This is a genomic window from Streptomyces sp. M92, assembly GCF_028473745.1.
Classification (GTDB): domain Bacteria; phylum Actinomycetota; class Actinomycetes; order Streptomycetales; family Streptomycetaceae; genus Streptomyces.
Genome location: NZ_CP101137.1, coordinates 3,008,294 through 3,065,681, shown reverse-complemented (window position 1 = coordinate 3,065,681; position 57,388 = coordinate 3,008,294). Strand labels below are relative to the sequence as shown.

48 protein-coding genes (1 of these 48 only partly in view) are annotated in these 57,388 nt (G+C 72.7%); 20 read left to right on the top strand and 28 right to left on the bottom strand.

Annotated elements, in window-relative coordinates:
- From M6G08_RS14065 to M6G08_RS14055, 3 genes are all read right to left on the bottom strand, one after another.
- A protein-coding gene (locus M6G08_RS14065; protein ID WP_125504338.1) for a WhiB family transcriptional regulator crosses the window boundary here: on the bottom strand, positions 1-338 show its 5' portion. 31 nt of this gene lie to the left of the window's left edge; only the first 338 of its 369 coding nucleotides appear in the window; the start codon lies at positions 336-338; its stop codon lies beyond the left edge, outside the window.
- 173 nt (positions 339-511) lie between these two features.
- Positions 512-844: a hypothetical protein gene (locus M6G08_RS14060; RefSeq protein WP_272587504.1), complete on the bottom strand. Its 333-nt coding sequence runs from the start codon at positions 842-844 to the stop codon at positions 512-514.
- 162 nt (positions 845-1,006) lie between these two features.
- The gene (locus M6G08_RS14055; RefSeq protein ID WP_272587503.1) at positions 1,007-3,217 is read right to left on the bottom strand and encodes an ATP-dependent DNA helicase UvrD2; all 2,211 of its coding nucleotides are present in this window, start codon (positions 3,215-3,217) and stop codon (positions 1,007-1,009) included.
- Between the two features lie 204 nt (positions 3,218-3,421).
- Between M6G08_RS14055 and M6G08_RS14050 the strand changes: the two genes are divergently transcribed.
- Positions 3,422-3,664, top strand: coding sequence for a mycoredoxin (locus M6G08_RS14050; protein ID WP_055417962.1), 243 nt, complete (start codon positions 3,422-3,424; stop codon positions 3,662-3,664).
- Positions 3,665-3,750: 86 nt separating this feature from the next.
- Here the strand turns inward: M6G08_RS14050 and nudC are convergent, their stop codons facing one another.
- The 5 genes from nudC to M6G08_RS14025 form a co-directional block, all read right to left on the bottom strand.
- The gene (gene nudC, locus M6G08_RS14045) at positions 3,751-4,695 is read right to left on the bottom strand and encodes an NAD(+) diphosphatase (protein WP_272587502.1); all 945 of its coding nucleotides are present in this window, start codon (positions 4,693-4,695) and stop codon (positions 3,751-3,753) included.
- Between the two features lie 156 nt (positions 4,696-4,851).
- Positions 4,852-6,255 (bottom strand): dipeptidase, encoded by a 1,404-nt coding sequence (locus M6G08_RS14040; RefSeq protein ID WP_272587501.1) that lies wholly within the window; start codon positions 6,253-6,255, stop codon positions 4,852-4,854.
- Between the two features lie 10 nt (positions 6,256-6,265).
- Complete coding sequence (locus M6G08_RS14035; protein ID WP_272587500.1) at positions 6,266-9,760, bottom strand: ATP-dependent helicase; 3,495 nt, start codon at positions 9,758-9,760, stop codon at positions 6,266-6,268.
- 124 nt (positions 9,761-9,884) lie between these two features.
- Complete coding sequence (locus M6G08_RS14030) at positions 9,885-13,601, bottom strand: UvrD-helicase domain-containing protein (RefSeq protein ID WP_272587499.1); 3,717 nt, start codon at positions 13,599-13,601, stop codon at positions 9,885-9,887.
- Positions 13,602-14,017: 416 nt separating this feature from the next.
- On the bottom strand, positions 14,018-14,404 hold the full coding sequence (locus tag M6G08_RS14025; protein WP_336298993.1) for an MGMT family protein: 387 nt from the start codon (positions 14,402-14,404) through the stop codon (positions 14,018-14,020).
- Positions 14,405-14,589: 185 nt separating this feature from the next.
- Between M6G08_RS14025 and M6G08_RS14020 the strand changes: the two genes are divergently transcribed.
- The 3 genes from M6G08_RS14020 to M6G08_RS14010 all read left to right on the top strand — a co-directional run bounded on the left by M6G08_RS14020 (position 14,590) and on the right by M6G08_RS14010 (position 20,738).
- Complete coding sequence (locus M6G08_RS14020) at positions 14,590-17,364, top strand: lysylphosphatidylglycerol synthase domain-containing protein (RefSeq protein WP_272587497.1); 2,775 nt, start codon at positions 14,590-14,592, stop codon at positions 17,362-17,364.
- A gap of 114 nt (positions 17,365-17,478) precedes the next feature.
- Positions 17,479-19,044, top strand: coding sequence for an alpha/beta hydrolase (locus tag M6G08_RS14015; protein WP_272587496.1), 1,566 nt, complete (start codon positions 17,479-17,481; stop codon positions 19,042-19,044).
- A gap of 152 nt (positions 19,045-19,196) precedes the next feature.
- Positions 19,197-20,738 (top strand): alpha/beta hydrolase, encoded by a 1,542-nt coding sequence (locus M6G08_RS14010; protein WP_272587495.1) that lies wholly within the window; start codon positions 19,197-19,199, stop codon positions 20,736-20,738.
- A gap of 86 nt (positions 20,739-20,824) precedes the next feature.
- Here the strand turns inward: M6G08_RS14010 and moeZ are convergent, their stop codons facing one another.
- The 7 genes from moeZ to M6G08_RS13975 form a co-directional block, all read right to left on the bottom strand.
- Positions 20,825-22,003, bottom strand: a complete 1,179-nt coding sequence (moeZ, locus tag M6G08_RS14005; RefSeq protein ID WP_272587494.1) for an adenylyltransferase/sulfurtransferase MoeZ — start codon at positions 22,001-22,003, stop codon at positions 20,825-20,827.
- Positions 22,004-22,066: 63 nt separating this feature from the next.
- Entirely contained in the window at positions 22,067-22,825 is a 759-nt protein-coding gene (locus tag M6G08_RS14000) for a spherulation-specific family 4 protein (protein ID WP_272587493.1), read from the bottom strand.
- The gene (locus M6G08_RS13995; protein WP_272587492.1) at positions 22,813-23,871 is read right to left on the bottom strand and encodes an SDR family oxidoreductase; all 1,059 of its coding nucleotides are present in this window, start codon (positions 23,869-23,871) and stop codon (positions 22,813-22,815) included. The genes M6G08_RS14000 and M6G08_RS13995 overlap by 13 nt, the downstream gene beginning before the upstream one ends.
- Before the next feature lie 99 nt (positions 23,872-23,970).
- Positions 23,971-25,128, bottom strand: coding sequence for a hypothetical protein (locus M6G08_RS13990; RefSeq protein ID WP_272587491.1), 1,158 nt, complete (start codon positions 25,126-25,128; stop codon positions 23,971-23,973).
- The gene (locus M6G08_RS13985; protein WP_272587490.1) at positions 25,125-27,179 is read right to left on the bottom strand and encodes a DUF3492 domain-containing protein; all 2,055 of its coding nucleotides are present in this window, start codon (positions 27,177-27,179) and stop codon (positions 25,125-25,127) included. The genes M6G08_RS13990 and M6G08_RS13985 overlap by 4 nt, the downstream gene beginning before the upstream one ends.
- 222 nt (positions 27,180-27,401) lie before the next feature.
- Positions 27,402-29,132, bottom strand: coding sequence for a DUF3152 domain-containing protein (locus tag M6G08_RS13980; RefSeq protein ID WP_272587489.1), 1,731 nt, complete (start codon positions 29,130-29,132; stop codon positions 27,402-27,404).
- A gap of 8 nt (positions 29,133-29,140) precedes the next feature.
- A complete protein-coding gene (locus tag M6G08_RS13975; RefSeq protein WP_272587488.1) occupies positions 29,141-30,163 on the bottom strand; it encodes an alpha/beta fold hydrolase in 1,023 nt (340 codons plus the stop codon).
- Positions 30,164-30,382: 219 nt separating this feature from the next.
- Between M6G08_RS13975 and M6G08_RS13970 the strand changes: the two genes are divergently transcribed.
- The 4 genes from M6G08_RS13970 to M6G08_RS13955 all read left to right on the top strand — a co-directional run bounded on the left by M6G08_RS13970 (position 30,383) and on the right by M6G08_RS13955 (position 32,284).
- Positions 30,383-30,604, top strand: coding sequence for an Rv3202a family protein (locus M6G08_RS13970; protein WP_272587487.1), 222 nt, complete (start codon positions 30,383-30,385; stop codon positions 30,602-30,604).
- Positions 30,605-30,788: 184 nt separating this feature from the next.
- The gene (locus M6G08_RS13965) at positions 30,789-31,430 is read left to right on the top strand and encodes a TetR/AcrR family transcriptional regulator (RefSeq protein WP_043383261.1); all 642 of its coding nucleotides are present in this window, start codon (positions 30,789-30,791) and stop codon (positions 31,428-31,430) included.
- Positions 31,431-31,586: 156 nt separating this feature from the next.
- Positions 31,587-31,814 (top strand): DUF3107 domain-containing protein, encoded by a 228-nt coding sequence (locus tag M6G08_RS13960; protein WP_073724418.1) that lies wholly within the window; start codon positions 31,587-31,589, stop codon positions 31,812-31,814.
- A gap of 200 nt (positions 31,815-32,014) precedes the next feature.
- On the top strand, positions 32,015-32,284 hold the full coding sequence (locus M6G08_RS13955) for a hypothetical protein (RefSeq protein ID WP_272587486.1): 270 nt from the start codon (positions 32,015-32,017) through the stop codon (positions 32,282-32,284).
- A 164-nt stretch (positions 32,285-32,448) separates the two neighbouring features.
- On the opposite strand, the gene M6G08_RS13950 is transcribed toward M6G08_RS13955, so the two are convergent.
- Complete coding sequence (locus M6G08_RS13950; protein WP_272587485.1) at positions 32,449-33,195, bottom strand: ferritin-like domain-containing protein; 747 nt, start codon at positions 33,193-33,195, stop codon at positions 32,449-32,451.
- A gap of 540 nt (positions 33,196-33,735) precedes the next feature.
- On the opposite strand from M6G08_RS13950, the gene M6G08_RS35860 reads away from it, so the two are divergent.
- From M6G08_RS35860 to M6G08_RS13940, 3 genes are all read left to right on the top strand, one after another.
- Positions 33,736-35,217 carry a DEAD/DEAH box helicase gene (locus M6G08_RS35860; RefSeq protein WP_336298992.1) on the top strand — a complete coding sequence of 494 codons (1,482 nt, stop codon included), beginning with the start codon at positions 33,736-33,738 and terminating at the stop codon, positions 35,215-35,217.
- A gap of 56 nt (positions 35,218-35,273) precedes the next feature.
- The gene (locus M6G08_RS35855; RefSeq protein ID WP_336298991.1) at positions 35,274-36,374 is read left to right on the top strand and encodes a hypothetical protein; all 1,101 of its coding nucleotides are present in this window, start codon (positions 35,274-35,276) and stop codon (positions 36,372-36,374) included.
- Positions 36,375-36,505: 131 nt separating this feature from the next.
- On the top strand, positions 36,506-37,402 hold the full coding sequence (locus tag M6G08_RS13940) for an alpha/beta fold hydrolase (protein ID WP_272587484.1): 897 nt from the start codon (positions 36,506-36,508) through the stop codon (positions 37,400-37,402).
- Positions 37,403-37,417: 15 nt separating this feature from the next.
- On the opposite strand, the gene M6G08_RS13935 is transcribed toward M6G08_RS13940, so the two are convergent.
- Positions 37,418-38,317 carry an NYN domain-containing protein gene (locus tag M6G08_RS13935; protein ID WP_272587483.1) on the bottom strand — a complete coding sequence of 300 codons (900 nt, stop codon included), beginning with the start codon at positions 38,315-38,317 and terminating at the stop codon, positions 37,418-37,420.
- A 248-nt stretch (positions 38,318-38,565) separates the two neighbouring features.
- Between M6G08_RS13935 and M6G08_RS13930 the strand changes: the two genes are divergently transcribed.
- Positions 38,566-38,718: a DUF8834 family protein gene (locus M6G08_RS13930; protein ID WP_007444413.1), complete on the top strand. Its 153-nt coding sequence runs from the start codon at positions 38,566-38,568 to the stop codon at positions 38,716-38,718.
- 78 nt (positions 38,719-38,796) lie between these two features.
- On the opposite strand, the gene M6G08_RS13925 is transcribed toward M6G08_RS13930, so the two are convergent.
- From M6G08_RS13925 to M6G08_RS13915, 3 genes are all read right to left on the bottom strand, one after another.
- Positions 38,797-39,402, bottom strand: coding sequence for a MarC family protein (locus M6G08_RS13925; RefSeq protein ID WP_272587481.1), 606 nt, complete (start codon positions 39,400-39,402; stop codon positions 38,797-38,799).
- Positions 39,403-39,455: 53 nt separating this feature from the next.
- A complete protein-coding gene (locus M6G08_RS13920) occupies positions 39,456-40,313 on the bottom strand; it encodes a PHP domain-containing protein (RefSeq protein ID WP_272587480.1) in 858 nt (285 codons plus the stop codon).
- Between the two features lie 152 nt (positions 40,314-40,465).
- Positions 40,466-41,107, bottom strand: coding sequence for a DUF6758 family protein (locus tag M6G08_RS13915; RefSeq protein ID WP_272587479.1), 642 nt, complete (start codon positions 41,105-41,107; stop codon positions 40,466-40,468).
- Positions 41,108-41,263: 156 nt separating this feature from the next.
- Here M6G08_RS13915 and M6G08_RS13910 point away from each other — a divergent pair, with 156 nt between their 5' ends.
- Positions 41,264-42,487 (top strand): MFS transporter, encoded by a 1,224-nt coding sequence (locus tag M6G08_RS13910; protein ID WP_272587478.1) that lies wholly within the window; start codon positions 41,264-41,266, stop codon positions 42,485-42,487.
- A gap of 23 nt (positions 42,488-42,510) precedes the next feature.
- Here the strand turns inward: M6G08_RS13910 and M6G08_RS13905 are convergent, their stop codons facing one another.
- Positions 42,511-43,107, bottom strand: coding sequence for a suppressor of fused domain protein (locus tag M6G08_RS13905; protein ID WP_272587477.1), 597 nt, complete (start codon positions 43,105-43,107; stop codon positions 42,511-42,513).
- A gap of 533 nt (positions 43,108-43,640) precedes the next feature.
- Between M6G08_RS13905 and M6G08_RS13900 the strand changes: the two genes are divergently transcribed.
- Together M6G08_RS13900 and M6G08_RS13895 are read left to right on the top strand one after the other, a co-directional pair.
- On the top strand, positions 43,641-44,756 hold the full coding sequence (locus M6G08_RS13900) for a magnesium and cobalt transport protein CorA (RefSeq protein WP_272587476.1): 1,116 nt from the start codon (positions 43,641-43,643) through the stop codon (positions 44,754-44,756).
- A 33-nt stretch (positions 44,757-44,789) separates the two neighbouring features.
- Positions 44,790-45,302, top strand: a complete 513-nt coding sequence (locus M6G08_RS13895; RefSeq protein WP_272587475.1) for a hypothetical protein — start codon at positions 44,790-44,792, stop codon at positions 45,300-45,302.
- 7 nt (positions 45,303-45,309) lie between these two features.
- Here M6G08_RS13895 and M6G08_RS13890 read toward each other — a convergent pair whose 3' ends face one another.
- Positions 45,310-46,047, bottom strand: a complete 738-nt coding sequence (locus M6G08_RS13890; protein WP_272587474.1) for a hypothetical protein — start codon at positions 46,045-46,047, stop codon at positions 45,310-45,312.
- A gap of 246 nt (positions 46,048-46,293) precedes the next feature.
- On the opposite strand from M6G08_RS13890, the gene M6G08_RS13885 reads away from it, so the two are divergent.
- The 3 genes from M6G08_RS13885 to M6G08_RS13875 are packed head-to-tail and all read left to right on the top strand — an operon-like array spanning position 46,294 to position 49,353.
- On the top strand, positions 46,294-47,586 hold the full coding sequence (locus tag M6G08_RS13885; protein WP_272587473.1) for a magnesium transporter MgtE N-terminal domain-containing protein: 1,293 nt from the start codon (positions 46,294-46,296) through the stop codon (positions 47,584-47,586).
- Positions 47,576-48,175: a DUF1003 domain-containing protein gene (locus M6G08_RS13880; RefSeq protein WP_272587471.1), complete on the top strand. Its 600-nt coding sequence runs from the start codon at positions 47,576-47,578 to the stop codon at positions 48,173-48,175. Before M6G08_RS13885 ends, M6G08_RS13880 begins: the two co-directional genes overlap by 11 nt.
- Before the next feature lie 44 nt (positions 48,176-48,219).
- Positions 48,220-49,353 (top strand): Mrp/NBP35 family ATP-binding protein, encoded by a 1,134-nt coding sequence (locus M6G08_RS13875; RefSeq protein WP_272587470.1) that lies wholly within the window; start codon positions 48,220-48,222, stop codon positions 49,351-49,353.
- 106 nt (positions 49,354-49,459) lie between these two features.
- On the opposite strand, the gene M6G08_RS13870 is transcribed toward M6G08_RS13875, so the two are convergent.
- The 5 genes from M6G08_RS13870 to sigE all read right to left on the bottom strand — a co-directional run bounded on the left by M6G08_RS13870 (position 49,460) and on the right by sigE (position 54,948).
- Positions 49,460-50,131, bottom strand: a complete 672-nt coding sequence (locus M6G08_RS13870) for a hypothetical protein (protein ID WP_272587469.1) — start codon at positions 50,129-50,131, stop codon at positions 49,460-49,462.
- 221 nt (positions 50,132-50,352) lie between these two features.
- Entirely contained in the window at positions 50,353-50,811 is a 459-nt protein-coding gene (locus M6G08_RS13865) for a sec-independent translocase (RefSeq protein WP_272587468.1), read from the bottom strand.
- 146 nt (positions 50,812-50,957) lie between these two features.
- On the bottom strand, positions 50,958-52,577 hold the full coding sequence (locus M6G08_RS13860; RefSeq protein ID WP_272587467.1) for a S1C family serine protease: 1,620 nt from the start codon (positions 52,575-52,577) through the stop codon (positions 50,958-50,960).
- A gap of 713 nt (positions 52,578-53,290) precedes the next feature.
- Positions 53,291-54,280 (bottom strand): anti-sigma factor family protein, encoded by a 990-nt coding sequence (locus M6G08_RS13855; protein ID WP_272587466.1) that lies wholly within the window; start codon positions 54,278-54,280, stop codon positions 53,291-53,293.
- Positions 54,277-54,948: an RNA polymerase sigma factor SigE gene (gene sigE, locus M6G08_RS13850; RefSeq protein WP_272587465.1), complete on the bottom strand. Its 672-nt coding sequence runs from the start codon at positions 54,946-54,948 to the stop codon at positions 54,277-54,279. The genes M6G08_RS13855 and sigE overlap by 4 nt, the downstream gene beginning before the upstream one ends.
- 287 nt (positions 54,949-55,235) lie before the next feature.
- On the opposite strand from sigE, the gene M6G08_RS13845 reads away from it, so the two are divergent.
- Positions 55,236-55,934: an O-methyltransferase gene (locus tag M6G08_RS13845; protein WP_272591340.1), complete on the top strand. Its 699-nt coding sequence runs from the start codon at positions 55,236-55,238 to the stop codon at positions 55,932-55,934.
- A 108-nt stretch (positions 55,935-56,042) separates the two neighbouring features.
- On the opposite strand, the gene M6G08_RS13840 is transcribed toward M6G08_RS13845, so the two are convergent.
- Positions 56,043-56,210 carry a DUF3117 domain-containing protein gene (locus tag M6G08_RS13840; protein WP_018105485.1) on the bottom strand — a complete coding sequence of 56 codons (168 nt, stop codon included), beginning with the start codon at positions 56,208-56,210 and terminating at the stop codon, positions 56,043-56,045.
- A 366-nt stretch (positions 56,211-56,576) separates the two neighbouring features.
- Here M6G08_RS13840 and chcB point away from each other — a divergent pair, with 366 nt between their 5' ends.
- Positions 56,577-57,380 carry a 2-cyclohexenylcarbonyl CoA isomerase gene (chcB, locus tag M6G08_RS13835; RefSeq protein WP_272587464.1) on the top strand — a complete coding sequence of 268 codons (804 nt, stop codon included), beginning with the start codon at positions 56,577-56,579 and terminating at the stop codon, positions 57,378-57,380.
- Positions 57,381-57,388 lie beyond the last annotated feature (8 nt).

The window sequence follows — 57,388 nt, the reverse complement described above, 5'->3', positions numbered from 1 at the left end:
CCACGGGGCCGCTTCCGGGCGACGACGACACCCTGGACGAACAGCTCGCCACCCCAGACGCCCCAGGGCTCACGCCGCTCCTTGGCACCGGCGAGGCAGGCCTCGATCAGCGGGCAGGTACGGCAGAGGGACTTGGCGTACTCGACGTCCGCCGGCGACTCCGCGAAGAAGACCTCCGGGTCGTAGGAGCGGCAGGGGACGGGCACGCCGAGGTTCTCGATGGCGTCGTCGAGCGCGGTGAGCGCGGTGAGCGGGGTCAAGGTGGGGTCCTCCGTGGAGCCGGGCTTGGGGATCGTGTCGGAAGGCGGTACGGACGGGGCGTGCGCTTCGAGTTGCACGGTTGGTCTTCCTCGTCTGGTCGTTCCGGCCGGTCGGCCGGGTGGCGGCTTGGTACCGGGTTCTTTTCTTGTCCCGAGGCTCCTTCGTGCCGTCGTCCCCGTTCGGGGACAAACAGAAGGGCCGCGGATCCCGGATGGGGTTCCGCGGCCCTGAAGGCGCCGGCCTGATCGAATCAGGCTGGATCACTCCAGGGTTCTGGCCCACGGAAGGCCCACATCAGGTGGTGCTGCGTCGTCTGCTTCCGGAATCCGGCACCGGTCGCCGTAAAGGCATAGGCCTGCGCCTGTGCCACTACTGCTGCTTCCAGTGCCTTGGTCGGTCGCTCATCGCGCTCACGGACGGGAAGGCCCGCGGGGGCAACGGAGAGGGACGCCGGACGCACGGCACGAATGCCGGACAGACCGGTGCCCGGGTTCGAGGCGCCGAGCATGCACAGGGAGACGGCCGAGCGATCGGTCATTTTGGCGGTGGAGCTGACGGTGGAGCTGAAGTTGATGCTGATCACTGGACTCGCCTCCTCTCGGCGTCTAGGGGACTGGACGAACCAGTCCGCGGATATGCAAGTACAACACGGATTCAGGGCCTCCGGGAAGGCCGCCGTTCCCGTGACCAAGAACCTATGGGGATTCCCGGGGCATGCGCAAACTATTTTTTCGACGAGTTGGTTTCAGCCGTCCCCGTCAAGCCCCGCACCTTCCTGGCCTGCGCAGATGGCCAACACGTCGGCTCCGTAGCGGTTGAGCTTGCGCATCCCGACCCCTGGGATGCGTGCCAGCTCGTGTTCGTCCTCCGGGACGGACTCGGCGATCGCCATCAGCGTCTTGTCGGTGAAGACGCAGAACGCGGGCTGCCCGCTGAGTCCCGCCTGGACCGCGCGCCACTCACGCAGCCGCTCGTAGACGCCCTCGTCCATGTCGGACGGGCAGTCCTCGCAACGCATCAGCTTCATCTCACCCGCGTCGGTGAGCGTGCGTCCGCAGACCCGGCAGCGGGCAGGTGTCCGACGCGTCCGTCTCGGAGCGACGGCCGTGGCGCCGCTGATCCCGGAACCACGCTCCACGCCCCCGGCCCCCCCGGCCCCGCCGGCCGCCGTACCCGCGCCGGACGGCCCCGATCCGGGCCGCAGCCCCTTCAGGAAGCGGCTGGGGCGGCGGCTGGGCCGCCCGCCGGGTGAGCGGGCGAGCGCCCAGGAGAGGTGCAGGCGCTCACGCGCGCGGGTGACGCCGACGTACAGGAGGCGGCGCTCCTCCTCGATCTGCTCGTCGGTCTTTGCGTAGGTGATCGGCATCATTCCCTCGGCCACGCCCACCAGGAAGACGACGTCCCACTCCAGTCCCTTGGCCGAGTGCAAGGAGGCGAGGGTGACGCCCTGGACCGTCGGAGCGTGCTGCGCGCCTGCCCGCTCGTCGAGTTCGGCGACGAGGGCGCTCAGCGTGGCGCCCGTCGCGGCCGCGGCGAAGTCCTGGGCCAGGCCGACCAGAGCGGCCAAGGACTCCCAGCGCTCGCGGACGGCACCGGAGCCGGCCGGTGGCACGGGCGTCCACCCCTCTCCGGACAGCACCGCGCGTACCTGGGAGGGCAGGTCCACGGCGTCGTCGAGCAGGGAGTCGTTGCCGCCGAAGCGTGCCGCGGCCCGCAGGGCGCTGTGGGCTTTGCGCACCTCCGGGCGGTCGAAGAAGCGCTCCGCGCCGCGCAGCTGGTAGGGGACCCCGGCGTCGGCGAGAGCCTGTTCATAGGTCTCCGACTGGGAGTTCGTGCGGAACAGGACGGCGATCTCGGCGGCCGGCACGCCCGCGTCGATGAGCTCGCGGATGCGGCGGGCGGCACCCTCCGCCTCGGCCGGTTCGTCCGGGTACTCGGCGTAGACGGGTTCCGGGCCGGCGGGACGCTGGGAGACCAGCTCCAGACGGTGGTCGGCGGCCCGGCCGTGGGCCTGGGAGAGCAGGCCGTTGGCCAGGTGGACGACCTGAGGGGTGGACCGGTAGTCACGGACCAGCTTGACGACGGTGGCGCCGGGGTGGCGGCTGCGGAAGTCGAGCAGGTGGTCGGGGGTTGCTCCCGTGAACGAGTAGATCGTCTGGCTGGCGTCGCCCACCACACAGAGGTCGTCGCGGTCCCCGAGCCAGAGCTCCAGCAGGCGCTGCTGGAGGGGGCTGACGTCCTGGTACTCGTCGACCACGAAGTGCTGGTACTGGGCGCGGACCTGTTCGGCGACGTCCTGCCGGTCCTGGAGGACCGCGACGGTCAGCAGCAGCACGTCCTCGAAATCGATCACGCCTCGCCCGCGCTTGAGGTCCTCGTAGGCGGCGTAGAGCTGAACGATCTCCGCCGGGTCGCGGGGCGCCTCACGACCGGCCTTGGCCGCCGCGAGGGCGTAGTCGGCAGGGACCGTTTGGGTCACTTTGGACCACTCGATCTCGGCGGTCGCGTCGCGCAGCTCGCCGCGGTCGAGGCGGATGCGGCACGCGGCCGCGGCGTCGGCGACGAGCTGGATCTTGCGGTCGACGAGCCTGGGCAGGGAGCCACCGATCGCTTTCGGCCAGAAGTACTGGAGCTGGCGCAGCGCCGCCGAGTGGAAGGTCCGGGCCTGCACGCCCGCCGCGCCGAGCTGGCGCAGCCGGCCGCGCATCTCCCCGGCGGCGCGGTTGGTGAAGGTGACGGCGAGCACGCTGGTGGGCTGGAGGATGCCGGCGCGTACCCCGTAGGCGATGCGGTGGGTGATCGCCCGGGTCTTGCCGGTACCGGCACCCGCCAGGACGCACACCGGACCGCGCAGGGCGGTCGCCACCTCGCGCTGCTCGGGGTCGAGCCCTTCGAGCACCGCGTCGGCCGAGTCCGGTACCGGCGGGAAGAGGGTGGAGTGCGTTGCTGCTGTCACACCGCCATGCTGCCAGGTCGCAGGTGACGGGTGCGTCGGTTGTCCACAGGCACGCACCGATAGTCGTACCAATGCGATCAATGCGCGTATCGCTGCGGCAGGTGTCACACGCCGCGGGAATGGTGGGGCCGCTATGGACGTTCCCTTCGTGCGGCCCTCCAGGCGCCGCCGAATTTCCCGAGCCGCCGAAGGAGCGCGAGAGACATGCCGGGCACTGTGACGATGTACAGCACCACGTGGTGCGGCTACTGCCGTCGGCTGAAGAGCCAGATGGACCGCGAGGGCATCGCGTACACCGAGATCAACATCGAGCAGGACCCGGAGTCCGCAGCGTTCGTGGAGAAGGCGAATGGCGGAAACCAGACGGTCCCAACCGTCCTCTTCCCCGACGGATCGACGCTGACGAACCCGTCGCTGGCGCAGGTGAAGCAGAAGGTCGGCGCGTAAGCGCACCGGCACGACGCCCGACAGGCGACAAGCAGAGGGGTGGCCCTCCCCGCCGGGGAGGGCCACCCCTCTGTCCGTGTCTCACCTCAGAAGGCGCCGCGCGTGGGCAGCGGCTTGCCGTACCAGAGCTCGATCAGGCGGGCCGCGATGGAGATGCCGTAGGGCGGGAGCACCTCGCCGGACTCGAAGGCGGCGTCCAGCTCGTCGCGGGAGAACCAGCGGGCCTCGTGGATCTCGTCGCCGTCGACGTCGATCTCGGTCGAGGTGGCGCGCGCCATGAACCCCAGCATCAGGCTCGACGGGAAGGGCCAAGGCTGGCTGGCGACGTACTCGACGGGACCGACGGTGACGCCGACCTCCTCCTGCACCTCTCGGCGCACCGACTGCTCGATGGACTCGCCGGGCTCCACGAACCCGGCGAGCGTCGAGAAACGGCCCTCGGGCCAGTGGACCTGGCGGCCGAGCAGGAGGCGGTCCTCGTCGTCCGTCACCGCCATGATCACCGCGGGGTCGGTGCGCGGGTAGTGCTCGGCCCCGCACGCGGGGCAGCGGCGGATGTGGCCGGCCGCGGCGATGACGGTGCGCTCGCCGCAGCGGGAGCAGAACCGGTGCAGGCGCTGCCAGTTCTCCAGGGCGACCGCGTGGGCCATCAGACCGGCGTCGCGGGGCGACAGGAGCAGGCCGGCCTCGCGCAGACCGGCCGGGCGGGCGGACTGGTCCATGCGGCCGGGCAGGGAGTCCTTCTGGAGCGCGAAGTAGCTGACGCCGTCCTCGTCGGTGCCCAAAAAGTACCGGTGTGCCTCGGTCAGCGGCGCCTCGAAGGACGGCGTCATGACGAGTTCGGTACGTCCGTCGGGCGTCTCGTCGATCAGGACCTGACCGCCGGAGACCACGAAACAGCGCGTCGAGGGGTGGCTCCACGCCGCCGCGAGCCAGGCCTCGTCGAGGCGGTGGTGGGCGGCACGGTCGATGCCGCTCGGGGCGGTGAGCGAGATGGGACGGTCGGCGGTGTGGTCGGTCCAGGTGGTCACGGGTGCTTCCAACTCCCCCGGTGAGCGTTTCGGTTCGGCAGGCGGTTAGCGGTTCGTGCGGCGGTTGGCGACCGGGTCCGGGAGGGCACGGGCGGTACGGCGGCCTTTCCAGTGTGCCGCGCGCGGTGCCGGCCCGGTCCCGGGCAGAACAGCCGCTCAGGGGGCGTGGCGCCAGTACTCCGCCAGGTCACCCCACAGGTGGGCGGATGTTTCGACGCCTTTGAGCAGCAGGTCCAGCTCCACCTTCTCGTCGGGGGCGTGCCAGCCGTCGGAGGGGACGGAGATGCCGAGGAAGAGCACCGGCGCCCCCAGCACCTCCTGGAGGTCGGCGGCCGGGCCGGAGCCGCCCTCGCGGGTGAAGCGGACCGGTTTCCCGAAGGCCCGGCCCATGGCGCGGACGACCGACTGGAGCGCCGGGTGGTCCAGCGGAGTCAGGCACGGCCGGGTGGCCGAGCCGAAGGTGATCTCGCAGCGGATCCCGGCGGGCACCTGCTCGGCCGCCCAGGCGCGGACGGCCTTCTCGACGTGGTCGGGGTCCTGGCCCGCGACCAGCCGGAAGGACAGCTTCACCATGGCGGACGCCGGGATGATCGTCTTGCTGCCGGGGCCCTGGTAGCCGCCTCCGATGCCGTTGACCTCGGCGGTGGGGCGGGCCCAGACCCGTTCCAGGGTGGTGTGCCCGGCCTCGCCGTGCGCGGCGTGGGACTTGGCCGTGCGCAGCCACTGCCCCTCGTCGAAGGGCAGCTCGGCGAAGAGGGCGCGCTCGCGCTCGGTGAGCTCGATCACGCCGTCGTAGAAGCCCGGGATCGCCACGCGCGCGTGCTCGTCGTGCAGGGCGGCGACCAGGCGGGCGACGGCGGTGGCCGGGTTGGGGACCGCGCCCCCGAAGGAGCCGGAGTGGATGTCCTGGTCGGGTCCGTGCAGCCGGATCTCGCACTCGGCCAGGCCGCGCATGCCGGTGCACACCGTGGGGGTGTCCTCGGACCACATGCCCGTGTCGGAGACGACGACCGCGTCGGCGCCAAGCCGGTCGGCGCGCTCCTCGACCAGCGCGCGGAAGTGCGGGGAGCCGGATTCCTCCTCGCCCTCGATCAGCAGCTTGAGGTTGACCGCGGGGGCGGTGCGGCCGGTGGCCGCCAGGTGGGCTCGGACGCCGAGTGTGTGGAAGAACACCTGCCCCTTGTCGTCGGCGGCCCCGCGCGCGTAGAGGCGGTTCTCGCGGACGACGGGTTCGAAGGGCTCGCTGTGCCAGCCGTCCGCGCGGGCGGCGGGCTGCACGTCGTGGTGGCCGTAGACGAGGACCGTCGGTGCCTGCGGGTCGCCCGAGGGCCATTCGGCGAAGACCGCGGAGGCGCCCGGTGTGGGCCACACCTCGGTGGTCGGGAAACCGGTCTCCTTCAGTTTGGCGGCGAGCCAGTCGGCGCTGCGGCGCACATCGGTCGCGTGGTCGGGCTGGGCCGACACGGACGGAATGCGCAGCCACTCGACGAGGTCGTCGAGGAAGGCGGCGCGGTGGTGCTCGATGTACGTACGGACAGCGCTGTCCGGGGTGTCGCTCATGCTCACGAGCCTATCGGCCCGCACCGGCACCCCGATCGTGCGGTTCGTCACCGAGCGGGTCGGCCAGCAGCAGCCTCTCCAGCTCGGCCCGGCCCGGCAGCCCGGCGGGCCGCACCACCTCGCCGGTGCGCACGTACAGGAAGGCGGCGGTGACCGATTCCAGGGGTACGCGCTGCTGCTCGGCCCAGGCGAGGCGGTAGAGCGCGAGCTGGAGCGGGTCGGCGGTGCCGGCCCGGCTCGTCTTCCAGTCGACGATCTCGAATGTGGCCGTCTGGCCGTCGCCCTCCTTGTAGACGGCGTCGATGCGGCCGCGTACGACTCGTCCCGCGAGCGAGAGCTGGAACGGCGCCTCTACGCGGTAGGGGGTGCGGCGGGCGTACTCGGTGCGTTCGAAGGCCTCCTTCAGGAACTTCAGGTCGTGTTCGCCGGCGATCTCGGCATCGCTGCCCGGCAGCTCCTCCGGCTCCAGCAGGGGCAGCGTCAGCGGTTCGAAGCGTGCCTCGACCCAGGCGTGGAAGCGGGTGCCGCGGCGGGCGGCGGGCTGGGGCGGCCGGGGCATGGGTCTGGCCAGCTCCTGTGCGAAGCCGTCCGGGTCGGCGGCCATGCTGAGCAGTTGGGAGGCGGTCAGCGACGCCGGGAGCGGCACTTCGGTGACGCTCTCCCGGGAGCGCAGGAGTTCGCCGGTGAGGGCGTCGAGGTCGCGGTCCCAGGAAGCGACGGTGCGGGCTTCCTCCGGAGTGAGGCGGGAGGGGGCGGCGGGCCGGTCCGAAGGAGGCGCCTGGTGCGGGACGGCAGGGCGGGCCGGTGGCTTCGTGTGGAGTGGTGGCGCGACGGGGCGGTCCGTGGTCCAGGAGTCCCAGTCGGCGGAGTCTTCCTCGGTCCAGCCGGGATCGAGCGGGCCGCCTTCGTCCAGGGGTGCTTCGGCGTCCGGGGGCGGCGGCCAGTCGGGGTCGTCGTAGGTGTCCGGGTCGTGGGTGGCGGCGGGGTGGTCGTCCTGTTGCGCGGCGAGGTCGTCCAGGTGGGCGAGGACCGTCTCGGCGGCGGCCCTGCGGCGGGCGAGGGCGTCGGCGTCGAGTGGCAGGGGCCAGGCGTGGTCGGCGGCGGCCCGGTGCAGGGCCGGGTTCTCCTCGCCCTCGGCGGGTTCGTCCGCCCATGCCTCGATCTCGCCGTGTCCGGCGGCGCAGTGTTCGTACAGGGCCATGAGGAAGCCGGACGGTCCGCGGGGCTTCTTCTGGCTGGGTCCCCACCAGTGTCCGGAACCCAGCAGCAGGGAGCGGGGACGGGTGAAGGTGACGTAGCCGAGGCGCAGCTCCTCGGTGTGCTGGTGTTCCTTCATGGCCTCGTGGAAGGCCTTCAGGCCCCGCGAGTCCCAGGACTCGACGTCGGGCAGGGTGTCGGCGTCACCGCGCAGGCCGTGCGGCAGCACCTTGCCCTGAGCGGTCCACTTCTCCCGGCCCTGACCGCTGGGAAAGGTGCCGGTGACCAGGCCCGGCACGGCGACGACGTCCCACTCCAGGCCCTTGGACTTGTGCGCGGTGAGTACCTTGACGGTGTTCTCGCCGCCCGGCAGGGCGTTGTCGAGGCCCTTCTCGTACTGGGCGGCGGTGCGCAGGAAGCCCAGGAAGGCGAGCAGGGTGGCCTCGCCGTCGCTGGCGGCGAAGGACGCGGCGACGTCCAGGAAGTTCGACAGGGTCTCGCGGCGGCGGGCGGCCAGGGCGTGGGGGGACGCCGACAGCTCGACCTCCAGGCCGGTGACGGCGAGGACGCGGTGCAGTACGTCCATGAGCGGGTCGGCGAGGGCCCGGCGCAGGTCGCGCAGTTCGGTGGCGAGCCGCGCGAACCGTACGCGCGCGTCGGGCGAGAACGGCAGGCCGTCGTCGTCCCCGCTGCCGTCCAGCGGCGTCTCCAGGAAGGTGTCGAGGGCGTCCGCGAGCGATATCACCTCGGAGGGGTCGACGCCCTCGACGGCCGCGGCGAGCCGCCGGTCGGGGTCGTCGTCGCCGTCCACACGCGCGTGGCTCACCAGGAGCCGGGCGCGGCGCCCCAGCAGGGCGAGGTCCCGTGGGCCGATGCGCCAGCGCGGGCCGGTGAGCAGGCGGACCAGGGAGGCGTTGGCGCCGGGGTCCTGGAGGACTTCGCAGACGGCGACCAGGTCGGCCACCTCGGGCAGGTGCAGCAGCCCGGACAGGCCCACGACCTCTACGGGCACGTCGCGGGTCACCAGGGCGCCCTGGATTTCGGCGAAGTCGGTCGCCGTACGGCACAGGACGGCGACCTCACCGGGCGCCGTGCCGGTGCGCACCAGGTGGGCGATGGAGTCGGCGATCCAGTCGATCTCCTCCGCGTGGGTGGGCAGCAGGGCGCAGCGGACCGTGCCGTCGCGTTCGGCGCCCGGGGCGGGGCGCAGGGCTTCCACGCCCGCGTGCATGGCGCGCAGGGGCTCGGCCAGGCCGTTGGCGAGGTCGAGGAGTCGTCCGCCGCTGCGGCGGTTCTCGCTGAGCGCCTGCCGGGCGGCGGGGCGGCCGTCGGCGTGCGCGAAGTGCTCGGGGAAGTCGTCGAGGTTGGCGACCGAGGCGCCCCGCCAGCCGTAGATCGCCTGGCAGGGGTCGCCCACGGCGGTCACCGGGTGGCCGGTGCCGGCGCCGAACAGACCGGCCAGCAGGATGCGCTGGGCCACCGAGGTGTCCTGGTACTCGTCGAGCAGGACGACCCGGAACTCCTCGCGCAGGACGCGGCCCACCTCCGGGAGCCCGGCCAGCCGCGCGGACAGGGCGATCTGGTCGCCGAAGTCGAGCAGGTCCCGCTCCCGTTTGGCGGCGCGGTAGCGGCTCACCAGGTCGGCGAGTTCGCGGCGCGCGGCGGCGGCCTCCGGGACCTTGCGCAGGTCGGCGTTGGTGAGCTTGGCGCTCTGGAGGGAACCGAGGAGACCGGCGTCCCAGGTGCGCAGTTCCCCGGGGGCGACGAGATGCTCGGAGAGTTCCGCGTCGAGGGCGAGGAGGTCCGCGACGAGGTCGGGGAAGGAGCGGGTGAGCGCCGGATAGGGGCCCGGCGCCTCACGCAGAACCCGCGCGGCGAGCTGGTAGCGGGTCGCGTCGGCGAGCAGCCGGGAGGTCGGCTCCAGGCCTAGGCGCAGTCCGTGGTCGGTCAGGAGGCGGCCCGCGAAGGCGTGGTACGTCGAGATCTCCGGTTCGCCGGGCGGATCGTCCGGGTCGATCGCATCCGGGTCGGTGACGCCGGCCCTGATGAGCGCGGTGCGCACGCGTTCGGCGAGTTCACCGGCCGCCTTGTTGGTGAAGGTGAGGCCGAGCACCTGTTCCGGGGCGACCTGGCCGGTGCCGACCAGCCACACCACGCGTGCGGCCATCACCGTGGTCTTGCCCGACCCGGCGCCGGCCACGATGACCTGCGGGGCGGGCGGCGCGATGATGCAGGCCGTCTGCTCCGGGGTGAAGGGGATACCGAGGAGCTCCTTGAGCTGCTCGGGATCGGTGAGATGGGCGGGCACGTCCAAGAGGCTAGCCGCGGGCACTGACAGCGGGTGCGCGAGCGCCGACGGAGTCGCCGGGAAGCGCAGGTCAGCAGGCGTGGTGCGACTTGTCACACCGGTCTCGGGCGTGGGTTTCGGCGGCTCACTCCACGACGTGCCGCCCCTCCGGCCGCGCGCTGCACGAGGCGCGGAAGGCGCAGTGGGCGCAGTGCTGGCCCGCGGTCGGGGTGAAACGTTCGTCGAGGACCTTCCCGGCGGCCGTGGCCAGCAGGTCTCCGACCCACTCGCCGTCCGGTCCCTCCAGGGACTCCTGGGCCTGCACCTTGGGCAGGGTCTCGCCACCGGCCCGCTTGGGCGCGCCCTGGCGCAGCTGGACGAGTTCGGCCCCGCCCGGTGCGGGGCGGGTGCCGTCGAAGGCCTCGTCGACGGCGCCCTCTCGGACGGCGAGCTGGTAGACGGCGAGCTGGGGGTGGTGGGCGACCTCGGCGGAGGTGGGTGCCTGTTTGCCGGTCTTGAAGTCGACGACGTAGGCGCGGCCGTCACCGTCGGTCTCCACGCGGTCCATCTGGCCGCGGATGCGCACCTCGTAGTCGCCCGCCTCCAGGGTCACGTCGAAGTCGTGCTCGCTGGCGACCGGCGTGCGTCCGGCGCGGTCCATCACGTGCCACTTCAGGAAGCGTTCGAGCGCCACGCGCGCGTTGGCCTTCTCCTGCGCCGACTTCCACGGCGCGTCGAAGGCGAGCGCGTTCCACACGGAGTCCAGGCGCTCCATGAGGACGGCGAGGTCGGCCGGGGTGTGCCCGGAGGCCACCTCGTCGGCGAGGACGTGCACCACGTTGCCGAAACCCTGGGCGGCGGTCGCGGGAGCGTCGGCCTTCACCTCCCGGCCCAGGAACCACTGCAGTGCGCAGGTGTTGGCCAACTGGTCCAGGGCGCTGCCGGAAAGCGTGACGGGCTTGTCGCGGTCGCGCAGCGGGACCTTGCTCTCCGTCGGGTCCCACATGCCCCACCAGCGGTAGGGGTGGGCGGACGGCACCAGGGGGCGGCCGTCCTCGTCGGCGAGGGCGGCGAGGCGGGCCAGACGGCGTGCCGCGGCCTGCCTCAGCGGTCCGGAGACGCGGGGGTCGACCGTGGTGGCGCGCAGCTCGGCGACGAGCGCCGCGACGGCGAGGGGGCGGCGGGGGCGGCCCGTGACGTCGACGGGTTCGACGCCGAGTTCGGTCAGGAAGCGGGAGGGCTGGTCGCCGTCGTCGGCCGGTGCCTTGACGGCGGTCACGACGAGCCGTTCCCTCGCGCGCGTGGCGGCCACGTAGAACAGACGGCGCTCCTCGGCGAGCAGCGCGCCGGGCGTCAGCGGTTCGGCGAGGCCGTCGCGGCCGATGCGGTCGGCCTCCAGCAGGGAGCCGCGGCGACGCAGGTCCGGCCACAGCCCCTCCTGGACGCCCGCGACGACGACCAGCCGCCACTCCAGCCCCTTCGCGCGGTGGGCGGTCATCAGGCGGACGGCGTCGGGGCGGACGGCACGCCGGGTGAGGGTGTCGGCGGCGATGTCCTCGGCGTCGATCTCCTCCAGGAAGTTCAGGGCGCCCCTGCCGCCGGTGCGTTCCTCCGCGCGAGCGGCCGTCGCGAAGAGCGCGCACACCGCGTCGAGGTCGCGGTCGGCGTTGCGGCCGGCGGCGCCGCCACGCCGTGCGGAGCGCTCCAGGCGGGTGGGCCACGGCGTTCCCTCCCACAGGTCCCACAGCGCCTCCTCGGCGCTGCCGCCGCCCGCCAGGCGCTCGCGTGCCGTGCGGAGCAGCGCGCCGAGGCGCTGGGCGCCCCGCGCGTACGCGGGGTCGTGCGCGGCCAGCCGTTCGGGCTCGGCCAGCGCCCGCGCGAGGAGTTCGTCCGAGGGCGGCGGCAGCGGGTTGCCGGCGGCCCGCTCCTCCTCGCGCAGGGCGCGGCCGAGGCGGCGCAGGTCGGCGGCGTCCATCCCGGCGAGGGGAGAGGTGAGCAGGGTGAGGGCGGTCTCGGTGGGAAGCCAGCACGGTTCTTCCGCGCGGCGGGCGGGTTCACCGCGCGTGGCGGCTGCCGCGGTGCCCGCGCCGGCGTCGGCCACGGCCTCGGCCGCCGTGTCGGTGTCCTTGTCCGCCCCGGGCTCGGGCTCGGCTGCCCTCACCCCGGTGTCCGTGTCCGCCCCGGGCTCGGGCGCGGCTGCCCTCACCCCGGTGTCCGTGTCCGCCCCGGGCTCGGGCGCGGCTCCCCTCACCCCGGTGCCCGTGTCCACCCCAGGCTCGGGCGCGGCTGCCTTCGCCCTGGTCGCCGGTACGGCGTCCACGGCCGGGTCGGACTCGGGGCCGGCCTGCGCCGCCGTGCCGGTGCCGGGTACGCGCCCCGGATCGGTCGCGTCCTGGGGGCCGACCCCGCCCCGTACGTTCCCGGCCTCGTCGCCGCCTGCCCCGGGCGCGGGTTCCCCGGCGTCATCGGCGCCCCCGCCCGATGCCGTGTCCGCCGCCTCGTCGGCACCCCCGCTCGGCGTCGCGTCCGCCGCCTCGTCGGTACCCGGCCGAACCCTGCCCCCCGTCTCCGCCTCCGCCACGGCTCGCAGGGCCGTCAGCAGGGGCGCCACAGCCGGTTCGTGGCGCAGGGGGAGGTCGTCGCCGTCGATGTCCAGGGGCACGCCGGCCGCGGTGAGGGCACGCCGGACCGTCGGGATGCCGCGGGCACCGGCGCGCACGAGGACGGCCATCTCACCCCAGGGGACGCCGTCCTCCAGGTGGGCCCGGCGCAGGATGTCGGCGACGTTGTCCAGTTCGGTGCCGGACGTCGGGTACGTGTACACCTCGACGCGCCCGCCGTCCCGGACCGGGGCCAGTTCGCGGTGGGCCCGCACCTTGACTGCGGGGAGGCGGGTCAGCGGCATGCGCTGGGTCAGCAGCCGGGTCGCGGCCAGCAGGGCGGCCCCGGAGCGACGCGAGGTCCGCAGCACCTCGACCGGCGCCGGTCGGCCGTCCGCGCGCGGGAAGGCGGCCGGGAAGTCGAGGATGCCGTTCACGTCCGCGCCCCGGAAGGCGTAGATCGACTGGTCGGGGTCGCCGAAGGCGACGAGGGTGCGTCCGCCTCCGGCCAGGGCGTGCAGCAGCCGTACCTGGGCCGGGTCGGTGTCCTGGTACTCGTCGACGTACACCGCGTCGTACTGGGCGGCCAGCCGCGCGGCGACCTCGGGGCGGCGCGCGAGGAGCACCGCGCGGTGGACGAGTTCCGCGTAGTCGAGTACGCCCTGCAGGTCGAGCACGTCGAGGTACTCGGCGAGGAAGACGGCGGCGGCCCCCCAGTCGGGGCGGCCGATGCGCCCCGCGAACGCCTTCAGTGCCTCCGGGCCGAGGCCCAGCTCGCGGGTGCGGGCGAGCACCGCGCGGACCTCGTCGGCGAAGCCGCGGGTCGTCAGGCAGGCGCGCAGTTCGTCGGGCCAGCGCACGTGGGAGAGGCCGGCCCGTTCCAGGTCCACCTGCCCGGCGAGCAACTCGCGCACGGTCACGTCCTGCTCCGGGCCGGACAGCAGCCGCAGAGGCTCCACGAACAGGTCGCTGTCCTGGTGGGCGCGGACCAAGGCGTAACCGAAAGAGTGGAAGGTGGTCGCCCTGGGGGCCCGTGCGGCGCCCATGCGCAGTGCCATCCGGTCGCGCAGCTCGACGGCCGCCTTGCGGCTGAAGGTCAGCACCAGGATCCGCTCGGGGTCACCGCCGCGGGCGATCCGGTCCGCCACGGACTCCACCAGAGTGGTGGTCTTCCCGGTGCCGGGACCCGCGAGGACGAGCAGCGGCCCGCTCCGGTGGTCAACCACGGAGCGCTGGGCGGCGTCCAGACGAGGGGGGTCCATTCGCGTCGGCGGGGTACGCACCAGTCGGTAAGCGCCACGGCTCCCCCTTCGCACCTGGGGGTGCGAAGGGTGTCGGGTGGAGGAAAAGGAGCTCACGTGGTTCGCCGGTCCTGGTGGGTGTGCTGATGGACTGCCCGCGCCGCGGGCGCGGCGGTGGCCGCGGGACGAGGGGGACGCGTGCGGCCGACGCTACGCCGACGGGCGAGGCGGAAGCAGTGCTTCCGCTCCTTCCCTCGGACCCCTCTCACGCCTCGGGACCGTCAAGTCCCTCGGGTCCCTCTTGCCCGTCGGCTCGCTCGGGACGCGGGTGTCCCCCGCCCCACGAACGTACGCCATGCCATCGGCATGCCCGAAGTGCCCCGTTTCCCTCATACGGATCACGGGTCACACACCGACGGGTCCGATGGCGGAAGCTTTCAGGTGTGACCCTGTGCGCGTTCACCGCCGTCCCACCGCGCCCGCCTCAGGTCGAGGCGGGGCACGTGGCCCTCCGCGGCTCTGCTCGCCTCCTTCAGGGGCGTGCCCTCCTCCCGGTAGCGGCCGAGCGCCTCCAGTTCCTGCCCCGCGAGCAGAACGCCGTCCGCGCGGACGACACGCCACCACGGAACCCCTCCGCCGTAGAGGGACATCACCCGCCCGACCTGCCGTGGCCCGCCCTCCTCCAGGTACTCGGCGACGTCCCCGTACGTCATGACGCGGCCCGGCGGAATCATCTCGGTCACCTCGAGGACCCGCTCGGCGTACTCGGGCAGTGCGTCCGCGTACTCCGAGCGGGCGTCGTCCGCAAAATTCTGCTCGCTCATCCGCCTCATCCTGCCCCACCGCACCGACAACGGGACGCCCTCCCGACGGTGCGCGTCCCTCGCCCGCGAGCGGCGCTTCCGGCAGACTGTGCGGCCCGCAGGGGCACCCTGATGCCTGCCGAGGCCGACGCGGCATGCCACCATCGTGCGGTCGGTGACCAGTGATACGAGAGCAAGAAGAGGCGATGAAACAGCAGGGTGTGCACCCCGAGGACGCCGAGGGCACCTCTGACTCTTCGTCGCGTCCGGACGACTCCTCGTCGCACCCGGACGCCGCGGCACGGGGCCGGTCGGCGACGGCGGCCGACCCCGACGACGTGGCCCACATCGACGAGGTGGAGGGCGACGAACCGCTGCTCCCCGCGCGCGTGCACCGTCCTTCCGACCTGATGCGACTCCTGGTGGGCGTGCTCGCCGTCGCCGTACTGCTGGCCGTCGCCGCCTTCGCGCACGGCACCACCTCGGGTCTCGAACAGGACATCAGCAAGGGCACCGGACAGGCACCCGATCTGCTGATCAAGATCGCGGGACTGGCCTCCAGCATCGCGATCCTCCTGGTGCCGGTCGCGTTCGCGATCGAGCGGCTGATCAAGCGGGACGGACTGCGGATCGCCGACGGCGTGCTGGCGGCGGTCCTCGCGCACGGGGTGACCCTCGCCACGGACCTGTGGGTCGCCAAGGCGGCCCCCGGCTCCATCCAGGAGGCGCTCACCCAGCCGTCGCCGGGCGACGTCCACGCGCTGACCGACCCCGTGCACGGCTACCTGGCGCCGGTCATCGCGTACATGACGGCAGTCGGCATGTCACGCAGGCCCCGGTGGCGCGCGGTGCTGTGGATCGTGCTGCTCCTCGACGCCTTCTCGATGCTCGTCACGGGCTACACGACGCCGTTCTCGATCATCCTGACGGTCCTCATCGGCTGGACCGTCGCCTACGGCACGCTGTATTCCGTCGGCTCCCCCAACGTCCGCCCCACCGGCCGGACGCTGATGGCGGGCCTGCGGACCGTCGGGTTCCACCCCGTGACCGCCGCCCGCCAGGAGGTGGCGTCGGACACCGCGGAGACCGGTGACCGCGGCCGGCGCTACTTCGTCACCCTGGAGGACGGCCGGCCCCTGGACGTGACCGTGGTGGACCGGGAGCAGCAGGCACAGGGCTTCTTCTACCGCGCGTGGCGCAATCTCACGCTGCGCGGCTTCGCGACCCGCAGCAGCCTCCCGTCGCTGCGCCAGGCACTGGAGCAGGAGGCGCTGCTCGCCTACGCGGCGATCGCGGCCGGTGCCAACGCGCCCAAGCTGATCGCGACGTCCGAGCTGGGGCCCGACGCGGTGATGCTCGTCTACGAGCACACCGGCGGGCGCACTCTCGACTCGCTGCCCGACGAGGAGATCACCGACGACCTGCTGCGCGGCACCTGGGAGCAGGTACAGGCCCTGCAGTCCCGGCGTATCGCACACCGCAGGCTGGTGGGCGACGCCATCCTGGTGGATCGTTCCGGCACGGTGATCCTCACCGACCTGCGCATCGGGGAGATCGCCGCCGGTGACCTGCTGCTGCGCATGGACGTCTCCCAGCTCCTGGTGACGCTCGGCCTGAGGGTGGGTGCCGAACGGGCGGTCGCCTCGGCGGTGGCCGTGCTCGGCCCCGACGCCGTGGCGGACTGCCTGCCGATGCTCCAGCCCATCGCGCTCAGCCGCTCCACCCGCGCGACCCTGCGCAGGCTCGGCCGGGAGCGCGCCCAGCGCGAACGCGAGGCCGTCCTGGAGTCGTCCCGGCAGGCGAAGCTCGCCCGCGCGGAGGCGGCGGGCGGAGATGACGCCCACCAGGCGCACGGGCGGACCGGCAGACCCGCCAAGTCCGCGAAACTCGAGAAGGCCGAGAAGAAGGCCGCGCGCGCCGAGCAACGGGCGGAGAAGCGGGCCGTGGACGAGGCGCTGGAGGAGGCACGCGAGGAGGACCTGCTCACGCAGATCCGGCACGCCGTGCTGCGCATCAGGCCGCAGGCCCCCGTCGAGCCGGCCCGGCTGGAGCGGGTGCGGCCACGTACGCTCATCAGCTTCATCGCCGGGGCCATCGGGGCCTACTTCCTGCTGACGCAGCTCACGCACATCGAGTTCGGTCCGCTGATCGCGAACGCCCAGTGGGGCTGGGTCGCGGCGGCCGTGCTGTTCTCGGCGGCGAGCTACATCGCGGCGGCCATGGCACTGCTGGGCTTCGTACCCGAACGGGTGCCGTTCCTGCGGACCGTGGCCGCGCAGGTCGCCGGTTCGTTCGTGAAGATCGTCGCGCCCGCGGCGGTCGGCGGGGTCGCGCTGAACACCCGTTTCCTGCAGCGCGCGGGTGTACGGCCGGGGCTCGCGGTGGCGAGTGTCGGCGCGTCACAGCTGTTCGGGCTGGGCTGCCACATCCTGATGCTGCTGGCCTTCGGCTATCTGACCGGCACCGAGAAGACCCCGTCGCTGACCCCCTCCCGGACGGTCATCGCGGGTCTGCTGACGGTGGCGGTACTCGTGCTCGTGGTGACCTCGGTGCCGTTCCTGCGGAAATTCGTCGTCACGCGCGTGCGGTCGCTTTTCGCCGGCGTCGTGCCGCGCATGCTGGACGTACTGCAGCGGCCGCAGAAGCTGATCACCGGCATCGGCGGCATGCTGCTGCTCACCGCCTGCTTCGTGATGTGCCTGGACGCCTCCATCCGGGCCTTCGGCGACGAGTCGGCGTCGATCAGCCTGGTGAGCGTCGCGGTCGTCTTCCTGGCGGGCAACGCACTGGGGTCCGCGGCGCCGACGCCCGGCGGTGTGGGCGCGGTGGAGGCGACGCTGACGGTCGGCCTGATCGCCATGGGCCTGCCCAAGGAGGTCGCCGCGCCCGCCGTACTGCTGTACCGGCTGCTCACACTGTGGCTGCCGGTGCTCCCGGGCTGGCTGTTCTTCAACCACCTGACACGGAAAGAGGCGCTGTAGTGCTCCGATGAGCGCTCCGTGACGCGGCACACGGCAGGCGTCGGCGAGCACGCGGCATACCTCGTACGGCTCGTGCCCCGAGCGCGCGGCCAGGCGCGGTCGCACGATGGACGCATGCCGAATCCATCCCGGCTGCGCGTCGCCGCCCTGGCCTCCGCTGCCTCCGTGGTCATGTGCACCGCCCTCCTGTCCGGCTGCAGCGACGACTCCGGGAGCAGCACCGAGGGGAACGACGACCTGGCGGCCCAGAAGCTCGACTGGAAGGACTGTCCGGCTCCTTCCGAGGCCGAGGGCGGCGGCGCCGCGCCCTCTCCGCTGCCGGACGGGGACGAGTGGCAGTGCGTCACCATGAAGGCGCCGCTCGACTGGGACGATCCCCGGGGCGACACGATCGGCCTCGCGCTGATCCGGGCCGAGTCCAGCGGCCCGGCCGACCGGCGGATCGGATCGCTCGTCTTCAACTTCGGCGGCCCGGGCGGCTCGGGCGTCACCACGCTGCCCGCCTTCGGCCAGGACTACGCGAAACTGCGCACCCGCTACGACCTGGTCAGCTTCGACCCGCGCGGCGTCGGCCGCAGCGCCCCCGTGGAATGCCTGAACGACAAACAGCTCGACACCTACTTCCAGCAGGACGCCACCCCCGACGACGCCGCCGAGCGCCGGGAACTGGTGGACAACACGGAGGACTTCAACGCCGCCTGCGAGAAGAACTCCAAGAGGGTGCTGCCGCACGTGGCCACGACCGACGCGGCGCGCGACATGGACCTGATGCGCCAGGTCCTCGGCGACGACAAGCTGCACTACTTCGGCATCTCCTACGGCACCGAACTCGGCGGTGTCTACGCCCACCTGTTCCCGAAGCATGTGGGACGCGCCGTCTTCGACGCGGTCGTCGACCCGACCCAGACCCCGGAACAGGGCTCGCTGGGGCAGGCCGGGGGCTTCCAGCTCGCCCTCGACAACTTCGCCGAGGACTGCGTCTCGAAGACCGAGGAATGCCCCGTCGGGGACAGCGCCCAGGACGTCAAGGACCGCATCGCCCGGCTGTTGAAGGACCTCGACAGCAGGCCGATCCCCGGCATCTTCCCGCGCGAACTCACCCAGACCGCCGCGACCGGTGGCATCGCCCAGTCGCTCTACTCGAAGGACTTCTGGGAGTACCTGACCGAGGGCCTGGTACAGGCGTACGACGGTGACGGCACGATCCTCATGGCGCTGTCGGACTCGCTGAACGGGCGCAACGAGAACGGCCAGTACAGCAACATCACCGCCGCCAACGTCGCCATCAACTGCGCCGACGACAAGCCGCGGTACGACCCCGCGTACGTGGAGAGCAAGCTGCCCGAGTTCCGGAAGGCCTCGCCGGTCTTCGGCGACTACCTCGCCTGGTCCATGCTCAGCTGCACCGACTGGCCGGTGCCCGGCGCCGCCGAACATCCCGACGTCAGCGCGCCCGGTGCGGCTCCGATCCTGGTGATCGGCAACACCGGTGACCCCGCGACGCCCTACGAGGGTGCCGGGAGGATGGCGCAGGCACTGGGCGAGGGCGTCGGCGTCGAGCTGACCTACGAGGGTCAGGGGCACGGCGCCTACGACAGCAAGAACAAGTGCGTGCAGGACGCCGTCCACGGCTACCTGCTGGACGGCGAGGTCCCGGCCGCCGGCACGGTCTGCTCCTGACCTCTTCCGCACCCGACGACCAGCATCCCAGATCGGACGAACGCGCAGGTCAGATGGTTATCCACAGGGCGCGGCAGGTTCAGCGCACTCCGCCTACCATGGCATGACCGCCATCCGCCGCACGGCGCGGACGGCTCGCGAGGGGGGGAGCGATGACGCGTCTCGTACGGTGGACGGCTCTGACGGCCGCCGCGGCACTGCTGACGGCGGGCTGCAGTGGCGGCTCGTCCGGGGAGGACGAGGGCGGCGGAGGAACGGGCAGCCCGCTGCCCTCGGCGGCGGCGCCGTCGGGAGTGCCCGAGTCGCTGGCCTCCCAGGAACTCGACTGGGGCCGTTGCAAGGGCACCGCGGATTCCCCCGCCCCTGACGGCGACTGGCAGTGCACCACCTTCAAGGCGCCGTTGAACTGGGCCGAGCCGGACGGCGACACGATCGACCTGGCGTTGATCCGGGCGAAGGCCACCGGCGACGAGCGCATCGGCTCCCTGCTGTTCAACTTCGGGGGGCCCGGCGGCTCGGGCGTCTCCATGATGCCGTCCTACGCCGACACGGTCTCCTCCCTGCACGAGCGGTACGACCTGGTGAGCTGGGACCCGCGCGGGGTGGCCGCCAGCGAGGGCATCCGCTGCCGCGGCGACGAGGCGATCGAGGCCGCCGAGTCGGTGGACTCCACGCCGGACACCATCGCCGAGGAACAGGCGTATCTGAAGGACGCCGCCGACTTCGGCAAGGGCTGCCAGAAGTCCGCCGGCGAGCTGATGTCACACGTGTCGACCACGGACACCGCCCGCGACATGGACCTGATGCGCCACGTCCTGGGCGACGCGAAGATGCACTACTTCGGCATCTCCTACGGCACCGAACTCGGCGGCGTCTACGCCCACCTGTTCCCGAAGCGCGTGGGCCGCATGGCCCTGGACGCCGTCGTGGACCCGACCGCCGACACGATCGGCCACGCCGAGAACCAGGCCCGGGGCTTCCAGCGCGCCCTGGACGACTACCTGAAGTCCACCGGGCAGGACCCGGAGCAGGGGTCGCGGGTGATCGCCGACCTGCTGGAGCGGCTCGACGCCGAGCCGCTGCCGACGTCGTCACCGGGCCGCGAGCTGACGCAGACCCTCGCCCTCACGGGCATCGTCCTGCCCCTCTACAGCAAGTCCGGCTGGCCGACCCTGACCAGTGCGCTGACGGCCGCCGAGGAGGGCGACGGCTCGGAACTGCTGGCACTCGCCGACGGATACAACGAGCGCGACCCGTCGGGGCACTACGGCACGACGACCCACTCGCAGCGGGTCATATCGTGCCTGGACGACAAGCAGCGGCCGACCCTGGAGGAGACGAAGAGGCTGCTGCCGGAGTTCGAGAAGATCTCCCCCGTCTTCGGGTCCTTCCTCGGCTGGGACACGGCCGGCTGGTGCCACGACTGGCCGGTCCCCGGTCAGCGCGAAACTCCGAAGGTGAGCGCGCCCGGTGCGACTCCGGTCCTGGTGGTCGGCAACACCGGGGACCCGGCCACGCCCTACGAGGGCGCGCGCAGGATGGCGGACGAGCTGGGCGAGGACGTGGGTGTGGTGCTCACCTGGAAGGGCGAGGGGCACGGGGCGTACGGGAGCGGGAGCGACTGTGTCGACTCCACCGTGGACGCCTATCTGCTGAAGGGCACGGTGCCAAAGGACGGCAAGGTCTGCTCATGACGACGGCGGGGGCTCCGGGCACCTGCGGTGCGCGGAACCCCCGCCGTACGGGAAGCGTGGCCGTTGCCCGGCCTGCCGGGGCCCGGTCAGTAGACGGGCTTCTCCGGCTCGATCTGGTTGACCCAGCCGATCACGCCTCCGCCGACGTGGACGGCGTCGGCGAAGCCGGCGGACTTGAGGACCGCGAGGACTTCCGCACTGCGGACACCCGTCTTGCAGTTCAAGACAATCTTCTTGTTCTGCGGGAGGCTCTCCAGGGCGGAGCCCATGAGGAACTCGTTCTTGGGGATCAGCCGGGCACCCGGGATGGAGACGATCTCGAACTCGTTCGGCTCGCGGACGTCGATGAGCTCGATGTCCTCACCGTCGTCGATCCACTCCTTGAGCTGCTTGGGAGTGATCGTGGAGTCGGCCGCCGCCGCCTGGGCCTCCTCGGAGACGACGCCGCAGAAGGCCTCGTAGTCGATGAGCTCGGTGACGGTCGGGTTCTCGCCGCAGACCGCGCAGTCGGGGTCCTTGCGGACCTTGACCTGGCGGTACTGCATCTCCAGGGCGTCGTAGATCATCAGGCGGCCGACCAGCGGCTCGCCGATGCCCGCGAGGAGCTTGATGGCCTCGTTGGTCTGGATGGAGCCGATGGACGCGCAGAGCACGCCCAGGACGCCGCCCTCGGCGCAGGAGGGGACCATGCCGGGGGGCGGGGGCTCCGGGTAGAGGCAGCGGTAGCAGGGGCCGTGCTCGGACCAGAAGACGGAGGCCTGGCCGTCGAAACGGTAGATCGAACCCCAGACGTAGGGCTTGTTGAGCAGCACGCAGGCGTCGTTGACCAGGTAGCGGGTCGCGAAGTTGTCCGTGCCGTCGACGATCAGGTCGTACTGGGCGAAGATGTCCATCACGTTGTCGGCCTCGAGCCGCTCCTGGTGAAGGATCACGTCCACGTACGGGTTGATGCCCTTGATCGTGTCACGGGCGGACTCGGCCTTGGGACGGCCGATGTCGGCCTGGCTGTGGATGACCTGACGCTGCAGGTTGGACTCGTCGACCTCGTCGAACTCGATGATGCCGAGCGTGCCGACACCGGCTGCCGCCAGGTACATCAAGGTCGGCGAGCCGAGACCGCCCGCGCCCACGGCGAGCACCTTCGCGTTCTTCAGCCGCTTCTGCCCGTCCATCCCCACGTCGGGGATGATCAGGTGGCGGGAGTACCTGCGGACCTCGTCTACGGTGAGCTCGGCGGCCGGCTCGACCAGGGGTGGCAGCGACACGGGGACTCCGTTTGTCGGTCAGTAATTACGGTTGTTCTCCTCGCAACACTGCCACGGCCTTTTTCATTCCGAGACACCCGTCCCGATACGCGAGACGATGTCGTCCCAGTAGCCGGGCATCGTCTCCCAAGGGTCCATCCTGCCGCCCCCGCCGCCCCGTTCGGTGCGGTCGGTGAACCAGATCGTCGCGGCGCCCTGCCAGCGGGCGATGCGCAGCGCTTCCTCCAGGTGTCCGCGGGGCACTCCGTGGACGAAGTGGCAGAAGCGCTCGGGCGGGTGGTCGGCGCTCCACTCGGCCGCCTGCGACCAGCGGTAGTCGCTCCAGGCGCCCGAGAACGTCACCAGTTGGTCGGCGTTCTCGGCATAGCCGGGGTGGGGGTGGGTGCCGTGGCCGAGGACGATGTGGGCGTCGTCACGGATCACCCGCAGGGTGCTGATCGTGCGGCGGACCTCGGGCAGCGCGGCCCGTTCGGAGGGGCAGCGGTCGAGGAGGAAGCCGTCGACCCGGTACCAGTCGAGGTGGCGGTGGGCGTCGGAGATCAGCTCGCCGAAGCTCCGGGCCCCGTACGCGGCGTCGAGGTGGCCGAGGACGCGGACCCCAGCGTTGCGCAGCCGGCCGGCGGCCTCCAGGCAGTGCGGGTCGGGGTGGGCTCCGGGGCCGTCGGCGACGTTCAGCACGACCCAGTGCAGGGGCGCACCGGGCCAGGCCAGCTCCGCCCACTCGCCGGGGGCGACGAGGGGGTGGGCCAGCCCCGGAACGCCGAGGCCGGTACGGACGCCGGTGCTCGCGGTGCCCGCTGCGGTGCTGGTCAGATACGGCATGCCGCCTCCATCCAGATGTCGGCGAGGGACTCTTCGAGGGCGATCCTGGGCCGCCACCCGAGCCGGTCGCGTGCGGTGCGCACATCGGCCTGCTGCCAGCTGCCGCAGCCGTCCGGGTAGGGGTAGGCCACGGGCACCGCGTGCTCGGCGTCGGCGCGCTCGCCGCGGTGCCCGAGGGGCTCGGGGCGGTGATGGCCGAGGGCGTCGGCGCGGTGGTGGCCGAGGGCGTCGACACGGTGGCCGGCGGATTCGGTGCGCGGGTGGCCGATGGCCGGCCGGAGCCCGCCGGGCGGGCCGTCGAGCTCGTGCAGGGCACCGCCGTAGCCGGCCACCCGGGCGAGGGTCGCGGCGGCGTCGCGCAGGCGTACGGCGCGGCCGGAACCGATGTTGATGACGCCCTGCGCCGCGGAGAGCGAGGCGGCGTGCACGGCGCGGGCGACGTCGCGGACGTCGATGAAGTCGCGCTGCGCGCCGAGGCCGCCGAGCCTCAGCTCGCCGTCGCCGGACTGCATCGCCCGGCGCATGGCCTCGGCGAGCCGGCCCAGCGGGGAGCCCGCGGGTGTGCCGGGACCGGCGGGTGAGAAGACGCGGAGGACGACGGCGTCCAGGCCGGACCCTAGGACGAGTTCGGTGGCGGCGAGTTTGCTGACGCCGTAGGGGCCGCCTGGGCGGGGCACGGCGTCCTCCGCGGTGGAGGAGCCGGGCTGGCTGGGCCCGTACTCGGCGCTGCAGCCGACCTGCACCAGCCGGGCGCCGCAGCCGCTGCGGCGCAGGGCCTCGCAGACGGTGGCGACGGCGACGGTGTTGTGCCGGGTGAGATCACGCGCGCCGCCCCGGGTGGCCCCCGCGCAGTTGACGACGACGCCGGGGTGGACGGCGTCGATGAAGCGGGTGAGGGCGCCCGGGCTGCCGCTGGCGAGGTCGAAACGGACATCGGCGTCGTCGCCGCGGCCCAGCGTGGTGAGCTGGACGGCCGGGTCGGCGAGCAGGCGTTCGGCGACGAAGCGGCCGATGTAGCCGTTGGCTCCGATCAGCAGGACTCTCATCGGGCGGCTCCCGGTGCCGAGGCGTCGGGTCGGGAGGTGGTCATCTGAGGGCTCCTTCAGGGGGTGGTGCGGGCGTCTGGGGGGTGTCCGGGGAGGTGGTCAGCGCGGGTGCTCCGGCGCCGCGTGGGCGGATGCCCTGGTCAGGCGTCGGGTCGCGTGGACCAGGAGGATCAGGGCTCCGGTGCCGCAGGCCGCCGTCGGGACGGTGCCCGGGCCGAAGGCGCCGACCAGCGCCTCGACGGGGGCGGCCAGGAAGCCGCAGCCGGGGAGGCGGGCGGCGAAGACCGTGGCCACCGCCGCCGCCTCCGCCAGGGCCGCCGCGGTGAGGATCAGCGCGGGGGCGTGCGTGTGGCCGTGCACGGTGAGCAGGCGGGCGAGCAGGAGGAGGGCGCCGAGGGTGAGCACCTGCGGGTGGGCGGCCGGTTCCCGGAGTACCGCGCCGGTCAGCGCCGCCAGCGCCGCGAGCGCGGCCATGAACAGGGTGAACGTGCCGAGCAGCAGGGGGCGTACGGAGGCGGAGAAGTCCTCCAGGCCCCGGCTGGCCGTCAGTCTGCGGCGGGCGCGCACCGCGAAGAGGCGGGCGCACCCGGCAGCGGGCGCACAGGCCAGGGCGAGGGCCAGCACGGGGGCCGCGGTGACGGGCCACGGTCCGTCGGCGGTCCCGTCGGGCAGGTCGTCCGGGCCGCCGGAGAGAGCCGTGCGGAGCAGGCCGTCGCCGAGGATCGCGTAGCCGACGAGCCACCAGGTCCAGGTACCGGAGGTCCGCGCGCCGGCGCTCAACGGCCCTCGGCGCAGTACCGCGCGCAGAGCGAGGGCCACCGTGAGCGCTCCGGCGGTGACCGCGACCAGGCGCGTCCGGCCATCGGTGAGGTGCAGCACGGCCACGGCGGCGGCGCACAGGGCGCCGGGCAGAACGGCGAGCACGATCCAGGCGAGTGGGGCCCGTGGGGTCGGCTGGTCCGTGGGGCGCGGGGGCGTGTCGGCGTCGCGCGGGACGCGGGCGTACATCTCCTCCGCGAGGGAGAAGACGTCCCGGTGGCGGAAGCGTGCGGCGGTCCGGTCGGTGACGCCGTGGGCCTCCAGCCCGGCCGCGATCTCCAACGGGTCCACGGCGCGTTCGCACAGCTCGCGGTGGTGGTGGATCAGGGCCTTCACCGGGTCGGCGGCGACGCGGTGAGCTGCGGCCGGCGGACGCGTGCCGGGCTCCTCCGGCCCGGTCGCGGCCCAGTCACGGTCCAGTTCGTGGAGGCCGCTCATCGGGCCCCCTCGGTCGTGGAAACCGAGGCCGCGGCTGTGACTCTGTCGGCTGCGGCACCCGGATCCACAGCACCGCTCCCCTCGTCCGCCGACACGGGAACCGCAGCCCGCGCCCAGTCAGTCACCGAAACGGGAACCCCGGCCCGCGCCCCCTCAGCCGCCGACACCGCGGCCCGCGACACCAAGACCCCGGCCGGGGAGCTCTCGGCCGTGGAAACCGGAGCCTCGACTCCGGCCCCTTCGACCGCCCGCACGGGAACCGCAGCCCGGCCGGCCGCGGTCGCCGATGGCGAAGTCCCGGTTCGGGGCACGTGACCGCTGTCCGAGGTCCGGGGCGTGGCCCGGACGGGAGTGTCCGTCGCCCAGGCCGGGCCGCCTCGGGCCACGGCACGGGTCGTGGTGTCCGTCCAGCGGCCGGGAACGTGCGCCTCGGCGGGGACGGAGAACGGGAGGGGTTCGCCGGTGTCGTCGAGGACGACGCGGCGTGCGGGTGTGCGCGAGAGGATGTCGAGGTAAATGCCGTGAAATGCCGCGACGTTCTGCTCGACGGTGAACAGCTCCAGTGCGCGGGCGCGCGCGGCGGCCCCCAGGCGTGCACGGCGCTCGGGATCACGCAGCAGGGCGACGCACGCCTCGGCGAGCGCCCGGGGGTTGCGCGGCGGCACGACGAGTCCGGTGCCACCGATGGCCTCCACCACCGCGCCGACGTCCGTGGACACCGTCGCCCGGCCGCAGAACATGGCCTCGACCAGGCCCGTCGGGAAGCCTTCGACGACGCTGGAGAGGACCACCAGGGCCCCCGAGGCGTACGCGTCGGCGCGGGAGGGAAGTTCCGGCCCGCCGATCTCCTCGAAGGTCACCGGATTGCTGCCGACGGCGTGTGGTCCGTCGGCCTCGTCGGGGAAGAGCTGCGCGGCCAGGCCCTTGCAGTGGGCGAGGTAGGCCGCGCCCTCGGGCCCGGAGGGGCCGCCCACGATCCTGAGGCGGGTCTTGGGCTCGTCCTTGCGGATCTCCGCGAAGGCGTGCAGCAGCGAGACGAGGTCCTTGGCCGGCTCGACCCGGCCGACCCAGACCAGGGTGTGCGGATCGGAGCGTTCCGGGGACTCCCCCACCTCGGCGAACGGGGTCGCGTCCATGCCCGGGTGGACCGTACGGAGCTTGGCGCGGTCTGCTCCGCAGCGCTCCTGCCAGCGTCGGGCATGCGTGTTGCCGGGCGTGATGAAAGCCGCGCGCCGGTAGGTCTCGGCGGCCAGCCGGCCGTGGAAGGCGGCCAGCAGGAACCGTATGGAGGGCGAGGAGTCGGGTTCGTTGAGGTAGTGCGCGCGCAGCCGCACCCCGTACTCGGTCAGCAGCAGGGGCACCTCGCAGAAGTGCCGGGCGAGCAGGCCCGGCAGGGCGGCGGTGCCGCCGGAGGCCGCGTGGCACAGGTCGACGGCGCCCAGCCCGTCGTCCTGGTACCAGTCGAGCGACAGGGGGCGCAGGATGCTTTCGAGGCGCGCGACGACGGTGAGCAGATCAAACACGCGCGCCTCGCGCGCGGAGCGGTGGGCGCCGGGCGCACGACAGGCGCTTTCCAGGGCGCGCACGGCGGTCTCCGAGCGCAGTGCGCGGGGCAGTCCGCCCTTGTCACGAGCGAGTTCGGCGAGGCCGTACAGCGCGTTGGCGAAACGGTCCGCCTCCTGGGTGAACTGGTCGCGGGCGCCCGTCGCGTCCGCTCTCGACGCCGCGGACCCCGCCCGGCCGGAGGCTTCTTCGGGAACGGTTGCGCAGAGGATCGCGACCAGTTCGCCGTAGTACTCGGCAAAGCGCCGGCGCGTGCGCCGTCCGTACACGACCCCGTCGTCCTCGGCGTCCCACAGTGACGCGGTACGCACCCGGCCGACCTGCGGCGGCAGCGGATCCCACCCCTCGGCCTCCTGGTGCTCGCCGCGGGTGATCGCGTAGACGTCGAACTCGTGCTGCTCGAGCCCTCGCACGAGCCGGTCACACCAGAGTCCGGGCTCACCGTTCACATACGGATAGCCACCCTCCGTAAGCAGTCCGATGCGCACGCGCGCACCCCCGATCTCCCGTTTGGGGAGCCGCCGTTGGCCCGGCGGCTCGCAGCGGGACGAACGTATGCGGACAAGGCGGTGGCGCGATGGACGGTTGTCCATCGCGCCACCAAAAGGGGTGAACGGTCGTAACTTTCCTGTGCGGGACGCGTTCGATCGCGCTAAGGGTTCAAGTGGTCACGAAGCGTGACGCGATGGCCGTGGCTGACCGCTCGCCGGTCAACTGTTCGGATAGGCCCAGGGATTGGGACGGCAGTCGATTCCGTCGTGGTCGACGAATTTCGTCTGCTGCTGCATGACCGGGGCGAGTTCGCCGTCCTTGTCGCAGGTGACGTGGTTGTAGCCGATGCGGTGGCCGACCTCGTGGTTGATGAGCATCTGCCGGTAGCCGTGGATGTCGTCACCGTACGGCTCGGCGCCCTGCGCCCACCGATAGGCGTTGACCATCACGCGCTGGGTGGCGGCCGAGTCGCAGGACACGTTGTCCACGGTGGTGTCCAGGCCGGACTTGGCGCACCACTCGGCGGTGGTGCCCGGACTGGCCAGCGTGATCACGAATTCGGGCTCGCCGGAGTAGATGCGCGTGAAGGTGTGGGCACCGTTGTGGGCCCAGCTCCGGTCGTCGTTGAGTGTCTTGTGGATGGCCTCGGCGAAGAGTTCGCCGTCGAGACCCAGCCCGCGCTCCACGTCCACGCGATAGGTGTGCCGATCCCCCTTCTCCGGTCCCTCGGCGATGCCGGCGATGGCCTCGAACTCCCCGGAGCCCTTGAGCGTGGCGTCGAGCGGGTAGGTCTTGCCCATCTTCTGCTCGTACGTCAGCGGCTTCGCGGACTCGGGCGCGGAGGGCGTCGGGCGGCCCTCGTCCCGCGACGCGGAGTCGTGGGCGCCGCGGGCCTGGTCGGTGGCGGACTGCGACCGCGCGCCCTCGCCGTCCGAGCCGTCGGCGACCTGCCCGGCCACGACGACCGCCAGCACGGTGGTGACGGCGGCCGCGGCGATGCCGGTGAAGGTCCTGCCCTTGGCGCCCTTGGCCGTCGCGGGTTCGCCCGTGGGCGGCGCGTCGTCGGCGGGGGCATCGGCACGGGCAGCGGCGTCGGGGCCCGGGCCGCCGGGGCCGTCGTCGGCGCTCCAGTCGGTGACGGAGGCGTAGGGGTCGGCGGGCTGCGCGGGGGCGGGGACACGACGCCGGGGGCGGGGCGCGAAGACGTCCCCGCCACCATCACCGTCGAAGGCGTCCAGGTACTCCTGCCGCGGCCCGCCCGGCGAACCCTGCCGCTGTCGCGGGAAGGGCGTGCCGGGCCCGGCGGGTCCACCGGGAGGCCCCGGGCGGGTGCGCGCGCCGCCGGGCGGTGCGGTCGGTGTCCCGTCCCCGGTGCCGGCACCGTCCGGGCCGCTCAGCTCGCCCCAGCCGCCACCGGGTTCGCGCTGCTGGGGGTGACCACCCCGAACCCGCGGCACGCCGTGCGCCGGCGTGCCGTCGGGAAACCTGGGGACACCGCGCGCGGGCGTACCGTCCGCGCCGTCCGGAAGGCCGCGCTCCGACGTGCCGCCCGCGACCCGGGGAAAACCATGCGCCGGCGTCCCGTCCGCAGCCCGGGGAAAACCATGCGCCGGCGTCCCGTCCGCGTCCCGCGGGAAGTCTCGCCCCGGGGCCCCACCGGGAACAGACGGGAACCCGTGCGCCGGAGCAGCCTCCTCCGGCCTCCACCTCGAACCCGGCCCCGGCCCCGGTCCCGTGTGCCCCTGTCGTCCGACGTCGCCGCCCCGGGGGCCGCCCGGTGCTCCATGGGAGGCGGTGCCGGGAGCTCCGCTCACCGGTGGTGATGTCTGCTCCCCGGCCGGAGGCCCAGCTGCCCGGCGCCGGCCCAGCAGGCCGGAACGGCTCTCCCGCGCGGCGGTGTCCGCGCCGGCGGGCTTGGGGGCGGGTCCGCGTCGGCTGTGGCGTCCCACGTCGCGCCTCAGCCTCCTGTGCTCTGGTTGGCGGTCTCGTCCTCGACGACCCCGTCGGTCCGCTCGTCGGCCGCCGGCTTCCCGGTGTCCGCGAGGAGTTCGCGGAACGCCGTGGCCACCGACTCCGGATACTCCATCATCGCCACGTGCCCCGCGTCCGGCAGGGTGAGCAGCCGGGAGTCACGGAAGGCGCGGGCGGCACGCTGGGCCATGCGGTAGCTGACGAGTTGGTCCCGTCCACCGTAGACCAGGAGCGTGGGTGCGAGAACCCGTTCGGCCTGTCGCCACAGCGCGTGCTGGCCGCCCAGCGTGTACGCGTTGACGATGCCACGCGCGGAGCGCGCCATCGCGTCCCAGAAGTACGGCAGTTGCAGCCGCCGCTCCATCTCCTCAACGGCGTTGCGGAAGCCCTCCTCGCTCACCCTCCCGGGATCGCCGTAGCAGAGCGCCCTCACACCGCGCACCCGCTGCTCCGCGGTCCACTCCCGGGTGAGCCGGGTGAACAGCGCCACCACCCCCGGCACCGCCAGGAGCCCCGTCGGCAGGGCGCTGCGCTGCACGCGGATCTCCGGCAGCGCGGGCGACACGAGGGTCAGCGTCCGCACCAGGTCGGGCCGGACCGCGGCGACACGGGTGACGACGGCGCCGCCGAGCGAGTTGCCGAGGAGGTGCACGGGGCCGCGCCCGGAGGCGTCGAGGTGGCGGATCACCGCGCGCGCGTGGCCCGTGATCGAGTAGTCGCCGTCGTCCGGTGGCGGGGAGTCGCCGAAGCCCGGCAGATCGACGGCCTCGCTGTCGACGACGCCGTCCAGCAGCGGCATCAGCGCCGACCAGTTCTGCGACGAGCCGCCGAGGCCGTGGACGTAGAGGGCCGGCGGCAGTCCCGCGCGGGCGGGCGGGCGCGAGCGCACCGTCAGGGTGATGCCGGGCAGGTGGACCGAGCGCAGACGCTCACCGTCCGCGACCTTGACGGCCGCGACCTTCGGCAGCACGTTGGCGGGCGAGGCGGACGGCGGCTCGGTCGAATACATGCGGCAATGTTACGAGACGATCACGCAATGGTTCATGTGTTCGCCATCACAAGGGTGAGCGCGTCCGCGCCGCACAGACGACCACGGACAGCCACGGACAGCCACGGACGGCCACGGACGACGCATGGCGTCCGGATCGGGTGTCTCCTACGCTCATGGAGTGGGCACCCGCGTGTGGCCCCTGCACCTTCAGGGACGTTCGTAGGAAGGGAGCCCAGCATGACCGTCGACCCGACCGACCCGGAGACCTTCGAGTACGAGGCGCAGGAGGCGGAGGAGCCCGACGTCGAGGCACCGGACGCCGACGCGGCCGAGCAGAAGGCGGACATCGCGCCGGAACGCGACGATCCGCTCACCGGCCACGACCCGGACCGCGCCAACGAGGCCGACCTGGCGGAACAGGCCAGGGTCGTCTCCCACGACGAGGACGACTACCGCTGAAAAGGCTCGCCGAGCAGGAAGGAGGACGTTTTCTGCCCGGCCTGAACCCTTTTGAAACCTGTTGTGCGGCTTTCGCCACCGTCCGGTCCGTGAAATTCTGCGCTCGCACCGCACACACCACGGTTACCGAAAAGTACGATGGCGGCGCGGCGCACACCGCACGAGGACGACTATGGGAGGCGGCGTGACAGCCATCGAGCAGACAGAGGCGGTACGCCCGCGGGGCACACGCCTTCCCCGCCGAGCCCGACGCAACCAGCTGCTGGGCGCCGCACAGGAAGTGTTCGTGGCCCAGGGTTACCACGCGGCCGCGATGGACGACATCGCCGAGCGGGCCGGTGTCAGCAAACCGGTGCTCTACCAGCACTTCCCGGGCAAGCTCGACCTGTACCTCGCCCTGCTGGACCAGCACTGCGAGGCCCTGATCCAGTCGGTGCGCCACGCGCTGGCGTCGACGACCGACAACAAGCAGCGCGTCCGGGCGACGATGGACGCCTACTTCGCCTACGTCGAGGACGACGGCGGCGCCTTCCGCCTGGTCTTCGAGTCGGACCTGACCAACGAGCCCGCCGTGCGCGAGCGCGTCGACAAGGTCACCAACGAGTGCGCCGAGGCGATCTGCGACGTCATCGCCGAGGACACCGGCCTCTCGCGCGCGGAGTCGATGCTGCTGGCCTCCGGTCTGGGCGGCCTCGCTCAGGTGGTGGCCCGCTCCTGGCTGCACAGCGACCGCAGCGTGCCCCGCGACCAGGCGGTGCAGCTGCTGACCTCCCTCGCCTGGCGGGGCATCGCCGGTTTCCCGCTGCACGGCACCGAGCAGCACTGACCGGCACGTCCGCGGGACCGGCGGGACTGCTGTTCCCGTCCGCTGTTCGCTCCTGGCGTTCTCCGGCGGAGCGTGTACGTCCCCTCACCGGGCTAATGTGTGCTGGGTACGGCGCGGAAGATCGCGCACTTCACTGACCGTCGGAGGGACATAGCCGTGGAGGTCAAGATCGGCGTGCAGCACGCGCCCCGCGAGATCGTTCTGGAGAGCGGTCAGAGTGCCGAGGAGGTCGAGCGCGTGGTCGCCGAGGCACTGGCCGGCAAGTCGCAGCTGCTGAGCCTCGTGGACGAACACGGCCGCAAGATCCTGGTGCCGGCCGACCGACTCGCCTACGTCGAGATCGGCGAGCCGTCCCCGCGCAAGGTGGGCTTCGGCGCGCTGTAGTCGGCGGGCGCGGGACGACGGACGCAGTCGCGGGAGGGGCCCGGCGGTGACTCACCGCCGGGCCCCTCCTGTACGTCCCGTACGTCCCGTGCACGGGTGGAGCACAGTTCACCCACAGGGGGAGGGTTGCCTTCCGCAGGTCAGGGGTAAGACGGCTGTGACCGTTTCGGGCAGGCCGGCCGTGTGGGAGGGACCCCGACATGCTCCTGGAAGCGCTCAGCGCCGCGATCCTCGGCCTCGCCCTGGCATGGGCCGCCGCCCACCGTCTGCCACACCGGCTGCCGGCCCCCGTCCTGGTGGTGCCGACGGGCATCGCGGGGGCGCTCTTCGGGGCGTTCGTCACGCACACCGCGCTGGGCGCCGGCGGTCTCGTGCTGGTCCTCCTGGGCTCGGCGGCTCTCTCCGCGGCATCGCTGTCGCTGCTGCTGCGTCCCGCGGCGAGACTGCGCCGACGCTCGGCCACCGCCTGAGCGACCGTCGGGCCACCGCCTGAGCGACCGCCCGGCCGTCCCCGCCGACGGCCGCGCACGGGTCACCCGCGCAGGGACACGGCCACCGCCCGCCGCGACGCCTCCGCCCGCCCTCCGTGCGCCGCCGGCGCCCACGCCCGCCGCGGCGCCCGCGCCCGCCTCCGTCAGGCCGCCAGCCCCAGGGCCGCCATCCGCTTGGTGTGGGCCTCGGTGATCCGGGAGAACATCTTGCCGACCTCGGCGAGGTCGAAGCCGTCCGCGACGCCGCCCACCAGCATCGTCGACAGCGCGTCCCGGTCGGCGACCACACGCTGGGACTGGGACAGGGCCTCGCCCATCAGCCGCCGCGCCCACAACGCGAGCCGCCCGCCCACGCGCGGGTCCGCGTCGATCGCCGCGCGCACCTTCTCCACGGCGAAACCGGCGTGCCCGGTGTCGTCGAGCACCGCCAGCACCAGTTCGCGGGTGTCGGAGTCGAGACGGGCCGCCACCTCGCGGTAGAAGTCACTGGCGATGGAGTCGCCGACGTAGGCCTTGACCAGCCCCTCCAGCCAGTCGGAGGGGTCCGTCTGCTTGTGGAAGCCGTCGTAGGCGGCCACGAACGGCTCCATCGCCGCCGTCGGCTCCTCGCCGATCTCGGCGAGCCGGTCGCGCAGCCGCTCGAAGTGGTGGAACTCCGCCGACGCCATCTTCGCCAGCTCCGCCTTGTCCGCCAGCGTCGGCGCCAGCTTGGCGTCCTCCGCGAGCCGCTCGAACGCCGCCAGCTCGCCGTACGCGAGTGCGCCGAGCAGATCCACGACGGCGGCGCGGTACTGCGGGTCGGCGGCGGCAGTCGCCCAGTCCCGGGCGGCGACCGAAGTGGGTTCGGCGGTGGCGTCTGCGGCGTTGCCAGGCTTGTCAGAGCTCGTCATGCAGCGCACAATAGCTCGCCCGTCACGCGCCGGAAGGCCCCCGGTGGCCCCGGCCGACCCCCGGCCGACCCCGGGTGGATCAGTGTGACGACGACTACGTGTCCAAATCGGCCATCGCGTGTGCGCGAATCCGGGGTATGGTGGTAATGCGCCTGCCGAGTATGTGACGTACGGGTACGTGACATCGTCGTCGGGCCGCACGCATGAGGATGCCCGGTCGGTGGCCCGATCGGCTCCGACTCGACAGCCCTCCCTGCCGTACGCCACGCTGCGTACGGAATCCGGAGGGGGACCCTCAGTGGTACGAGCGCTGGAGCGTCGACAGAGGTCCCGTGTCCTACGGCTCACCCGTCCGTAAGGCAGCCGACGTCCCCGACACGGTCCGGCACGACCCGCGCGCTCGCCTCGCACCACGTACACAGAAGAGGCAGCACCCTGACTACGACGTTCCGATCCCTCGGGATCCTCCCCGAGACCGCCGAAGCCCTCGAAGCCGTCGGCATCACCACTCCCTTCCCGATCCAGGAGCTGACGCTCCCCGTGGCCCTGTCCGGCACGGACGTGATCGGCCAGGCCAAGACCGGCACCGGCAAGACGCTGGGCTTCGGCCTCCCGCTCCTCGAGCGCGTCACCGTCCCCGCCGACGTCGAGGCGGGCCGCGCCGCCCCCGAGGCCCTGACCGACGCCCCGCAGGCCCTCGTCGTCGTCCCGACGCGCGAGCTGTGCCAGCAGGTCACCAACGACCTCCTGACCGCCGGCAAGGTCCGCAACGTACGCGTCACCGCCATCTACGGCGGCCGCGCGTACGAGCCCCAGGTGGAGGCCCTGAAGAAGGGCGTCGACGTGATCGTCGGCACCCCGGGCCGGCTGCTGGACCTCGCGGGCCAGAAGAAGCTGAGCCTCAAGCACGTCAAGTGCCTGGTCCTCGACGAGGCCGACGAGATGCTCGACCTGGGCTTCCTGCCCGACGTCGAGAAGATCATCAACATGCTGCCGGTCCGGCGCCAGACGATGCTGTTCTCGGCCACCATGCCGGGTGCGGTCATCGGACTGGCCCGCCGCTACATGTCGCAGCCGACGCACATCCGCGCCACCTCGCCGGACGACGAGGGCACGACGGTCGCGAACACGAAGCAGTTCATCTACCGCGCGCACAACATGGACAAGCCCGAGATGGTGGCGCGCATACTGCAGGCCGAGGGCCGGGGTCTGGCCATGGTCTTCTGCCGCACCAAGCGCACGGCGGCCGACCTGGCCGACCAGCTCAAGCAGCGCGGCTTCGCCTCCGGCGCGGTCCACGGCGACCTCGGCCAGGGCGCCCGCGAGCAGGCGCTGCGCGCCTTCCGCAACGGCAAGGTGGACGTGCTCGTCTGCACCGACGTGGCCGCCCGCGGTATCGACGTCGAGGGTGTGACGCACGTCATCAACTACCAGTCGCCGGAGGAGGAGAAGACGTACCTGCACCGCATCGGCCGGACCGGCCGCGCGGGCGCCAAGGGTACGGCGATCACCCTCGTCGACTGGGACGACATCCCCCGCTGGCAACTGATCAACAAGGCGCTCCAGCTGGACTTCAACGACCCGCCGGAGACGTACTCCACCTCCCCGCACTTCTACACCGACCTCGGCATCCCCGAGGGCACCAAGGGTGTGCTGCCGCGCTCGGAGCGCACCCGTGCCGGGCTGGACGCGGAGGAGCTGGAGGACCTGGGCGAGCCGGGCGGCCGTGGTGGCCGCACGCGCGGCGACCGGGGCGGCCGGGGCGGCCGGGACGAGTCCCGTTCCGCCGACCGCGAGCGTGCGCCCCGTACGCCGCGACGCCGCCGCCGGATGCGCGGCGGTGCGCCGGTGGACGCCGACGCCGCGCCGCGACCCCCCCCCCACCCCGCCCGGGCGGGCCGTGACCGGCGGCGGGCGGACAGCGCCCGCGCGCCGACGCCGGCCAGGATGCCCCCCAGGGTCCCCGCACGCTGCGCCGTCGACGCCGTACGCGCGGTGGCGAGCCTGCCCAGCAGCCGGTGACGCCGGCGACGACCGACGCCCCTGCCGCACCGGCCGTGGCGGACACCGCGCCTGCGGTGCCGGAAGCCACGGATGCGACGGAGGTTCCCGCGAAGCCGCGCCGCCGCCGCACCCGCAAGTCGGCCGAGGCGCAGGTCACCGCGGTCGAGGCCGCTCCGGTGGCCGAGGCGCCGGTCGTCGAGGCCGCTCCGGTGGCCGAGGCGACGGCGCAGAAGCCGCGCCGCCGCACCCGTAAGGCCACGACCACCGCCGAGACGGTGGCCGACACGGCGGAGGCGGCGACGACCGAGGCGACGGAGGCCAAGCCGCGACGTACCCGCAAGTCGGCCTCCGTGCAGGCGGCCGCCGCCACGGACACGGCCGAGGCCGTCGGCACCGCGGTCCAGGCACCGGAGGCGGCCGAGGCCAAGCCTCGCCGCACCCGCAAGACGGCCGCCACCAAGGCGGAGAGCGCCGCCGATACGCCCGAGGCCGACGCCAAGCCCAAGGCCCGCCGCACCCGCAAGACCGCGGCGGCCACCGAGGCGCCGGAGACCACGGCCGAGATCCCCGCGCAGTCGGCACAGGAGCCGGAGGCCGCCGAGGCCAAGCCGCGCCGCACCCGCAAGACGGCCGCCACCAAGGCGGAGAGCGCCGCCGACACGGCCGAGACCACCGAGGCCGAGCCGAAGGTCCGCCGCACCCGCAAGGCAGCCGCCAAGGCGGAGACCGCGGCCGACCCGACCGAGGCCGACGCCAAGCCCAAGGCCCGCCGCACCCGCAAGGCCGCGGCGGCCACCGAGGCCACGGAGGCCGCTGCCCAGGCACCGGAGACCGCCGAGGCCAAGCCCCGACGCACCCGGAAGACGGCAGCCGCGAAGACGGAGACCGCCGCCGACCCGACCGAGGCCGAGGCCGACGCCAAGCCCAAGGCCCGCCGCACCCGCAAGACCGCGGCGGCCACCGAGGCGCCGGAGACCACGGCCGAGATCCCCGCGCAGTCGGCACAGGAGCCGGAGGCCGCGCCGCGGCGCCGGACCCGTAAGGCCGCGACCACGGTGGAGGCGGGCACGGACGCCGCCGACACGGCCGAGGCCAAGCCGAAGGCCCGCCGCACCCGCAAGACCGCGGCGGCCGCCACGCGTCCCGTGGATTCCCCGGAGTCCGGCGAGCTCTGACCAACGCCGCTCCACCCAGCCGTCGGCCCGGCCCGCGACGAACGCGGGCCGGGCCGACGGCGTCCCCGTCCCCGAGGAACTCCTCAGAACACCTCCGGGCTCCTCCCCACCCCGCCCGATAGCCTCTGCCCGTGAGCAGGAACGCCGACTTCACCCCGCCCTCCGACGCCCGCGCGTACCGGCTGCGTACCTCGCGCGGTGAGTTCGCCGTCGTCGACTCGCCCGTGGCCGACGGGGTCGAACCGCGGGGAACGGTGCTGATGCTGCCCGGGTTCACGGGGAGCAAAGAGGACTTCACCCAGCTGCACGAGCCGCTCGGGGCACGCGGGTACCGGACGGTCGCCGTGGACGGGCGGGGACAGTACGAGTCCGACGGGCCCGAGCACGACGAGGCGGCCTACGCGCGGGACGAGCTGGCCCGGGACGTGCTGGCGCAGGCCGGTGCCCTCGGGACGCGGGTGCATCTCCTCGGGCACTCGCTCGGCGGGCAGATCGCCCGGTCCGCCGTCCTCCTCGACCACGCCCCCTTCGTGTCCCTCACGCTGATGTCCTCGGGCCCGGCACGGATCTCCGCCTCCCAGGAGCAGCGGGTGAAACTGCTGCGCGACGCTCTGGACACGATGACGATGGCCGAGGTCTGGCAGGTGATCCAGGCGATGGGGCCGCCCGAGGAGGTCGGCGCCCCCGCACCCGCCCACGGCCCGGAGGACCCGGAGCGGCTGCGTGACCGCTGGCTGGGCACCAGGCCGGCGCAGCTGCTCGCCACCGGGCGGCAGCTGTGCACCGAGCCGGACCGGGTCGCCGAACTCGCCGCCACGCCACTGCCGTGCCACGTGCTGTCGGGCGACTACGACGACACCTGGCCGATCCCCCTGCTGGACGAGATGGCCGTACGGCTGGACGCGCGCCGGACCGTGATCGACGGCGCCGAGCACTCACCGAACACCGACCAGCCCCTGCCGACCGCCCACGCCCTCGCCGGTTTCTGGGACGACGTCGCCCGGCGGTCACGGCCGAGCGCGCCCTAGTCACCCGGCCGTCGGCTAGTACTGCGCCCGCAGGTGCTCCCAGAATCCGTCCCGCAGCGCCCGCCGCAGGTCGGCCTGGCCGCGCAGCGAGTACTGCAGCAGCCCCTCGGCCTCCACCAGCAGGTCCTGGTCGACCGAGCCGGGGAGGTAGGGGTGGCCGGGGAGGAGATCCACCAGTGACTCGCGGCCCCGGGAGGCCAGCCACTTCGCCGCGATCTGCGCACCGACGAAACGGACGTCCTCGCGGGCGGGGCGGGCGGCGGCGCCCGTCGTCTCGTAGGTCTGGGCCGTGCGCCGGGAGACGTACGGCTTGAAGAAGTCCAGGTCGAAGGTGCGCTGACTGTCGACCTCCCAGAGCAGCGGGTCGGCCTGGTTGCGGCCCTCGGGCGCCTCGACGCCCCACAGGTGGACGCGTGCGCCGTAGCCCTGGGCGGCCTCGACCGCCGACACCAGGTCCTCGTCGCCGCCGAGCAGGGCCGCGTCGCTGATCGCCCGGTGCCGGGCGAGGGACTCCAGGTCCGAGCGGATGAGGGAGTCGACGCCCTTCTGCTGGTTGTTGGCGTTGAGGTTGCCCAGGCGGACCTTGACGTCCGGGAGCTCGGCGATGGACTGCTGCTCGGCGGTGTGGATGCGGCGCCGGGCGCCGTCGTACCAGTAGACCCGCAGGAGACGGCTGTCCGCGAAGATCGTGCGCGCCTTGTCGATGAGGGCCTCGATCAGGCCTTCGGCGTCCAGGTCGAAGGCCCGGCGGTCCTCGGTCCCGGCCACCAGACGCCCCGCCGCCGCGTAGAGGTACCCGGCGTCGACGAAGATCGCGTGGGTCGAGGGCGTCTTCGCCACCTCGGCGAGCATGCGCTGCAGCAGCTCGTTGGTGCGATCGATGCGGGCGCTCAGGGACACGAGGTCGTCGTTCATCGCCTCCCATTGTCCCGGCGGTCACGCTGCGAACACAACCGGTCCCGGTCAGTCTGGTTCCGGGCATCCGGCGGCGCCGTAACGATCGGCTTACCTGTCAGTAATTAGCAGTTCGAAAAATTTCCTTAGCGTAGGGAATGTTTGCACCGCTCACCCCGTTGATGATGAACGACTCCCCGGGCACCGACGACCCCGGGAGCCACACCAGTAGTTCTCCTCAGGAGGATGACCAGATCAAGGGAGAGGCCATGCGCTTTGAAGTCATGCGACTCGACGACGTCGACGGAACCCCCGTGGACACGACCGTCGTGGACGCCGCCTCCGTGAACCGCATCGTCCAGCAGGCCGCCGCCATCGGGCAGCGCCTGTGGATCCGCCCCGCCGACACCTCGGCCTTGTAGCGCGGACGACCGCACGCACCGGGGCCCCCGCACGCGAGCCGTGCGGGGGCCCCAGCCCTGTCGGTCACGAGCGTCGCGTCACGCGCCCTGGATCACCTGCGTGACCCCGTTGATGATCTGCTGCACGGCGATCGCGGAGAGCATCATGCCGGCGAGGCGGGTCACCAGGACGACGCCGCCGTCCTTGATGACGCGGATGATCAGCAACGAGTACCGCATCACCAGCCACAGCACCACGTGGATGGCGAGGATCGCCGTCCACACCGACACCTGCGTGGTCACGCTGTCGGCCTTCTCCACGGCCAGGATGACCGACACGATCGCGCCGGGCCCGGCGAGCAGCGGCATGCCGAGCGGTACGAGTGCGACGTTGACGTCCTTGGTCTGCTTCGGCTCGTCCGTCTTGCCGGTGAGCAGGTCCAGCGCGATCAGCAGGAGCAGCAGCCCGCCCGCGATCATCAGCGCGGGCACGGACACGTGCAGGTAGTCGAGGATCTGGTGCCCGAGGAGACCGAACACGGTGATCACGCCACCGGCGACGCAGACGGCCTGGAAGGCCATCCGCTTCTGCGCCTTGGCGGGCCGGCCGGAGGTCAGCCCGAGGAAGATCGGGGTGATCCCGGGGGGATCCATGATGACAAAAAGGGTCAGGAAGAGGGAGCCGAAGACGGCGATGTCGAACATGGGTGAGCTACTGGCCTTGCGGGAGAAGTAAAGGTGGGCGGGCGGGGTACGGCTCAGGCTCCGCCGGCGCCCGGCACCGGGAAGGCACCGAACGCCCGCCGCGTGATCTCCCCGTACACCTCGGGGTCCGTCGTGTACTCGCCGAGCAGACAGGTCTTCCGGCTGCCGTGGTAGTCGCTGGATCCGGTCACCAGGAGCCCCAGCTCCTCGGCGAGCCCCCGCAGCCGCGCCCGGGCGTCCGCGTCGTGGTCCATGTGGTCGATCTCGACGCCGTCGAGCCCGGCGGCGGCCAGGTCTGCGATCGTGGCCTCCGGCACCGTGCGCCCGCGCTTGGCGGCGGCCGGGTGCGCGAACACGGCCACACCGCCGGCCGCCTTGATCAGCCGCAGCGCGTCGAAGGGGTCGGTCTCGTGCTTCTCCACGAAGGCCCGGCCGCCGTCGGCCAGCCAGTCCGCGGTGAAGGCGTCGCCCACGGTCGGTACGACGCCGAGCTCGACGAGGGCGGTGGCCACGTGCGGCCGCCCGACCGAGCCGTCGCCCGCGATGCGCGCGACCTGCTCCCAGGTGACCGGCACACCCAGCGCGTTCAGCTTGGCGACCATGCCCTTGGCCCTCGGCACCCGGTCGTCCCGGACCAGCTCGCGCTCGGCGAGCAGGGCGGGCTCCTCGGGGTCGAAGAGATAGGCCAGCATGTGCATGCTGATGCCGTCGACGCGGCAGGAGAGCTCGGCGCCGGTGACGAGGGTGAGCCCCTCGGGCAGCGCGGCGACGGCCTCGGCGTGCCCCCGGGTGGTGTCGTGGTCGGTCAGCGCGACGACGTCCAGCCCGGCCGCGGCGGCCTTGCGGACCAGCTGGGACGGGGTGTCCGTGCCGTCGGACGCGGTGGAGTGGGTGTGCAGATCGATGCGCACGACGCTGACTCCAAGCGATGACGGGACGGAAGGGGACGCTCAAGGATAACCGGAACTCGGACCACCACTGTCACACCCGAACATGGCCGGCGCCCACTACACCCACTACACATCGGCTCCCGCCCGGCCCACGGGCCCACCGGCCCCGACGGCTACGGCTGGAGCAGCCGCGGCGACAGCGCCCCGCAGGGCACCAGGTCCACCTCGGCGCCCGCGTCCCGCAGGTCGGTCAGCACCAGTTCCTCGTACATCAGCAGCGCGGCCTGCTCCGGCCACGCGACGGCCCACAGCCACATCCCGAGGGCCTCCCCGGCGAAGACCGCGCGGTCGACGGGGGCACCGGAGACGTGCCAGAGGGGGGTGGGGCGGCCGGCGGCCAGCACCTTCGCCTGGGGCGGCTTCTCGACGTTCATGTACGGCCCCGGGTCCGGGGCGTCCAGGCCCGCGTACCGCGCACCGAGTCCGACGCCGAGCTCCTCGGCGACCAGGATCAGCTCACCGACTCCGCCGAGCGGGCCGGGGCCGGAGCAGGCCACGGCGGTCGCCCGGCCGCCACTGCGGTCGTCACCCGCGCAGGCCACGCCGGTGAACAGCCAGCCGACCGGCAGCGGCCACGGCATCCACACCGGCACCTGCGTGCGGTGCACCACGACGCCGAGCGCCTCGACGCTGGGCGGGAGCACGGGCTGCACCGGGTGCACCGTGCCGTGCAGGTCGCACTGCCAGGAATCGGCGAAGAGGCCGGGAGCCCTGACCCGGCCACCACACTTCGGGCAACTGGGTTCGCCCCTCATAGAGCCCCACGGTCCTACCCTCACTCCCCCACGTCAAGGACGATCACCCATCCGGGCGGCAGGGTTGACCGGGCAAACTAGATGTATCTTGCATTAATTAGCAGGGCTAACTTACTATGTGCATACACCAACCAGTCGTCGGCATTGGAGCACTGCATGGACCCCTTCGACGCGGGTGCGGGCGGCATCCTGCGGCAGCCCAAGGCGGTGTGGGCGACCGCCGGCGCGTCCGTCGTGGCCTTCATGGGGATCGGGCTCGTCGACCCGATCCTGCCGTCCATCGCCAAGGGTCTGGACGCGAGCGCCAGTCAGGTCTCCCTCCTGTTCACCTCCTACTTCCTCATCACCGCCCTCGCGATGCTGGTCACCGGCTTCGTCTCCAGCCGCATCGGCGGACGCAAGACGCTGCTGCTCGGGCTCGCCTTCGTCGTGGTCTTCGCGGGCCTGGCGGGCACCTCAGACACGGTCGGCCAGCTCGTCGGCTACCGGGCCGGCTGGGGCCTGGGCAACGCGCTGTTCGTCTCGACGGCCCTCGCCGTCATCGTCGGCGCGGCGGCCGGCGGCAGCGCCGCGGCGATCCTGCTGTACGAGTCGGCGCTCGGCCTCGGCATGGCCTGCGGCCCGCTGCTGGGCGCGCTGCTCGGCGACGCGAGCTGGCGCTACCCGTTCTTCGGCACGGCCTTCCTGATGGCCATCGGCTTCCTGTGCATCACGGTGTTCCTCAAGGAGCAGCCGAAGCCGGCCCGCAAGACCTCGCTGCTGGACCCGGTCAAGGCACTGGGCCACGGCGGGCTGGCCTCCGCCGCGGTCTCGGCGTTCTTCTACAACTACACGTTCTTCACGGTGCTGGCCTTCACACCGTTCGTGCTGAACATGACGCCGTACAAGTCCGGCGCGGTGTTCTTCGCGTGGGGCGTGCTGCTCGCCGTCTTCTCGGTCCTCGTGGCGCCGCGGATGCAGAAGCGGTTCGGCTCGCTGAAGGTGCTCGGCGGCTCACTGGTACTGCTCGCCGCCGACGTACTGGTGCTCGGCTACGGCGACCACACCACCGCGATCGTCTGCACGATCCTGTCCGGCGCGTTCATCGGCGTGAACAACACCGTCTACACCGAGCTGGCCCTCGGGGTGTCCGACGCGCCGCGGCCGGTGGCGAGCGCGGGCTACAACTTCGTGCGCTGGTTCGCGGCCGCCGCGGCGCCCTACTTCGCGCCGAAGATCGAGGAGTGGACCGACATCCGCATCCCGTTCGTGGTGGCGGCGATCACCGCCGTGCTGGGCGCGGTCGTGGTCCTCGTACGGCGCCGCGCGCTCACCAGCGAGGCGGAGGAGCTGGAGCCGAAGCACGCGACCGAGGACGGGGTCACCGTCTTCGCCAACTGACCGACGACAGCCGATGCGTTGTGTCACTCCAGCGGCACGGACCTGCGGGACGGATCCCGCAGGTCCGTTCCCTGGGTGAGCCAGCGTTCCTGGAGGGCCTGGGCACCGTGCACACGCTTCCAGGCGGCCTCGTTCGGCGTCATCGGCAGCAGCGGGAGGAACCGTACGGGGTCCAGCGGGGCGTCCAGCTCCAGGTCCTCCACCAGGCCACCGGGCTCGGCGACGAGGCACGAGGTGAAGGGCGCCCCGGGCCACAGCGGCTCGCCGACGTCCAGGGACGCGCCGGGCGCCACGATGACCCCCTCCACCTGCGGCGAAGCCGCCAGTACGGCCAGCGGGCGGAGCACCTTGCCGGTGTCGGCGAGACCGGCGCGCACTGAGAGGAGCAGCTCGGCGCGCGGCCCCTTGACCGGGTCGGCGAGCACCGCCGTGGGGTCGGCCATGGGCTGCGCGGACATGCCCAGGGTGGCGTAGCGGACGATGTCGCCCTCCTGACCGCCGCCCGGGAAGCGCAGCACCTCGATGCGGTCGGTGCCGAGGAAGGTGACCGCCGCGCGGGCGTCCGGTTCGCCCAGTGCGCTCAGCAACCGGGCCTCGACCAGAGGAAGAACATCAGCCATGCGGCGAGCATAGAACTCGTCAGTACAAGGCAAAGCGGCGCCTTGACACGTCGGGTGACTGATACTCTGGGCCAGCGGCTCGGGGCAGCGCGCAGCAGCGCCGCGATCAAGACCCCGGCGCCTGAAGACTTCCCTACGGGGAACCCTCCCAAACGAGGGAATCGATCGTCCCTCACGAGGGACCGGCCGGAGGAGGTGGGCGGCATGGACCGAAGTCGACCGTGCAGTACCACCCGCTCTTCCGGCCGCTGACGCGGCCGCCCCGGCTCACCGCCCCCGCGGCTTCCCGTCTCCAGCGCGCCCGCGCACGGAAGAGCACTTCGTCTCGTTTTGCCTGATCCGGCCCGTCGGCCTCGTCGACGACGTCGACCGATCCGGGTCAGCCGCTGAATCAGCAGCGAAGCCGGCCACCGCGACGGTGCGGTGCTCCCCGCTTTGTGGACGTGCCGAGCACGTACGGCCAGGACGTCCTCATTCCGGGTGGTTCCACCCGCCGCCGGCCCCGCTCGCTGCCCGTCGCGAAGGAGCCTGCCATGTCGATGATCCGTGACCTGCGCGCCGCGGTCCGCCCGTCCCGCGTCTCGCTGCGCAAGGACACCGGCGCCTACGACACCACCCGTGACCCGGCGACCGCCACCGCCGTCGTCGACTGCGCCGTCTACCGCGACGGTGCCCGCGTCGAGACCGAGGCGCCGCTGAGCCCGCACCAGGCGATGCGCCAGGTGCGCCGCGACGGCGGGTTCGTGTGGATCGGCCTGCACGAGCCGACCGAGGACGAGTTCGCCGGTATCGCCCGGGAGTTCGGCCTGCACCCGCTGGCCGTGGAGGACGCCGTCCAGGCCCACCAGCGACCGAAGCTGGAGCGCTACGACGACTCCCTGTTCACCGTCTTCAAGACCATCCACTACGTCGACCACGACGAGCTGACCGCCAACAGCGAGGTCGTCGAGACCGGCGAGGTGATGTGCTTCACCGGCCGGGACTTCTTCATCACCGTCCGGCACGGCGGGCAGGGCTCGCTGCGCGCGCTGCGGCACCGGCTCCAGGAGGACCCCGAGCTGCTGCTCAAGGGCCCCTCCGCGGTGCTGCACGCCATCGCCGACCACGTCGTCGACGGCTACATCGCGGTCGCCGACGCGGTGCAGGACGACATCGACGAGGTCGAGACGGAGGTGTTCTCGCCGGGCCGCAAGGGCAGCCCGCGCGGCACCGACGCCGGCCGGATCTACCAACTCAAGCGCGAGGTCCTGGAGTTCAAGCGCGCCGTCTCCCCGCTGCTGCGCCCCATGCAGCTGCTCAGCGAGCGGCCGATGCGGCTGATCGACCCGGAGATCCAGAAGTACTTCCGGGACGTCGCCGACCACGTGGCCCGGGTGCAGGAGCAGGTCGTCGGCTTCGACGAGCTGCTGAACTCCATCCTCCAGGCCAACCTCGCCCAGGCGTCCGTCGCGCAGAACGAGGACATGCGCAAGATCACCTCGTGGGCGGCGATCATCGCCGTACCGACGATGGTGTGCGGGGTGTACGGCATGAACTTCGACCACATGCCGGAGACCCACTGGAAGTACGGGTATCCCATGGTCATCGGCGTCACCGTGGCCATCTGTCTGGGCATCCACCGCACGCTCAAGCGCAACGGCTGGCTCTGAGCCGGCCACGGCACCCGTGGATAGGCTGAGCACATGACAAGCGAGCTGCTCGACCAGGCCCTCGTCGAGGAGGCCACCAAGAAGTCCGGCCTCGTCTGGGTCAGGGGGCCGGGGATGCCCGCCCGCGCGCTGTGGCACGTCTGGCAGGACGGCGCGGCGCTCGTCGTCGGCGACGGCCCCGGCGAGCAGCCGCTGCCGGGGCTGGCCGACGGGGCCGCGGCCGAGGTGACCGTGCGCAGCAAGGACAAGGGGGGCCGGCTGGTCTCCTGGACGGCACGGGTGGTGGAGCTGCCCGCCGGGTCCGAGGCGTGGCAGGCGGCGGTCGCCGGCCTCAAGGGCAAGCGGCTGAACGCCCCGGACGGCGAGGCGATGACCGACCGCTGGGCCCGTGAGTGCCGGGTGCTGCGCCTGGAACCGACGGGGGCCACGGCGCCGCTGCCCGACGGTTCGCTGGCCGAGGCCCCGCTGCCGAGCCCGGCGACGACGCGCGGGCCGGTCCCGGCGGGGCTGCCGCGGCTGCTGCTCAAGCGCCGGGGGCGTCGCTAGTTCGGCGTCACGACGTCGGCAGCTGCTTGCCGTAGTCCAGGGTGTCGTCCTTCGCCGGCTCCTCGAGGGCGAAGTCCTTGTTCCAGTCCGAGAAGCTGAGTGTGCCGGCGCTGCCCGCGCGGACCAGGCGCAGCGGATACGGGGTGCCCTCCAGGGAGACGTCCAGCGAACCGCCGGCGCCCTTGTCGCCGGTGACGCGGATGGTGCGCACGCCCGCCTGCTCGTGGCGGCCGTCGGTCTCCACCGTGCCGTGCAGGGCCAGCAGACCGCCCAGGAGGACGTCCTTGTCCGTGAACCCGCTGAACTTCTTGTACACGGGGTCGCTCTCCGGCACCTTCACGTACTTGCCCGCCAGTTTCCCGGCGGCCTTGGCGTCCCCGCCGTCGTGGCTCCAGAACCCGGCGTCGGCCTTGAGGAAGAGCTGGTCGCCGACGCGCAGCAGCCCGAAGGTCGCCCCCTCGGCGGCCACCGACCCGGTCCCGCCGTCGGACTTCAGCCGCATGTCGAGGGTGTACGTGCTGCCGCCGGCCTCCACCGACCCGTGCAGGCGCACCGCCTCGGCGGCACCGGCGGCCGAGCGGGCCTTCGCGTGGATCTTGTCGGCGGGGAGCTTGCCGAGGCCGTTGGTGCCCGCGTCGGGGTCCTCGCCGCCGCATCCCGTCAGCCCCGCTCCCGCGACCGTCAGGGCGCACACGGCGCCGATCAGTGCGGCCCTGCGGAATCGGCGCCGGGGAGTCACGAACACAGGAGGGGCTGCCTTTCTGACGCGGACGGGCAAGGAGCCGGCCGGGCACCCGGGAGCTGTCGCACAGGCCCTGGCGGCGTACCGCAGCGTACCGGGGCGCCGGACGGCGAACGGAGCCAGTCCGTCCGGACCGGCCGCCAGGGCGGAGCCGTTCGGGACGGGCTAGCCTGAAGCCCGTCCGAGCGGGCAATTCGGAAAAGGGACACCGTACGAAACAGTTCTCACACAGGCAAAGGAGCCGCGGCCATGGCAGCGGGCGCCCCCCGGATCTTCGTCTCCCATCTCTCCGGCATCGCCGTCTTCGACCCGGCCGGCGACCAGGTGGGGCGTGTCCGCGATCTGGTCGTCATGCTCCGCGTCGGCCGCAAGCCCCCTCGGGTGCTGGGCCTGGTCGTCGAACTCACCACCCGCCGCCGCATCTTCCTGCCCATGACCCGGGTCACCGGCATCGAGTCCGGCCAGGTCATCACCACCGGGGTGCTGAACGTCCGGCGCTTCGAGCAGCGCCCCACCGAGCGCCTGGTCTTCGGTGAACTGCTGGACCGGCGGGTCACCCTCACCGACACGGGTGAGGAGGTCACCGTCCTCGACCTGGCCGTGCAGCAGCTGCCGGCCCGCCGGGACTGGGAGATCGACAAGGTCTTCGTCCGCAAGGGGAAGAAGGGCGGCGCCTTCCGGCGCAACAAGGGAGAGACGCTCACCGTGGAGTGGTCCGGCGTCACCGGCTTCTCCGTGGAGGAGCAGGGGCAGGGCGCCGAGAACCTCCTCGCCACCTTCGAGCAGCTGCACCCCGCCGACCTCGCCAACGTCCTGCACCACCTGTCGGCCAAGCGCCGCGCCGAGGTCGCCGCCGCCCTCGACGACGACCGCCTGGCCGACGTGCTGGAGGAACTGCCGGAGGACGACCAGATCGAGATCCTCGGCAAGCTCAAGGAGGAGCGGGCCGCGGACGTCCTGGAGGCGATGGATCCCGACGACGCGGCCGACCTGCTCGGCGAGCTGCCCGAGGACGACAAGGAACGGCTGCTGAGCCTGATGCAGCCCTCCGACGCGGCCGACATGCGGCGGCTGATGGCGTACGAGGAGCACACGGCCGGCGGGCTGATGACGACCGAGCCGATCGTGCTGCGTCCCGACGCCACCGTCGCCGACGCCCTGGCCCGCATCCGCAACCCCGACCTGTCCCCGGCGCACGCCGCCCAGGTCTACGTCTGCCGCCCGCCCGAGGAGACCCCGACCGGCAAGTACCTGGGCACGGTCCATTTCCAGCGCCTGCTGCGCGACCCTCCGTACACCCTGGTCGGCTCGATCATCGACGACGACCTGCAACCCCTGGACCCGGACGCCGCGCTGCCCGTGGTCGCCGGGTTCTTCGCCACGTACGACATGGTGGCGGCGCCCGTCGTGGACGACTCGGGGGCGCTGCTGGGCGCGATCACGGTCGACGACGTACTGGACCACATGCTGCCCGACGACTGGCGGGAGACCGAGTACCACCTTGAGGAGACGGCGGGGGAGGTGGGCGCCGATGGGGCCTGAGCGCGAGACGACGGCCCGTGAGCGTGCCGCGTCGGGGGCGACCGCGTCCTCCCGGGTGCGGGCCCGGCTGGACCAGCCCCGCCCGCCGCGCCGGCGGCTGCTGCCGGAGTGGGACCCGGAGTCCTTCGGCCGGCTGTCGGAGCGCGTCGCGCGGTTCCTGGGCACCGGGCGGTTCATCGTCTGGATGACGGTCGTCATCATCGTCTGGGTGGTGTGGAACGTGTCCGCGCCCAGCGGCCTGCGCTTCGACGAGTACCCGTTCATCTTCCTGACCCTGATGCTGTCGCTCCAGGCCTCCTACGCCGCCCCGCTGATCCTGCTCGCCCAGAACCGGCAGGACGACCGGGACCGGGTCAACCTGGAGCAGGACCGCAAGCAGAACGAGCGGTCGATCGCCGACACCGAGTACCTGACCCGGGAGATCGCCGCCCTGCGCATCGGGCTGGGCGAGGTCGCGACGCGGGACTGGATCCGCTCGGAGCTGCAGGACGTGCTCAAGGACCTGGAGGAGCGTCAGAACGGCCATCACCCCGAGCGCGGGGTATTCCCGGCGGATCGGTCTGCGGGGCGTGACGTACACGACCGCTGACGGGGCTTTCCGTGCCCCGTGGGCGGCGCCGTACCATCGACCCTATGGCTACGGAAGACGCGGTGCGCGAAGCACTGTCGACGGTGAACGACCCCGAGATCAACCGTCCCATCACCGAGCTCGGGATGGTCAAGTCGGTGGAGATCGGCGCGGACGGAGCGGTCGCGGTCGCCGTGTACCTGACGGTCTCCGGCTGTCCCATGCGGGACACCATCACGCAGCGCGTGACGGACGCGGTGTCGGGGGTCGAGGGTGTCACACGCGTCGACGTCGAGCTGGACGTGATGAGCGACGAACAGCGCAAGGAGCTGGCGAACGCCCTGCGCGGCGGCCAGACCGAGCGCGAGGTCCCCTTCGCCAAGCCCGGCAGCCTCACCCGCGTCTACGCGGTCGCCTCCGGCAAGGGCGGCGTCGGCAAGTCCTCGGTGACGGTGAACCTGGCCGCGTCGATGGCGGCGGACGGCCTCAAGGTCGGTGTCGTGGACGCCGACATCTACGGCCACTCCGTGCCGCGCATGCTGGGCGCCGACGGGCGGCCCACCCAGGTCGAGAACATGATCATGCCGCCTTCGGCCAACGGCGTGAAGGTCATCTCCATCGGCATGTTCACGCCGGGCAACGCGCCGGTCGTCTGGCGCGGCCCGATGCTGCACCGCGCGCTCCAGCAGTTCCTGGCCGACGTGTACTGGGGCGACCTGGACGTCCTGCTGCTCGACCTGCCGCCCGGCACCGGCGACATCGCGATCTCCGTCGCCCAGTTGGTGCCGAACGCCGAGATCCTGGTCGTGACGACCCCTCAGCAGGCCGCCGCCGAGGTGGCGGAGCGGGCGGGCGCGATCGCCGTGCAGACCCACCAGAAGATCGTCGGCGTGGTCGAGAACATGTCCGGCCTGCCCTGCCCGCACTGCGGCGAGATGGTCGACGTGTTCGGCACGGGCGGCGGCCAGCTGGTCGCCGACGGCCTGACCCGCACGACCGGCGCCTCGGTCCCGGTCCTCGGCTCCATCCCGATCGACGTCCGGCTGCGCGAGGGCGGCGACGAGGGCAAGCCCGTCGTCCTGTCCGACCCGGACTCCCCGGCCGGCGCGGCGCTGCGCTCGATCGCGGGGAAGCTGGGCGGGCGTCAGCGCGGCCTCTCGGGGCTGTCGCTGGGGATCACGCCGAAGAACAAGTTCTGACGCTCCGTACGGGGCCGTACGGCTCCGTACGAGGACGGGGCGCTGTCCGGGTGGACGGCGCCCCTTCGCGCGTCGAGCTCAGCGGTCCGGGGCCCGGGGTCCGGGATCAGGCGTAGTCCGCGATGTCCTTCACCACGGCGAAGGCCAGGCCGTACGCGCTCATCCCGCGCCCGTACGCCCCGAGGTGGACGCCCTGCTCGGTGGAGCCGGCCAGCACCCAGCCGAACTCGGACTCCCGGTAGTGGAAGGACGTGGGTACGCCGTCCACGGGAAGGGAGAGCGTCGTCCAGTCGGCCCCGTCGAGGTCGTCCGCGAGGACCCACGCGGTCTCCGTCTGCTGCTCCAGCCAGTCGTCCCGCAGGGCGTGGTCCATCTGGCCGGGCCAGGTGAAGGACAGCAGCCCCACCCCGGCCAGCCAGGCCGCGGAGGACACCGAGGTGGCCTCCAGCAGTCCCGTGCCGTCGGCACTGCGCCGGTCGGGGTTGGCCGCGACGGTCACGACGACCGCGAACTTCTCCTTGGCGTCCTGGTCGTCGCCGGACACGTGCTCGTTGCGCACCGACGGTTCGTCGCCGTGCCCGATCGAGCCGTGCTCCACGGTTTGGTCGGCCGCCGTGCCGACCTGCATCAACCAGCGCCGCCCCGTGAAGGCCTCGTCGAGGCCGTACCACGGGAAGGGCGCACGCAGGTAGCCGTCGATCGTCCGCCGGGCGGAGGGGACCTCTTGTCCAACCTCCGCGCCCGGCGTCTGCGCGACCGCCTGACTCGTCGTCTCCATGTGCCCGGACGCCTCCTCGCTCTCGTCGGTCCGGAAGGCCCGCCCCCCTTCGGGCGCACTCGTCCGGTCCGCACAACAACTCGGGCAGCATAGCCACCTAACCGGCGGCAACCGGGAAACCGCCCGGCGCGTGGGTCGCGCGGGCGTCGTCTTCGGGCCTCGCACGCTCCATCCGGGGCGTGATACGTGTCACGTACGGGGGATGCGGTGCGGGAGTCGGCTCAGGTGGCGTCGGCGTCGAAGGGCGGGCGGTCGTCGCGGGCCGGGACCTCGGGCTTCTTCGACATGTCGACACGGCCACCCGTGGAACCGGACGAGGAGGACACCGACGAGGAGGAGCCGGACGACGACTCCGGCTCACGGCCGTGCACCGAGTCGGCGACCTCGGCCATCTCCTTCTTCAGGTCGAAGCCGTTGCGGATCTCCTTGAGCCCCAGTTCGTCGTTGTCCAGCTGCTTGCGGATGAACGTCTTGGGGTTGAGGTCCTCGAACTCGAAGTCCTTGAACTCGGGGCCCAGCTCCTGCCGGATGTCCTGCTTGGCGCTGTCCGAGAACTCCCGGATCTTCCGGATGGTGCGGCTCACGTCCTGGATGACCTTGGGGAGCTTGTCCGGGCCGAACACGAGCACGGCGAGGACGACGAGCGTCACCAGCTCGAGTGCGCCTATGTCATTGAACACCTGAAGCTCCTTGGGATGTCCGGGCCGCCACCACGGTACCCGCCGATCCTGTCCGACCGGTACCGTCCCGTGAGCCCCGAGTGGGTGTACGCGGGCGCTTTCCGAATTGTTTGCCTTCCTGGTCCCTTGTCGGGACCTCGCGGCGCTCAGTCACCGCCGGAGGAGCCGAGCACCAGTGAGACGTGCGTCTCCTCGCCGTCGCGTTCCAGCGTCAGTTCCAGGCGGTCGCCGGGGCGGTGGGCGCGGGTCTTGACGATGAGCTCCTCGCCGGAGTGCACGCGCCGGCCGTCGACGGCGGTGATCACGTCCCCGGCTTCGATGCCGGCCTTGTCGCCCGGCCCGCCCGCGGTGACCGGAGGGCCGCCGTCGCTGCCCTTGGCGGCCACCCGGGCGCCGTCGCCCCCGTAGGCCATGTCGAGCGTGATGCCGATGACCGGGTGGGTGGCCCTGCCGGTGTTGATCAGCTCCTCGGCCACGCGCTTGCCCTGGTTGATGGGGATGGCGAAGCCGAGCCCTATCGAGCCGGCCTGGCCGCCGTCCGGTTCGGCGCCGCCTCCCTCGGCGGACCGGATCGCGGAGTTGATGCCGATGGCCCGGCCCTGGGCGTCCAGGAGGGGGCCGCCGGAGTTGCCCGGGTTGATCGGCGCGTCGGTCTGCAGGGCGTCGACGTACGACACGTCGCTGCCGTCGCCCTCCTCGCCGCCCGCGGTGATCGGCCGCTCCTTGGCGCTGATGATGCCGGAGGTGACGGTGCCGGCCAGGTCGAAGGGGGCCCCGATGGCGACCACGGGGTCGCCGACCTGGACGTTGTCGGAGTTGCCGAGGGGCATGGGGGTGAGGCCGCTGACGCCCTTCACCTTGACCACGGCGAGGTCGTATCCGCCGTCCCGGCCGACGACCGTGGCCTCGGCACTGTCGCCGCTGTTGAAGGTGACGGTGATCTCGCCGCCGGAGCCGGCGGGCTCCACGACGTGGTTGTTGGTGAGGATGTGACCGCGGTCGTCGAGGACGAAGCCGGTGCCGGTGCCCGCGCCGTCACTGCCGCTGACGTGCAGGGTCACCACGCTGGGCAGGGCACGGGCGGCGATCCCGGCCACGCTGTCCGGCGCCCGCTCGGCCGACTCCTTCCCGGCCTGCGGGAGTTCCACCGTCCCCACGCCGCCGTTGCGTTCGAGGTAGGCGCCCACGACGCCGCCGATGCCGCCGGAGACGAGCGCGATGACCAGCGCCCCGCCGAGGATCACCTTCCCGGCCCGCCTGCGCCGCTGGTCCCGCGTGGGCACGGCCGCGCCGTTCTGCTGGAGGGAGGCGGCGGCCGAGGCGGCCCAGGGGTCGTAACGCCCCCAGGGGCCGGGGTCCGTTCCGTCCCCGCCGCTTTCTGCTCCGGCCGGCGCGTCGGCGGACGCCGGGTCGGGCAGCGCGTCCGGGGGCTGGGCGGGGGACGGCACCGCGGGGGCGAAGGGTCCGGCGGCTTCGGCCGACACCTCGGACACCGGCGCCGACTGCCGCGCCGACGGCACGGGCGGCGGGGCGTCCGCGAACGCCGGGTCGGGCAGCGCGCCGGGGGGCGGTGCCACGGGGCCGGCGGTGGTGTGGGACGCCGCCGCGACGGTGCCGTGCGCCGGCGTGGTCGCCGGATGCTGCACCGGCGGTGCGGGGGCCCAGGGGCCCGGCTCGCCGTACGGAGGGGTGCCGTACGGGTCGGGGTCGTGCAGCGGCCTGGGGCGTTCGGCCACCGACGCGGCACCAGTGAGGTCACGGGCCACTCCGGCGTCGCCTTCCGTACCGGTGGGCCGGGCGGCATCACCGTTCGCGTCACTGCGGGCGGGGGCGCCGACGGGCGCGGCCGTGGACGCGGGGGCGCCGACGGGCGCGGCCGTGGACGCGGGAACGACGGCGCGCTCCGCCGCCGCGTGCGCGGGGGGCGGGTGTGCGCGGCCGCTTCGCCCGCTGCCGTTCCGGGCGCGGCCGCGTCACTCGGAGCGGCGCCGAGCGCGGCAGCGTCAGTGGGCGTCGCGGTGGCCTGCGGGCCGGCACCGGCGGACGTGCCGGCGCCGCTGGGCACGCGTACGCCCGTGTCCTCGACGTCCTCGACGTCCTCGACGACGGTCCGGCGTGGGTCGGGGTGCGGGGCCGTGGCCGTGCGCGGGCCCGCGTCGGCGGAGCCGTCCGGCACGGCCGTCGGCCGGCCCGGCTCGTAGTCGTCCGCGGCGGGTGCCGCCGGGCGTTCGAGCTCGAAGTCGCCCTCGCCGGCCGCCTCGTCACCGCTGACGGTGGCGCGGACCGTGTGGGGGCGTTGCAGCTCGAAGTCGCCGTCGGACGCGTCGTCGGACGAGCGGGGACGGCTCCACCACTTCGCCTTCGTGGGCTTCCCCTCGTTCATGTTCTCCCCCACAGCTGGCCGCAGATCTTCGGCTCCAAGGGCTCTGGTGCCGTCCCGGGATTCAATCAGGTTCCCGGGCCGGTGCGCAGATCCCGGTCAGGGGGCCGGGCGGTGGGAGGCGGCGGGGGTCGCCCCGAGGTGGGGGGACACGAGCGGGTCGGGGACGGGGGCGGCGAGCAGACCGGGCGGCCTGACGTCGGCGGCGGCCCAGGAGGTCAGGGCGAGTGGCGGAACCGCTTCGAGCGGACGTATCAGCGGGGACACGGCGGCCGCGCCGGCCGTCACCGGGGTGGTCAGCGCGCGCACGGTCTGCTCCCGGGGATCGGCTCCCGCGGGGGCCGGCAGGCCGGGCAGCAGCGGCGCGGACGCCTCGGTGGGGGCGACGGGGGTGTCGCCGAGCGCCCCCTGCCCCTGGCCGTGCGCGAGCAGCGGCGTGCCCGAGCGGCGGCGCTGGCCCTCCGAGGTCGTGGCCGCGCCGGCGCCCTGGGTGCGCGCCGGGGTCGCGTTGCTGCCGCTGCCGGAGCCGCGGGCCTCCGTGGTGGTGTCCGGGGTGCCGACGGTGACGCCGCCCAGCGCGATCGCGGCCAGCGACACCGCCCCAGCGGCGGCGAACGCGAACCGCAGGCCGCGCGAGGACGACCGCTCGGCCTCGTGCCTGCTCACGTCGTGGATGCGGAAGCCGCGCCCCAGCGAGGGCGGCTCCGGCAGGGGGGAGTGCGGCCGGGCGGGGACGTACCCGAACTCGAACCGCTCGCCCCGCTTCGTCCCGAAGACGCCGTCGAAGCCCGCGGAGAATCCCGAGCCGTCCAGTGGCGCACCGCCGCCGTCCGTGTCGCCGCCGCCCGGCAGCCCCTGGAGGCGGGCCAGGAAGCTCTCGGACGGAGCCGGTGGTGCCGCTTCGGCGAAGACGTTCTTCAGCCGGCGCTGCGCGTCGACCTCCGCCTTGCACTTCGGGCAGGTGGCGACGTGCGCGAGTACGCGCTCCCGCGCGTCATGACCGAGCTCCCCGTCCACCAGGGCGGAGAGTCGGTCTCCCAGATGCTGCTCTGCGAGGTGTCCCTCGGCTTCAGGACGTGACCCACTCACGCGCTCGTGCCCCCTCCTCCCAGTGCGGGCACACGGGCCGCGAACGAGCGACGCCCGGCACGCGCCTCGGGAGCGCGGTGCGCGAGTGCCTTGCGCAGCTGGGAGCGGCCGCGGTGGATCCGGGAGCGGACCGTGCCGAGCTTGACGCCCAGGGTCGCGGCGATCTCCTCGTACGACAGCCCCTCGATGTCGCACAGGACGACGGCCGCGCGGAACTCGGGCGCGAGGGTGTCCAGGGCCTGCTGGACGTCCGCGTCGAAGTGGGCGTCGTGGAAGACCTGCTGCGGGGTGGGCTCCTTGCTGGGCAGCCGCTCGGCCGCGTCGTCGCCGAGGGCGTCGAAGCGGATGCGCTGCTTGCGGCGGACCATGTCCAGGAAGAGGTTGGTGGTGATCCGGTGCAGCCAGCCCTCGAAGGTGCCCGGCGTGTAGGTCGACAGGGACCGGAAGACGCGGACGAAGACCTCCTGGGTGAGGTCCTCGGCGTCGTGCTGGTTGCCCGTGAGGCGGTACGCGAGGCGGTAGACGCGGCCGCTGTGGGTGCTGACGATCTCCTCCCAGGTGGGCGGAGTCCACGCCTGCCCGTCCGCGTCGCTGGTGAAGGTCGCGGTCTGGGTGTGTCCCGTGCCGGGACGGTCGGCGTGGCTGGGGTCAGCAGCGGTGTCGTTCACGGATTTCGGCCTGCCTGCCGATCCGAGGAAGCGCCGCAGCACTCCTCCCCGATCCGCGGGTGTGGCCGCACCTCCCCTGTCGGCTCTGGTGGTGTCCAGTGGAGCCCCTACCATAGCCACCTCGCCCGTTAGCTCCGGATAAGCGGTTTTACGAAAATTTGATCTGGGCTGACACGGCTCGTACGGCTGCGTCAGCACTTGCTCGGCGCCCTGGCCCACTTCGCTGCCCCCGTCGCGTCCGGCCGTCCGGTCGTCCCTCTTCGCTCTCCCCTTAAACGACCGGTCCCATCTGCGGGTTCCCGACGCCAACGGATACAGTCACGCCGAGGCAACGACGGGGACAGGAGAGGGTCATTACCGGCAACCGGCAGACGAGCTGGGCGTTCGCCGACGCCTATGTCGCCGAGGACGACGCGCTGCTCTGGGCACGCGACCGGGCCCGCGAGGCGGGCCTGCGCTCGGTGACCCCGGGCACGGGCTCCGCGCTGGGACTGCTCGCCGCCGCCGTGGACGCCAAGGCGGTCGCGGAGATCGGCACCGGCTGCGGCGTCTCCGGTATCCATCTGCTGCACGGGATGCGGCCGGACGGCGTACTGACCACGGTCGACCCGGAACCGGAGCACCAGCAGTTCGCCCGGCAGGCCTTCCGCGCCGCGGGCTTCGCCAGCAACCGGGCCCGGTTCATCCCGGGCCGCGCCCTGGACGTCCTGCCCCGGCTCGCGGACGCCGGCTACGACCTCGTCTTCTGCGACGGCGACCGTCTGGAGTACCTCGACTACCTCGATGAATCGTTGCGCCTGCTGCGCCCCGGAGGCCTCGTCGTCTTCGAGGGCGTCCTCGGCGCCGGCCGGACGATCGACTCCGGACCGCAGCCCACCGAGGTGCTGCGGCTGCGGGAACTCCTGCGCGCGGTGCGGGAGAGTCAGGAACTGGTGCCGTCACTGCTGCCGGTGGGCGACGGCCTGCTGTGCGCCGTCAAAAGGTGAACCACCGCCCGTTGGGCCGATGAGACGGGCCCGGGGGGGGGAGCGGAACGCAGTCGCCCCGGCACCGCGTGCGGCACCGGGGCGACTGAGGGTATGGTCGCTCGCGCGTCAGCCGACGACCTGCTTGAGGGCGTCGCCGAGCGCGTCGGCCTCATCGGGGGTCAGCTCGACGACGAGCCGCCCGCCGCCTTCGAGCGGAACGCGCATGACGATGCCCCGCCCCTCCTTGGTCACCTCGAGCGGGCCATCGCCCGTCCGCGGCTTCATGGCCGCCATGCTCGTTCCCCTTCCTGATACCAGCTCACCGTCACCGCCGACGGCCCGTGAGGGCACGCGCAATCCGGCCCGGACGCGCGACACCGGCATCGAACACATTGCTTCCCAGCCATTATCCCGCATCCCACGACCCGATGACCAACATCGGCCGGCATCGCTTGGGCAACGCGCGCGAGCAAAACCACTCAATTCGGCGATGTGACTGCGATACTGCGCGCCCCCGCCCACTTCCGCCGAATGGATACGGACCGGAAACCTTTGACGCAGGTCACATCCGTCGAGCGATCCGCTTCCGGTGTTCTCCGTCATGCTGAGTGCCGGACACACACGTACGACCACGACCGTCTACGACGCGGAGGGGAACCCATGGCCGACACCGTGCTCTACGAGGTGAGCGACGGGCTCGCGACGATCACGCTGAACCGCCCCGAGGCGATGAACGCGCTGAACATCGAGACCAAGGTCGCGCTCCGCGACGCGGCGCGTGCCGCGGCGGCCGACGACGCCGTACGGGCGGTGCTGCTGACGGCGGCCGGGGAGCGGGCGTTCTGCGTCGGGCAGGACCTCAAGGAGCACATCGGGCTGCTGGCCGCCGACCGGGAGACGGGCTCGGGCCAGACCATGAGCACGGTGCGCGAGCACTACAACCCGATCGTCCGTGCGCTGGCGGGCGCGAGCAAGCCGGTGGTCGCCGCCGTGAACGGCGTGGCGGCCGGGGCGGGCTTCGGCTTCGCGCTCGCGGCGGACTACCGGATCGTCTCGGAGACGGCGTCGTTCAACACGTCCTTCGCCGGTGTCGCGCTCACCGCCGACTCGGGGATCTCCTGGACGCTGCCGCGCGTGGTCGGCCCCGGGCGCGCCGCCGACCTGCTGCTGTTCCCGCGCGGCGTCAAGGCGCAGGAGGCGTACGAACTGGGGATCGCCAACCGGGTGGTGCCCGCCGCGGACCTGCGCGCCGAGGCGGAGAAGGTGGCGCGGACGCTGGCCGAAGGGCCGACCGTCGCCTACGCGGCGCTGAAGGAGTCGGTGGCCTTCGGCCTGACGCACTCGCTGGACGAGGCCCTGGACAAGGAGGAGGAGCTCCAGTCCCGGGCCGGGACCTCCGAGGACCACGCGATCGCCGTGCGGGCCTTCGTGAACAAGGAGGCGCCGCGCTATCTGGGCAAGTGACCCGGTCA

Excerpts from the sequence above, each read along its gene's own strand:
- M6G08_RS14050 (WP_055417962.1), top strand. The coding sequence starts at position 3,422 with ATGCCGGGCACTGTGACGATGTACAGCACCACGTGGTGCGGCTACTGC.
- M6G08_RS14040 (WP_272587501.1), bottom strand. The coding sequence starts at position 6,255 with ATGAGCGACACCCCGGACAGCGCTGTCCGTACGTACATCGAGCACCAC.
- M6G08_RS14030 (WP_272587499.1), bottom strand. The coding sequence starts at position 13,601 with ATGGACCCCCCTCGTCTGGACGCCGCCCAGCGCTCCGTGGTTGACCAC.
- M6G08_RS14025 (WP_336298993.1), bottom strand. The coding sequence starts at position 14,404 with ATGAGCGAGCAGAATTTTGCGGACGACGCCCGCTCGGAGTACGCGGAC.
- M6G08_RS14020 (WP_272587497.1), top strand. The coding sequence starts at position 14,590 with ATGAAACAGCAGGGTGTGCACCCCGAGGACGCCGAGGGCACCTCTGAC.
- M6G08_RS14015 (WP_272587496.1), top strand. The coding sequence starts at position 17,479 with ATGCCGAATCCATCCCGGCTGCGCGTCGCCGCCCTGGCCTCCGCTGCC.
- M6G08_RS14010 (WP_272587495.1), top strand. The coding sequence starts at position 19,197 with ATGACGCGTCTCGTACGGTGGACGGCTCTGACGGCCGCCGCGGCACTG.
- M6G08_RS14000 (WP_272587493.1), bottom strand. The coding sequence starts at position 22,825 with ATGCCGTATCTGACCAGCACCGCAGCGGGCACCGCGAGCACCGGCGTC.
- M6G08_RS13995 (WP_272587492.1), bottom strand. The coding sequence starts at position 23,871 with ATGAGAGTCCTGCTGATCGGAGCCAACGGCTACATCGGCCGCTTCGTC.
- M6G08_RS13990 (WP_272587491.1), bottom strand. The coding sequence starts at position 25,128 with ATGAGCGGCCTCCACGAACTGGACCGTGACTGGGCCGCGACCGGGCCG.
- M6G08_RS13975 (WP_272587488.1), bottom strand. The coding sequence starts at position 30,163 with ATGTATTCGACCGAGCCGCCGTCCGCCTCGCCCGCCAACGTGCTGCCG.
- M6G08_RS13970 (WP_272587487.1), top strand. The coding sequence starts at position 30,383 with ATGACCGTCGACCCGACCGACCCGGAGACCTTCGAGTACGAGGCGCAG.
- M6G08_RS13955 (WP_272587486.1), top strand. The coding sequence starts at position 32,015 with ATGCTCCTGGAAGCGCTCAGCGCCGCGATCCTCGGCCTCGCCCTGGCA.
- M6G08_RS13950 (WP_272587485.1), bottom strand. The coding sequence starts at position 33,195 with ATGACGAGCTCTGACAAGCCTGGCAACGCCGCAGACGCCACCGCCGAA.
- M6G08_RS13935 (WP_272587483.1), bottom strand. The coding sequence starts at position 38,317 with ATGAACGACGACCTCGTGTCCCTGAGCGCCCGCATCGATCGCACCAAC.
- M6G08_RS13930 (WP_007444413.1), top strand. The coding sequence starts at position 38,566 with ATGCGCTTTGAAGTCATGCGACTCGACGACGTCGACGGAACCCCCGTG.
- M6G08_RS13925 (WP_272587481.1), bottom strand. The coding sequence starts at position 39,402 with ATGTTCGACATCGCCGTCTTCGGCTCCCTCTTCCTGACCCTTTTTGTC.
- M6G08_RS13915 (WP_272587479.1), bottom strand. The coding sequence starts at position 41,107 with ATGAGGGGCGAACCCAGTTGCCCGAAGTGTGGTGGCCGGGTCAGGGCT.
- M6G08_RS13910 (WP_272587478.1), top strand. The coding sequence starts at position 41,264 with ATGGACCCCTTCGACGCGGGTGCGGGCGGCATCCTGCGGCAGCCCAAG.
- M6G08_RS13905 (WP_272587477.1), bottom strand. The coding sequence starts at position 43,107 with ATGGCTGATGTTCTTCCTCTGGTCGAGGCCCGGTTGCTGAGCGCACTG.
- M6G08_RS13900 (WP_272587476.1), top strand. The coding sequence starts at position 43,641 with ATGTCGATGATCCGTGACCTGCGCGCCGCGGTCCGCCCGTCCCGCGTC.
- M6G08_RS13895 (WP_272587475.1), top strand. The coding sequence starts at position 44,790 with ATGACAAGCGAGCTGCTCGACCAGGCCCTCGTCGAGGAGGCCACCAAG.
- M6G08_RS13885 (WP_272587473.1), top strand. The coding sequence starts at position 46,294 with ATGGCAGCGGGCGCCCCCCGGATCTTCGTCTCCCATCTCTCCGGCATC.
- M6G08_RS13880 (WP_272587471.1), top strand. The coding sequence starts at position 47,576 with ATGGGGCCTGAGCGCGAGACGACGGCCCGTGAGCGTGCCGCGTCGGGG.
- M6G08_RS13875 (WP_272587470.1), top strand. The coding sequence starts at position 48,220 with ATGGCTACGGAAGACGCGGTGCGCGAAGCACTGTCGACGGTGAACGAC.
- M6G08_RS13870 (WP_272587469.1), bottom strand. The coding sequence starts at position 50,131 with ATGGAGACGACGAGTCAGGCGGTCGCGCAGACGCCGGGCGCGGAGGTT.
- M6G08_RS13840 (WP_018105485.1), bottom strand. The coding sequence starts at position 56,210 with ATGGCGGCCATGAAGCCGCGGACGGGCGATGGCCCGCTCGAGGTGACC.
- chcB (WP_272587464.1), top strand. The coding sequence starts at position 56,577 with ATGGCCGACACCGTGCTCTACGAGGTGAGCGACGGGCTCGCGACGATC.